Source organism: Dactylosporangium sp. NPDC005572 (assembly GCF_040605515.1).
Classification (GTDB): domain Bacteria; phylum Actinomycetota; class Actinomycetes; order Mycobacteriales; family Micromonosporaceae; genus Dactylosporangium.
In genome coordinates this window covers 1-42,951 of record NZ_JBEXCY010000004.1, presented here as the reverse complement: position 1 = coordinate 42,951, position 42,951 = coordinate 1, and the positions used below count along the sequence as shown (strand labels likewise).

General features: G+C 72.2%; 44 protein-coding genes and 2 tRNA genes. 23 read left to right on the top strand and 23 right to left on the bottom strand.

Features of this window, described 5'->3' with window-relative positions; all coding sequences use genetic code 11:
- Positions 1 to 195 precede the first annotated feature (195 nt).
- A complete protein-coding gene (gene cimA / locus ABZS66_RS03340; protein WP_354754654.1) occupies positions 196 to 1,797 on the top strand; it encodes a citramalate synthase in 1,602 nt (533 codons plus the stop codon).
- A 51-nt stretch (positions 1,798 to 1,848) separates the two neighbouring features.
- Here the strand turns inward: cimA and ABZS66_RS03335 are convergent, their stop codons facing one another.
- Positions 1,849 to 2,343, bottom strand: coding sequence for a hypothetical protein (locus ABZS66_RS03335; RefSeq protein ID WP_354754653.1), 495 nt, complete (start codon positions 2,341 to 2,343; stop codon positions 1,849 to 1,851).
- Between the two features lie 142 nt (positions 2,344 to 2,485).
- Complete coding sequence (locus tag ABZS66_RS03330; protein WP_354754652.1) at positions 2,486 to 3,502, bottom strand: endonuclease/exonuclease/phosphatase family protein; 1,017 nt, start codon at positions 3,500 to 3,502, stop codon at positions 2,486 to 2,488.
- Between the two features lie 93 nt (positions 3,503 to 3,595).
- On the opposite strand from ABZS66_RS03330, the gene ABZS66_RS03325 reads away from it, so the two are divergent.
- The 5 genes from ABZS66_RS03325 to ABZS66_RS03305 all read left to right on the top strand — a co-directional run bounded on the left by ABZS66_RS03325 (position 3,596) and on the right by ABZS66_RS03305 (position 7,300).
- A complete protein-coding gene (locus ABZS66_RS03325; RefSeq protein WP_354754651.1) occupies positions 3,596 to 4,360 on the top strand; it encodes a prolipoprotein diacylglyceryl transferase family protein in 765 nt (254 codons plus the stop codon).
- An 82-nt stretch (positions 4,361 to 4,442) separates the two neighbouring features.
- Positions 4,443 to 4,823, top strand: a complete 381-nt coding sequence (locus ABZS66_RS03320; protein ID WP_354754649.1) for a hypothetical protein — start codon at positions 4,443 to 4,445, stop codon at positions 4,821 to 4,823.
- On the top strand, positions 4,820 to 6,370 hold the full coding sequence (locus tag ABZS66_RS03315) for a radical SAM protein (RefSeq protein ID WP_354754647.1): 1,551 nt from the start codon (positions 4,820 to 4,822) through the stop codon (positions 6,368 to 6,370). The genes ABZS66_RS03320 and ABZS66_RS03315 overlap by 4 nt, the downstream gene beginning before the upstream one ends.
- Positions 6,363 to 6,623: a hypothetical protein gene (locus ABZS66_RS03310; protein ID WP_354754646.1), complete on the top strand. Its 261-nt coding sequence runs from the start codon at positions 6,363 to 6,365 to the stop codon at positions 6,621 to 6,623. The genes ABZS66_RS03315 and ABZS66_RS03310 overlap by 8 nt, the downstream gene beginning before the upstream one ends.
- Complete coding sequence (locus ABZS66_RS03305) at positions 6,620 to 7,300, top strand: hypothetical protein (RefSeq protein WP_354754645.1); 681 nt, start codon at positions 6,620 to 6,622, stop codon at positions 7,298 to 7,300. The genes ABZS66_RS03310 and ABZS66_RS03305 overlap by 4 nt, the downstream gene beginning before the upstream one ends.
- A gap of 26 nt (positions 7,301 to 7,326) precedes the next feature.
- On the opposite strand, the gene ABZS66_RS03300 is transcribed toward ABZS66_RS03305, so the two are convergent.
- The 4 genes from ABZS66_RS03300 to ABZS66_RS03285 all read right to left on the bottom strand — a co-directional run bounded on the left by ABZS66_RS03300 (position 7,327) and on the right by ABZS66_RS03285 (position 10,440).
- The gene (locus ABZS66_RS03300; RefSeq protein WP_354754643.1) at positions 7,327 to 8,127 is read right to left on the bottom strand and encodes an ABC transporter permease; all 801 of its coding nucleotides are present in this window, start codon (positions 8,125 to 8,127) and stop codon (positions 7,327 to 7,329) included.
- Positions 8,124 to 9,044 carry an ATP-binding cassette domain-containing protein gene (locus tag ABZS66_RS03295; protein ID WP_354754642.1) on the bottom strand — a complete coding sequence of 307 codons (921 nt, stop codon included), beginning with the start codon at positions 9,042 to 9,044 and terminating at the stop codon, positions 8,124 to 8,126. Before ABZS66_RS03295 ends, ABZS66_RS03300 begins: the two co-directional genes overlap by 4 nt.
- An 84-nt stretch (positions 9,045 to 9,128) precedes the next feature.
- On the bottom strand, positions 9,129 to 9,587 hold the full coding sequence (locus ABZS66_RS03290) for a hypothetical protein (protein WP_354754640.1): 459 nt from the start codon (positions 9,585 to 9,587) through the stop codon (positions 9,129 to 9,131).
- 61 nt (positions 9,588 to 9,648) lie between these two features.
- A complete protein-coding gene (locus tag ABZS66_RS03285; protein ID WP_354754845.1) occupies positions 9,649 to 10,440 on the bottom strand; it encodes a 3-methyladenine DNA glycosylase in 792 nt (263 codons plus the stop codon).
- Positions 10,441 to 10,522: 82 nt separating this feature from the next.
- On the opposite strand from ABZS66_RS03285, the gene ABZS66_RS03280 reads away from it, so the two are divergent.
- On the top strand, positions 10,523 to 11,830 hold the full coding sequence (locus tag ABZS66_RS03280; protein WP_354754639.1) for a gluconolaconase: 1,308 nt from the start codon (positions 10,523 to 10,525) through the stop codon (positions 11,828 to 11,830).
- Here the strand turns inward: ABZS66_RS03280 and ABZS66_RS03275 are convergent.
- Positions 11,814 to 13,757, bottom strand: coding sequence for a glycogen debranching N-terminal domain-containing protein (locus tag ABZS66_RS03275; RefSeq protein ID WP_354754637.1), 1,944 nt, complete (start codon positions 13,755 to 13,757; stop codon positions 11,814 to 11,816). The two genes, ABZS66_RS03280 and ABZS66_RS03275, sit on opposite strands and share 17 nt — an antisense overlap.
- 130 nt (positions 13,758 to 13,887) lie before the next feature.
- On the opposite strand from ABZS66_RS03275, the gene ABZS66_RS03270 reads away from it, so the two are divergent.
- The 4 genes from ABZS66_RS03270 to ABZS66_RS03255 all read left to right on the top strand — a co-directional run bounded on the left by ABZS66_RS03270 (position 13,888) and on the right by ABZS66_RS03255 (position 18,106).
- Positions 13,888 to 14,916, top strand: coding sequence for a LacI family DNA-binding transcriptional regulator (locus ABZS66_RS03270; RefSeq protein ID WP_354754635.1), 1,029 nt, complete (start codon positions 13,888 to 13,890; stop codon positions 14,914 to 14,916).
- Positions 14,917 to 14,945: 29 nt separating this feature from the next.
- Entirely contained in the window at positions 14,946 to 16,160 is a 1,215-nt protein-coding gene (locus ABZS66_RS03265) for an extracellular solute-binding protein (protein WP_354754634.1), read from the top strand.
- Positions 16,161 to 16,221: 61 nt separating this feature from the next.
- Positions 16,222 to 17,280, top strand: a complete 1,059-nt coding sequence (locus tag ABZS66_RS03260; protein WP_354754632.1) for a sugar ABC transporter permease — start codon at positions 16,222 to 16,224, stop codon at positions 17,278 to 17,280.
- Between the two features lies 1 nt (position 17,281).
- Positions 17,282 to 18,106 (top strand): carbohydrate ABC transporter permease, encoded by an 825-nt coding sequence (locus ABZS66_RS03255; protein ID WP_354754631.1) that lies wholly within the window; start codon positions 17,282 to 17,284, stop codon positions 18,104 to 18,106.
- Between the two features lie 777 nt (positions 18,107 to 18,883).
- Here the strand turns inward: ABZS66_RS03255 and ABZS66_RS03250 are convergent.
- The 4 genes from ABZS66_RS03250 to ABZS66_RS03235 all read right to left on the bottom strand — a co-directional run bounded on the left by ABZS66_RS03250 (position 18,884) and on the right by ABZS66_RS03235 (position 21,206).
- Positions 18,884 to 18,959: transfer RNA gene (locus ABZS66_RS03250), tRNA-Glu, on the bottom strand.
- A 64-nt stretch (positions 18,960 to 19,023) separates the two neighbouring features.
- Positions 19,024 to 19,095: transfer RNA gene (locus ABZS66_RS03245), tRNA-Gln, on the bottom strand.
- 73 nt (positions 19,096 to 19,168) lie between these two features.
- A complete protein-coding gene (locus tag ABZS66_RS03240) occupies positions 19,169 to 19,957 on the bottom strand; it encodes a fumarylacetoacetate hydrolase family protein (protein WP_354754629.1) in 789 nt (262 codons plus the stop codon).
- Positions 19,958 to 19,967: 10 nt separating this feature from the next.
- Positions 19,968 to 21,206: an FAD-binding protein gene (locus ABZS66_RS03235; protein ID WP_354754627.1), complete on the bottom strand. Its 1,239-nt coding sequence runs from the start codon at positions 21,204 to 21,206 to the stop codon at positions 19,968 to 19,970.
- An 83-nt stretch (positions 21,207 to 21,289) separates the two neighbouring features.
- Here ABZS66_RS03235 and ABZS66_RS03230 point away from each other — a divergent pair, with 83 nt between their 5' ends.
- Positions 21,290 to 21,820, top strand: coding sequence for a hypothetical protein (locus ABZS66_RS03230; RefSeq protein WP_354754626.1), 531 nt, complete (start codon positions 21,290 to 21,292; stop codon positions 21,818 to 21,820).
- Here ABZS66_RS03230 and ABZS66_RS03225 read toward each other — a convergent pair whose 3' ends face one another.
- Together ABZS66_RS03225 and ABZS66_RS03220 are read right to left on the bottom strand one after the other, a co-directional pair.
- Positions 21,821 to 22,372, bottom strand: coding sequence for a DUF305 domain-containing protein (locus ABZS66_RS03225; protein ID WP_354754624.1), 552 nt, complete (start codon positions 22,370 to 22,372; stop codon positions 21,821 to 21,823).
- A gap of 55 nt (positions 22,373 to 22,427) precedes the next feature.
- Complete coding sequence (locus ABZS66_RS03220; RefSeq protein ID WP_354754623.1) at positions 22,428 to 23,180, bottom strand: lytic polysaccharide monooxygenase; 753 nt, start codon at positions 23,178 to 23,180, stop codon at positions 22,428 to 22,430.
- Positions 23,181 to 23,346: 166 nt separating this feature from the next.
- Between ABZS66_RS03220 and ABZS66_RS03215 the strand changes: the two genes are divergently transcribed.
- Together ABZS66_RS03215 and ABZS66_RS03210 are read left to right on the top strand one after the other, a co-directional pair.
- Positions 23,347 to 24,168, top strand: coding sequence for an alpha/beta hydrolase (locus ABZS66_RS03215; protein ID WP_354754621.1), 822 nt, complete (start codon positions 23,347 to 23,349; stop codon positions 24,166 to 24,168).
- 9 nt (positions 24,169 to 24,177) lie between these two features.
- Positions 24,178 to 25,107 (top strand): FAD-dependent oxidoreductase, encoded by a 930-nt coding sequence (locus tag ABZS66_RS03210; protein WP_354754620.1) that lies wholly within the window; start codon positions 24,178 to 24,180, stop codon positions 25,105 to 25,107.
- On the opposite strand, the gene ABZS66_RS03205 is transcribed toward ABZS66_RS03210, so the two are convergent.
- From ABZS66_RS03205 to ABZS66_RS03195, 3 genes are all read right to left on the bottom strand, one after another.
- On the bottom strand, positions 25,097 to 26,908 hold the full coding sequence (locus ABZS66_RS03205; RefSeq protein ID WP_354754619.1) for a hypothetical protein: 1,812 nt from the start codon (positions 26,906 to 26,908) through the stop codon (positions 25,097 to 25,099). The genes ABZS66_RS03210 and ABZS66_RS03205 overlap by 11 nt on opposite strands.
- A gap of 112 nt (positions 26,909 to 27,020) precedes the next feature.
- Positions 27,021 to 27,260, bottom strand: a complete 240-nt coding sequence (locus tag ABZS66_RS03200) for a hypothetical protein (RefSeq protein WP_354754617.1) — start codon at positions 27,258 to 27,260, stop codon at positions 27,021 to 27,023.
- 83 nt (positions 27,261 to 27,343) lie between these two features.
- Positions 27,344 to 28,030, bottom strand: coding sequence for an IclR family transcriptional regulator (locus ABZS66_RS03195; protein ID WP_259861912.1), 687 nt, complete (start codon positions 28,028 to 28,030; stop codon positions 27,344 to 27,346).
- Between the two features lie 49 nt (positions 28,031 to 28,079).
- Here ABZS66_RS03195 and leuC point away from each other — a divergent pair, with 49 nt between their 5' ends.
- The 3 genes from leuC (at position 28,080) to ABZS66_RS03180 (ending at position 30,910) form a co-directional block, all read left to right on the top strand.
- Positions 28,080 to 29,492, top strand: coding sequence for a 3-isopropylmalate dehydratase large subunit (gene leuC, locus ABZS66_RS03190; protein WP_354754616.1), 1,413 nt, complete (start codon positions 28,080 to 28,082; stop codon positions 29,490 to 29,492).
- A 99-nt stretch (positions 29,493 to 29,591) separates the two neighbouring features.
- Entirely contained in the window at positions 29,592 to 30,179 is a 588-nt protein-coding gene (gene leuD, locus ABZS66_RS03185; protein WP_354754614.1) for a 3-isopropylmalate dehydratase small subunit, read from the top strand.
- A gap of 137 nt (positions 30,180 to 30,316) precedes the next feature.
- Positions 30,317 to 30,910, top strand: a complete 594-nt coding sequence (locus ABZS66_RS03180) for an HU family DNA-binding protein (RefSeq protein ID WP_354754612.1) — start codon at positions 30,317 to 30,319, stop codon at positions 30,908 to 30,910.
- 55 nt (positions 30,911 to 30,965) lie between these two features.
- On the opposite strand, the gene ABZS66_RS03175 is transcribed toward ABZS66_RS03180, so the two are convergent.
- From ABZS66_RS03175 to cofC, 5 genes are read right to left on the bottom strand one after another with little or no spacing between them, the layout of a single operon-like run.
- A complete protein-coding gene (locus ABZS66_RS03175; RefSeq protein WP_354754611.1) occupies positions 30,966 to 31,838 on the bottom strand; it encodes an NUDIX domain-containing protein in 873 nt (290 codons plus the stop codon).
- Positions 31,826 to 33,292 carry a CHAD domain-containing protein gene (locus ABZS66_RS03170; protein ID WP_354754609.1) on the bottom strand — a complete coding sequence of 489 codons (1,467 nt, stop codon included), beginning with the start codon at positions 33,290 to 33,292 and terminating at the stop codon, positions 31,826 to 31,828. Before ABZS66_RS03170 ends, ABZS66_RS03175 begins: the two co-directional genes overlap by 13 nt.
- 9 nt (positions 33,293 to 33,301) lie before the next feature.
- Entirely contained in the window at positions 33,302 to 35,686 is a 2,385-nt protein-coding gene (locus tag ABZS66_RS03165; RefSeq protein ID WP_354754607.1) for an RNA degradosome polyphosphate kinase, read from the bottom strand.
- 58 nt (positions 35,687 to 35,744) lie between these two features.
- Positions 35,745 to 35,942 (bottom strand): cold-shock protein, encoded by a 198-nt coding sequence (locus ABZS66_RS03160; RefSeq protein WP_354754605.1) that lies wholly within the window; start codon positions 35,940 to 35,942, stop codon positions 35,745 to 35,747.
- Between the two features lie 5 nt (positions 35,943 to 35,947).
- Positions 35,948 to 36,577 carry a 2-phospho-L-lactate guanylyltransferase gene (gene cofC, locus ABZS66_RS03155; RefSeq protein WP_354754604.1) on the bottom strand — a complete coding sequence of 210 codons (630 nt, stop codon included), beginning with the start codon at positions 36,575 to 36,577 and terminating at the stop codon, positions 35,948 to 35,950.
- A 73-nt stretch (positions 36,578 to 36,650) separates the two neighbouring features.
- On the opposite strand from cofC, the gene ABZS66_RS03150 reads away from it, so the two are divergent.
- Genes ABZS66_RS03150 through ABZS66_RS03135 form a run of 4 tightly spaced genes read left to right on the top strand, consistent with a single transcriptional unit; the run spans position 36,651 to position 40,523 of the window.
- Positions 36,651 to 37,379, top strand: a complete 729-nt coding sequence (locus ABZS66_RS03150; protein ID WP_354754602.1) for a lysophospholipid acyltransferase family protein — start codon at positions 36,651 to 36,653, stop codon at positions 37,377 to 37,379.
- On the top strand, positions 37,376 to 38,410 hold the full coding sequence (locus ABZS66_RS03145) for an NAD(P)H-dependent glycerol-3-phosphate dehydrogenase (RefSeq protein ID WP_354754600.1): 1,035 nt from the start codon (positions 37,376 to 37,378) through the stop codon (positions 38,408 to 38,410). Before ABZS66_RS03150 ends, ABZS66_RS03145 begins: the two co-directional genes overlap by 4 nt.
- A gap of 9 nt (positions 38,411 to 38,419) precedes the next feature.
- Positions 38,420 to 39,532 (top strand): cystathionine gamma-lyase, encoded by a 1,113-nt coding sequence (locus tag ABZS66_RS03140; protein WP_354754598.1) that lies wholly within the window; start codon positions 38,420 to 38,422, stop codon positions 39,530 to 39,532.
- A gap of 22 nt (positions 39,533 to 39,554) precedes the next feature.
- Complete coding sequence (locus tag ABZS66_RS03135; RefSeq protein ID WP_354754597.1) at positions 39,555 to 40,523, top strand: D-alanine--D-alanine ligase A; 969 nt, start codon at positions 39,555 to 39,557, stop codon at positions 40,521 to 40,523.
- On the opposite strand, the gene ABZS66_RS03130 is transcribed toward ABZS66_RS03135, so the two are convergent.
- Entirely contained in the window at positions 40,520 to 40,993 is a 474-nt protein-coding gene (locus tag ABZS66_RS03130) for a GNAT family N-acetyltransferase (protein ID WP_354754595.1), read from the bottom strand. The two genes, ABZS66_RS03135 and ABZS66_RS03130, sit on opposite strands and share 4 nt — an antisense overlap.
- 52 nt (positions 40,994 to 41,045) lie before the next feature.
- The gene (locus tag ABZS66_RS03125; protein WP_354754593.1) at positions 41,046 to 42,008 is read right to left on the bottom strand and encodes a thiamine-phosphate kinase; all 963 of its coding nucleotides are present in this window, start codon (positions 42,006 to 42,008) and stop codon (positions 41,046 to 41,048) included.
- 142 nt (positions 42,009 to 42,150) lie between these two features.
- On the opposite strand from ABZS66_RS03125, the gene ABZS66_RS03120 reads away from it, so the two are divergent.
- Together ABZS66_RS03120 and ABZS66_RS03115 are read left to right on the top strand one after the other, a co-directional pair.
- Entirely contained in the window at positions 42,151 to 42,384 is a 234-nt protein-coding gene (locus ABZS66_RS03120; RefSeq protein ID WP_190249616.1) for an Lrp/AsnC ligand binding domain-containing protein, read from the top strand.
- Positions 42,385 to 42,891 carry a DUF3515 family protein gene (locus ABZS66_RS03115; protein WP_354754590.1) on the top strand — a complete coding sequence of 169 codons (507 nt, stop codon included), beginning with the start codon at positions 42,385 to 42,387 and terminating at the stop codon, positions 42,889 to 42,891.
- Positions 42,892 to 42,951 lie beyond the last annotated feature (60 nt).

Below are 42,951 nucleotides of genomic sequence, written 5' to 3'. Positions count from 1 at the left end.
ACCCAACGTGACTCGGCTCATTATTGGCCCTTAGCGCGCCCAGCATCCACCCCGCTGGCCGCGCAGACCTCTCGCATTTGCGAGGGGTCTTTTTGTTGGCCCAGGTAAAGCCGACCCAAGACTTCCGCCAGGACGCCGGTAGGTCGGGTCCAGAGCCGATCGGCCCCGACCAGAATCAGGTACGAGGAGACGACCATGCAGGTGTACGACACGACGCTGCGCGATGGGGCTCAGCGTGAGGCGATCAGCTACTCGGTGGTCGACAAGCTGGCCGTCGCACGGCTGCTGGACGAGTTCGGCGTCGGGTTCATCGAGGGCGGGTGGCCGGGGGCCATGCCGAAGGACACCGAGTTCTTCCGCAGGGCGCGCACCGAGCTCAACCTGAGACACGCCGTCTTCGTCGCGTTCGGCGCGACCCGCAAGGCCGGCGTCCGGGTGCAGGACGACCCGCAGGTCCGCGCGCTGCTCGACGCCGAGACGCCGGCCGTGACCCTGGTCGCGAAGTCCGACCTGCGCCACGTCGAGCGGGCGCTGCGCACCACCGCCGAGGAGAACCTGGCGATGGTCCGCGACACCGTGGCGTACTTCGTGAGCGAGGGCCGCCGCGTCTTCCTCGACTGCGAGCACTTCTTCGACGGGTACCGCTTCGACCCGCAGTACACGACGAGCGTCGCCCTGGCCGCCCTGGAGGCCGGCGCCGAGGCCGCCGTCATGTGCGACACGAACGGCGGGATGCTGCCGTCGCTGATCACCCGCACGGTCGGCGAGGTCCGCGAGCGCCTCGCGGTGGCGCTCGGCATCACGCCCGAGGAGGCCGTCGCCCGGCTCGGCATTCACTGCCAGAACGACACGTCCTGCGCGGTCGCCAACACCGTCGCCGCCGTCGAGGCCGGCGTGCCGCACTTCCAGTGCACCGCGAACGGCTACGGCGAGCGCCCCGGCAACGCCGACCTCTTCGCCGTCGTCGGCAACCTCCAGCTCAAGCTCGGCCTGCCCGTCCTACCGGACGGCTGCATCGAGCAGATGGTGCGCGTCTCGCACTCCATCGCCGAGATCGCCAACATCGCACCCGACACCCACCAGGCCTACGTCGGGTCGTCAGCGTTCGCTCACAAGGCGGGCCTGCACGCGAGCGCGATCAAAGTGGATCCCGTGCTCTACAACCACATCGACCCGGTCGTCGTGGGCAACGACATGCGGATCCTGGTCACCGAGATGGCCGGCCGGGCCAGCATCGAGCTCAAGGCTCGCGAGCTCGGCGTCGACCTGGCCGGCCATCCGGAGGCGCTGACCCGGGTCACCAACCGGGTCAAGGAGCTGGAGGCCCGCGGCTGGTCGTTCGAGGCCGCCGACGCCTCCTTCGAGTTGCTGGTCCGCACTGAGCTCGCCGAGGGCGCGCTGCCCCGGCCGTTCGCCCTGGAGTCGTACCGCGTGATCGTCGAACACCGCGAGGACGGCGCCGTCGTCTCCGAGGCCACCGTGAAGGTCCGCGTGCGCGGCGAGCGCGTCATCGCCACCGCCGAGGGCAACGGCCCCGTCAACGCCCTCGACGAGGCGCTGCGGGTCGCGCTGGCCAGGCACTACCCCGAGCTGGCCCGGTTCGAGCTGGCCGACTACAAGGTCCGCATCCTGGAGGGCAGCCACGGCACCGGCGCGATCACGCGGGTGCTGGTCGAGACCCGGTCGGCCGGCGAGGACTGGACCACCGTCGGCGTCCACGAGAACGTGGTGGAGGCGAGCTGGCAGGCGCTCGTCGACGCGCTCAGCTACGGCATCGCGCACCAGGTGCGGGTGTAGCAAGCAGAAGGGCCGCCCCGGGCGGGGGCGGCCCTTCTCGCACTCACATCGCTACGGGCACTTGTTCTGTTTGTAGGCCGCCAACGACGCCGCGTCAGGCTCGAACCGCCACGCACCGTTCTGGTAGCGCACCGTGCTCGTGCCGTTCAGCGGGGCCGCGGTCGATCCGGTCGGCGTGTGCGACCACTTGATCGTGGCGGTCGCGTCGTCGACCGGGGTCACCCCGGTCACCATGTACTCGCCCTGCTGCGCCGTGCACGTCGCCACCAGGTCGATGTAGGCGTCCTTGGCGATCGACGTCTTGGCGGCATCCGTCCACAGGTCGTAGGCGCCCGCCCAGTCGCCCTCGCTGAGGTTGTCGAACAACTGCTCGGCGGTGACCTGGGCCGAGGCGGCGTCCTGGGGTTGCGCCGTCACCTCAACCGTCGGACGGTCGCTCGCCGACTCGTCGCTCGCGTCGTCCGACTTGCTGTCCGAGCATGCCGCGATGCCCAGGACAAGCGGGATGACGAAGGCGACCGCGAGGCCGCGGAACGTTCGTGTCACCCATCTGCTCCAACGTGGTCCATGTCCGGGCGCTCCGCCCGATCCGTACGTGAAGGTACTCCCGGCCAACGAACCGCGTATAGGCGGAGGTACGCCGAAGTGATCTCTTCGGTCCGATTTCGGCCCGATCGGCGGGTTGTGCCTAGGCTTTCGGCAGGACCAGTTCCGCGTAAACGGCCTTGTGGTCGCTGCCGGGGACCTGGTGGGTCGACACTTTTCGCACGCCCACCCGCTTGTCCGCCACCACGTGGTCGAGCTGCACGGCGGGGATGAACCAGCGGTCGTCGTACGGCCACGAACCGACACATCCGGCGCCCACCACGTCGGCGGCGTCGCGGTACCCCTTGGCGAGCACCCCGCGGAACGCCTCATGGTCGATCGTCGAGTTGAAGTCACCCAGCAGGACGTTCACCGTCGGGCCGTCGGGAGTGGCGGCCGGCTGCGCCGCGAGATCCGCCACGAAGCACTCGTCGCGGTCGGTGCTGGGCGCCGGGGCGCACGGATGCACCGACTCCACGTAGAGATCCTTGGCCCCGGGCACCCTGACGCTCGCCTGGGCCTGGCCGAACGGCGGGCTGAACTTCCGGTAGCCCTTGTCGGTCACCTCGAACCGGCTGTAAACGGCCGACCCGCCCACGCCGGGCAGCGGATACGACACCGTGTTGGGCAGCACGCTCTCGAGACCGGCCCGGCGCAGGGCGCCCTCGGCCTCGTCCGTGAACTCCTGCAGCGCCAGCAGGTCGACCTCGTGCTCGCGGATCAGGTTGACGATCCGCACCGGGTCGGCCCGGCCCATGAGCATGTTGACCGTCATGACCCGCAGCGACGGCCCGTCCTCGGTCCCCGGGTCACTGTCGGCGATCATGCGTGGCAGGACGCAGGCGGCGAGCGCGATCGTGGCGACCGCGACGATCACGGCCGGCCAGATGCGCTTGGTGAGGATCGCGATGGCCAGCGGAACGAGCGACGCGACCGCGACATACGGGGTGAATGCGATCAGCTGGACCGTGGGAAAGCCGCTCTCGAGCCCCAGCAGCCGGGCGGTCGTCCAGATCACGAACGGCACGACCATCAGCCACACCAGGACCGTCAGCCACCGGCGACGGCGGCGCGGCGCCGACGGGGGAGCGAGGGGCAGCGTTTCCTCGGTGCTGACCATCCCGTCAGGGTAGACGGCGGCGTCCAGCCCGTCGCTGTCGTCTCGATGCCTTTCCGGGAAATCCACGGGACTGACACATTAGGCTCGGCAGCCGTGCACCCGGTGATCGCGCGGTTCGGTCCGGTGGCGATCCTGACCCACGACGTGTTCGTGGCCCTCGGCATCGGGGTCGCCGCCCTGGTCTTCCTGTGGGAGGTCCGCCGGCGCCAGGCGCAGGACGAGCGGCTCTGGTACGTGCTGGCCGGCGCGCTCGCCGGCGGCGCACTCTTCGCCCGGCTCGGCACGTGGGCGCAGCACCTCGACCCGCGGGACAACGCGTCGCTGCTCGAGCAGTGGGCGTACGGCAACCGCAGCATCCTGTCGGGCCTCGTCGGCGCCTACGTGGGCGCGCTCGTGGCCAAGCGGCTCGCCGGCTACCCGTACAGGACCGGCGACCTCTTCGCCCCGGCCGTCGCGCTCGGCATGGCGGTGGGGCGGCTGGGCTGTTTCTTCGCCGAGCCGCCGGGCACACCCACGGGCCTGCCCTGGGGCGTGACGCTGGACGCGGAGCAGGCCGCCGCGATGCATGTTCCGGCAGGTGTACCCCTGCATCCGTCCTTCGCCTACGAGATCCTCTTCCACGCGGCCGCCTTCGCCGCGCTGCTCGCGCTGCGCAAGCGGATCACCACGCCGGGCCGCCTGTTCACGCTGTACCTCGCCGGCTACGCCGCGTTCCGCTTCGGGGTGGAGTTCGTCCGCGGCAACGAGGTCGTCTGGGCGGGCCTGACCCGCTCGCAGCTGTTCCTGCTGGCCTGCCTGCCGCTGCTCGCGGCCCGGCTGGCCTGGCGCTCCCAACGTGCGGAAGGTGTCACTACATGAGGGGTTCCGGAGCGAAGCGGAGGAGGCCGCTCATCATGGGCTCAGGGTGGAGTTCGTGCGGCCGGAGCGGAGCGGAGGGCGCATGAACGGCTGGACGGTTCCGCCACCGCCGCCACCGCCGTTCGGTCCTGAGCGGCCGATCCGCGGCAAGAAGGTGTTCGCCGGCATCGGGCTGGCCGCGCTCGGCCAGGTCCTGGTCATCGGGCTCGGTGTGCTGCTCACGTTCCTCTTCGCCCAGTCCGGCAACGGCGAGAACGCCCTGCTCGGGGTCTACGCCGAGATCCTGCTGCAGATCCTGCTCTTCCTGGCCTGCCTCACCTTCGGCATCATCTGGATCGTCCAGAAGGACCGCGGGATCGGGCTCGGCCTCATCATCGGCTGGGCGGTGAGCGTGCTGGTCTTTCCGATCGCCGGGATCGGCGTCTGCATCGCCATCGTCAACAGCCAGACGGGAACGCTATGAGCACCGACACGGGCATGCCCCTGCGCGGGGACCGCATCCACCGCTATGTCAACGCCTTCTGCCCGCACTGTCACGACGAGCGCCCCGACCGTCCACTGGAGACGGTCCAGCGGCTGTCGGGCTGGCTCGCCGAGCGCGACGGGCGGATCTGGCTCGAGCGCGGCTGCCCTGCGCACGGGCTCGTCCGCACGCTCTACGACGAGAGCCCGGAGATCCTGCGCTACCTCGAGCAGTGGACGGCGCCGACCAAGACGCACGTGCCCGATCTGGCCGGCAACTTCGCGCCGGTGCCCGCGGCGTACCTGCACGGGCTGCCGGAGATGCAGACCCAGCACACCTGCATCCTGCTGGCCGACCTGACCGACAGCTGCAACCTGAAGTGCCCCACCTGCTTCACGGACTCGTCGCCGGCCGTCGAAGGTGTCGTACCGCTGGCCGACGTGCTGGCGAGCGTCGACACCAAGCTGTCCCGGGAGAACGGCCGCATCGACGTGCTGATGCTCTCCGGCGGCGAGCCCACGCTGTACCCCCACCTCCCGGAGCTCCTGCGTGAGGTCTCGGAGCGCAACGTGGTGCGGATCCTGGTCAACACCAACGGGGTGCGGATCGCCCGCGACGACGCGCTGCTCGACCTCCTCACGGCGCACCGCGAGCGGGTGGAGGTCTACCTCCAGTACGACGGCGTCACCGAGCGCGCCTCCCGGCACCACCGCGGCGCCGACCTGCGCCGGCTCAAGGAGCAGGCGGTCGACCGGCTCTCCGCCCGCGGCATCTTCACCACCCTCACCATGACCTGCGCGCTCGGCGTCAACGACGACGAGATCGGCGCGGTCGTGAAGCGGGCGCTCGACACGCCCTACGTCGGCGGGGTCTCCCTCCAGCCGCAGTTCGGCTCGGGTCGTTCGGGCCCGATCGACCCGATGGACCGGCTGACCCACACCGGCGTGCTGGCCCGGCTCGGCCCGCAGACGGGCGACCTGGTCACCTGGCGCGACCTGACGGCGCTGCCGTGCTCGCACCCGCACTGCTGCTCGGTGGGGTACCTCCTGCGCGACGACGCCGGCCAGTGGCGGTCGATGACCGAGCTCATCGGCCACGACCGCCTGCTGTCGTTCCTCGACCTGGCGCCGGAGCTGGTGGCCAACCGGATCGCCGACGTCCAGCTCCCCGCCGCGCTGCGCACCGCGGTCAAGGACTCGCTGCTGGGGCTGCTGTCGGAGCAGTCGTCGCTGTCCCACCCCGACGTCGGCAACCTGTGGCGGGACATCTGCGAGAACTGCGACCTCGGCATCTCCACCCTGACGACGCTCGTGTCGTCGTCGCTGCCGGGCGGCCGCAACCGGCTGCGCAAGATGCTCGGCGAGCGGGTCAAGCGCATCACGGTGAAGCCGTTCATGGACATGCACACGATGATCGAGGAGCGGCTCCTGCAGTGCTGCGTCCACGTGGCCACCCGCAGCGCGTCGGCGCAGGACCAGTGCGCGCCGTTCTGCGCGGTACAGGCGTGGCCCCTGCTGTCGGTCCAGCGCCTTCCACGCCATGGCTGACCCGCAGCCGTACGACCCGCTGCGCCTGTGCGTCTACGCGACGATCGCGGCGCTGGCCTGGCTGCTGGGCCCGCTGGCGGTCCTGGGCTTCGCGGTGCTGGGCTTCTCCGGCTACCTCCGCGCCCGCCGCCGCGGCCTGACCCGCTCGAAGTGCGTGCTGCGCGACACCCGCCTGGTCCTGACCTACCTGGCGGCCCTGGCCGTCGCCGGCCTGGCGGGCGTGGGCTGGCACGTCTACGGTTGGCTGACGTGAGTGACCTGCCGCCCTCCGAGCTTCCCGGCTGGCTGCGCCGCACGGAGGCCGAGCAGCGCTGGCCGGCGGCCCTGGCCATCGCCGTGGCGATCGCGATCCACATGGTCCTCCCGCCCGACCTGGCCCCTCGCCCGCGCTGGCTGCTGCCCGCGCTGGAGAGCCTGCTGTTGCTGACCGTGGTGGCGGTGAACCCGCTGCGCATCAACCGCGAGACCCGAGTCCTGCGCCCGCTGAGCCTGGGCCTGGTGGGGGTGCTGACCCTGGTGACGGCGCTGTCGGTGGCGCGGTTGGTGCGGGCGCTGTTCGGCCACGACGGCCTCCCGTCGGAGCACCTCCTGCTGTGGGGCGGCGCGATCTGGCTGACGAACGTGATCGTCTTCGCCCTGTGGTTCTGGGAGGCCGACCGGGGCGGCCCCGCAGCGCGCGCCGACGCCCGCTCGCCGCACCCGGACTTCCTGTTCATCCAGATGCAGGTCCCGGACCTGGCGAAGCGGGACTGGGAGCCGACGTTCGTCGACTACCTGTACCTGTCCTTCACGAACGCCACGGCCTTCAGCCCCACGGACACCATGCCGATGTCGACGTGGGCCAAGCTGGCGATGCTGACCGAGTCCCTGATCTCCCTGGTGACGGTCCTGTTGGTGGTGGCCCGGGCGGTCAACGTCATCGGCGCCTGACGTCGACCGCCCGTCACCGAGCGTCGTCAGGCGTCCCGGTGCTTGAACAGGTAGGACGCCGTGGCCAGCAGGAGCGCCGTCCAGCCGGCGAAGACCGCCAGGCCCTGCCACGGGGTCAGCAGCGCGTCCGCGGAGACCGTCGGCTGGAAGATCAGCTGGCCCGCGTTCGTCGGCATCCAGGCGTTCACGTGGGCGCCCCAGGAGCCGGGCAGGAGACTGGTCAGGTTGGACACGATCAGGATCAGGCCCAGGACCGCCGTGATCGCGCCCGCCGTGTAGCGGACGATCGCGCCCACCGCCAGCGAGAACAGGCCCAGCACGGCCATGAACAGGCCGGCGCCGATCACCGAGCGGAGGACACCCGGAGCGGAGAGGGACAGTTCCACGTGCGGGGACAGGATCGCGCGGCCCAGGAAGAAGGCGGCGAAGGACAGCAGCTCGCCGACGACCAGCATCAGGGCGGTGAACACGCCCACCTTCGCGGCCAGGACGGTCAGGCGGCGCGGCTGGGACTGGAGCGTGGAGCGGATCATGCCGGTGGTGTACTCGGCCGAGATGACCAGCACGCCCAGGACGGCGATCACGAGCTGGCTGATGTACACCGGGCGGGCGATCACCAGCTCCAGCGGGTACTGCCGCAGGACCTCCTGCGTGCCCGGGTCGGCGGAGTCCCACTGGCGCATGACGCTCCACGCGATCATCGACATGAGGCCCAGCGAGATGCCGGCCATCGCCACCAGCGACCAGACGGTCGAGCGGACCGTCCGCAGTTTGGTCCACTCCGAGCGGACCATGCCGGGCAGGCCGGCCCGTGCGATGACCGTCATGACGACTCCCCCAGTGGTGCGGCCTGGTACTCGACGCTGTCGCGGGTCAGTTCCATGAAGGCCTGCTCCAGCGAGGCCTGGAGGGGCGACAGTTCGTACAGCCGGATCCCGTGCTCGAAGGCCAGGTCCCCGACGCGCTCGGCGGGCAGCTCGGTCACGAGCAGGGCTCCGTCCGACGACGTCGTGGTCTTGCCGCCGGCCTGCGCCACGACGGCGGCCAGCGTGGACGGGGCCGACGCGCGGACCCGCAGGGCCAGCGCCGAGTTGCGCTCGATGAACTCGCGGACCGTGCAGTCGGCGATCATCCGGCCGCGGCCGATGACGAGCAGGTGGTCGGCGGTGTGCTCCATCTCCGACATGAGGTGGCTGGAGACGAGGACGGTGCGGCCCTCGGCGGCCAGCGACTTCATGAGGTTGCGGATCCACAGGATGCCCTCGGGGTCGAGCCCGTTGACCGGCTCGTCGAACATCAGGATGCGCGGGTCGCCGAGCAGGGCGGCCGCGATGCCGAGCCGCTGGCCCATGCCCAGCGAGAAGCCCTTGGACCGCTTGCGCGCGACCTGCGTGAGCCCGACGGTCTCCAGCACCTCGTCGACCCGCCGCCGCGGCAGGTTGTTGGTCTGCGCGAGGCAGAGGAGGTGGTGGTACGCGCTGCGGCCGCCGTGGATCGCCTTGGCGTCGAGCAGCGCGCCGACCTCCCGCATCGGAGTGTCCAGCGCCGCGAACGGCCGGCCGTTGACCGTGACCCGGCCGGCGGTCGGGGTGTCCAGGCCGACGATCATGCGCATGGTCGTGGACTTGCCCGCGCCGTTCGGACCGAGGAACCCGGTGACCTGACCGGGCCGCACCGTGAACGAGAGCCGGTCGACGGCGACCCGGTCGCCGTACCGTTTCGTGAGGCCGACTGCCTCGATCATGACTGGTCCTTCCCCTTGGTGTGCCTGCCAGGGGAAGGTAGGGCGGGCGTGCTGTGACGCCGGTGAGAGAACCTGTGACCCGGCTCAGCGGGGCCGTTCGTAGGTCATGTCGAAGTCGCGCAGCCAGGTGCGGCCGTCCTTGGACTTCTCCCAGTGGGCGACGATCCGGTACCCGTTCGGGCTGATGGTGCCCGTGAAGCGCTGGTGGAGGCCCTCCGCCGCGCGCCAGATCCGCCACTCGTGCTCGACCAGGGTCATGTTGTAGACGCGGAAGGCGCCCCGCGCGTCGGAGTACAGCTGCGTGAACCGGTCCGCGGCGTCGTCGTAGCCGATCACCGAGACGGTCGGGAACGGGGTGCTGTCGAGCCACTCCTGGGGCACGTCCTCGCCGGGTGGGCCGCCGTCGGCGCGCTGGATGAGGAACTCGCCGTCGTCGGCCCACGCGAAGCTCGTCCAGCCCTTGCTGGTCACGACGCCGCCGACGGTCGTCTCTACGTCCCACAATCCCAGCAGCGGCCGCAGCCGCCGCCGAACCTCGCTCATCCCGTCCGCCTCCGTTCCGCAGGGCTCAGGGGTCGACAAGATCCTAGGGCGCCCGGGTGTGTCAAGGGCCGGAGAGCAAGCGTTCGCACTCCGCCGACAGCCGGGCCCGCAGCGGCGCCGCGCGGTCGGCGAAGGCGCGCTGAGCCTCGACGTAGCGGGCCCGGCCCTCCGGCGTCTCGATCCGCACCGGCTCGTAGCCGAGCGGGGCGAGATCGTACGGCGAGGCCTGCATGTCGAGCGTGCGGATGTCGCGGGCCAGCTCGAAGCAGTCGGCGACGAGCTCGGCCGGCACGAGCGGGGCCAGCTTGTACGCGTGCTTGTAGAGATCCATGTTCGCGTGCAGGCAGCCGGGCTGCTCGAGCGCGTGCTGGGCCTCGCGGGTCGGCTGGAGCAGGTTCAGCGGCCGGGCGGGCTCGGTGTAGAAGCGGAACGCGTCGAAGTGGCTGCACCGGATGCGCGCCCCCTCGACCACGGCGTCGGTGCCGGCGGCGCCGAGCCGCAGCGGCCAGGCGTTGTGTCGCACCTGCTCCTGGGTCTGCCGGTAGACCATGGCCCACTCGTGCAGCCCGAAGCAGCCGAGGTGCGCCGGTCGGGACGCGGTGGCGGCCAGCAGGTCCCGGATCCACTCGGCGGCGGGGCGACGCCGGTCGTCCAGCACGCCGCCGGGGAACCAGCGGCGCAGCTGGGCCGGCCGGTACGAGTAGTAGGTGAACAGGAAGTCCTCGACGGGATGCTTCTCGCCCCGGCGCCGGCGGGCCAGGTGGGGCTCGATCCAGGCGTCGACGCGCGCCTCGTGAGCGGCCCGGCGGGCCGCCCACGTGGACTGGTCGAGGGCCGGCAGCACGCGGCCCAGTCTAGAGGCCCCGCGAGGCGACCGGCCGCCACCAGCACGACGGCACCGCGAACCGGGACAGCGAGGGGGTAGCGTCACCACCATGCGCAAGCTCTGGGCCGCCGTCCTCGCAAGCGCGATCGCGCTCGCCGCCTGCACGGACAGCGATCACGGCGATCAAGGGCAGGAGCAGGCGACCGGCCGGCCGGGAAGCCCGACAAACAGCCCGGGGACCGGCCCGCTGACCAGGACGCAGGTCCAGGTGCCGACCGGTCTGAACGAGGCACCGTTCGACGAGACACGGCACCTCGCCGTGCCCGCCGGCTGGACGGTCGCCGTGTACGCGCGGATCACCAAGGCCCGCTTCCTGGCCCTGACACCGAGCGGCGACCTGCTCGTGTCGCAGCCGTCGGCCGGAAAGATCCACGTCGTCCGAGCCGGCAAGGTCACCGAGTTCACCGGCGGCCTGCGCCAGCCCCACGACATGGTGTTCGCCGACGTCGGCGGCAGGACGTACCTCTTCGTCGCCGAGTCGCACCGGGTGCTGCGCTACCCGTACACCGACGGCGACCTGAAGGCCCGGCCCGGCCAGGTCGTCGTCGACGGTCTGCCCGACAGCAGCACGCCCGAGCTGCGCGGCGCCTACTCGCACCAGCTGAAGAACATCGCCGTGCACGGAGACCGGCTGTACCTCTCGATCGCCAGCACCTGCAACGCGTGCGTGGCCGACACGGTCAGCGACCCGCGGCGCGCCGCCATCTACACGTACGCCGCCGCGGGCACCAACGCCGAGCGCAAGCTGCTGGCCACCGGCATCCGTAACGCCGAGGGCCTCGCGTTCCGGCCGGGCACCGACGAGCTGTGGGCCGTCGTGAACAACCGCGACAACACGCCGGTGCCCGACGACCGCGACGTCGACGGCGACGGCCAGTCGGACAAGGGCAGGAAGATGGCGCAGTTCGTCGACGACTACCCGGTCGAGCCGTTCATCAAGGTGCGCGACGGCGGCTTCTACGGCTGGCCGTTCTGCAACCCGGACGGCAAGGGCGGCTTCGACCGCGACTACGAACTGAACCGCGACGGCCAGCGGGCCGACTGCGCCAAGGCCGACCCGATCGCGCTCGGCCTCGCCCCGCACAGCGCACCGCTCGGCCTGACGTTCTACAAGGACGGGGCGGTGGTGCCGCTGCACGGTTCGTGGAACAGCACCAGGCCGGCCGGCTACAAGGTGCAGTACATCCCCTTCAGCGACGGCAGCCCGGGCGCCGCGACCGACCTGGTGACCGGGTTCGTCGAGCCGGACGGCAAGTGGTGGGGCCGCCCGGTGGACGCCGCGATCGACCGCGACGGGTCGCTCCTCGTCAGTGACGACGGCAGCGGTACCGTCTACCGCCTCACGCCTCCGAAGTAGCGGCACGGGCAATGACCGCCGGCGACCCGTCGGCCATCAGGAACACGACGCCGACGGGTCCATTGTGGACCGTGAGGGCGCCGGCCGCGGTCACGCTCACGTCCAGCTCGCCGTCGCCGATCTTCAGGCCGCGCACCCGGAACGCGCCGACCGGCGACGGGGTCAGCGGGTCGAAGGTGATCCGCCCGCCCGGCACGTCGGCGTCCAGGCCGAGCAGCGCTGTCAGGATCGCCGGCCCGGCCGCCGCGGCCCACGCCTGCGGGCGGCACGAGGCCGGGTACGGCGTCGGCAGGTCGTCCCCGCCGTACAGCTCCGGCAGCCGGAAGTCGAAGCGCTCACCGGCGTCGAGGAGCGCGCGGATCACCGCCGCCGCCTCGCCGGCGTGGCCGTCGCGTGCGAGGCCGAGCAGCGCGATCGCGGTGTCGTGCGGCCAGACCGAGCCGAGATGGTACGAGAGGGCGTTGTACCCGGCCGACGACGGCGCGACGGTCCGGATCCCGAACGGCGAGCGCAGCTCGGCCAGCCGCTCGGCGACGGCGGCGCTCTCGGCCGTGGAGAGCAGGCCGGTGCCCAGCAGGTGCCCCATGTTGGAGGCGATGCTGTCGACCTGCTGCCCGGTGCCGTCGAGCGCGATCGCCGGATAGCCGCCGGGGCACCAGAACGCGGCCCGGAACCGCTCGGCGAGGTCGGCCGCCCACGCGCGCCAGCGGCCGCCCCCTTCGCGGCCGAACGACTCCAGCAGCCAGGCGGCGTCGACGGCGGCCCGGTACGCGTACGCCTGGACCTCGCTCAGTGCCAGCGGACCGGTCGCCAGCCGCCCGTCGGCGTGCTGGACGCCGTCGCCGGAGTCCTTCCAGCCGTGGTTGGTCAGGCCCTTGGCGCTCGACTGGTAGGCGATGAAGCCGTCGTGGCCGGCCAGCCACTCCATCCCCCGCTCGACGTTGTCCAGCAACGCCTCGACGGCAGTGCGGGGCATGCCCCAGCGGTACGCGTCGGCGAGGGTGCTGACGAAGAGCGCGGTCGCGTCGACGGTGCCGTAGTACACCGGCGGCAGGAAGTAGGTGGCGTCGGGCGGGCGGACCTCGTGCAGGATCTTGCCGGGCTCCTCGTCGGTGTCCGGGTCGTGCCGGACGCCCTGCCGCTTGGCGAGCGCCCGCAGCGTGCCGGCCGCGACGTCGTGGCCTAGCGGCAGGCCGAGCCGGGCCGACCAGAGCGAGTCGCGGCCGAAGAGGGTGAGGTACCACGGGCTGCCCGCGGTGTAGTACACGTCCGCACCGTCGGTGCGCCGCAGCGCGTCGAGGTCCTGCACGCCGGCCCGCACGAGCGCGTCGAGGCGGCGGTCGTCGGCGCTGACCCGCAGCGTGCTGAACCGCTTGCTCCGCGCGACCGCCGGCCCGTCGGTGCGGGTGAACCGCAGCTCGACGGACCAGCTCTCTCGCGGCGCGATCGTGACCTGCCACCGGAAGTCGGGCGACGCCGGCTCCGACTCGAACGAGACCGACATCCCATCTTCGATCGCGGCGGCGACGCCGTCCTTGACCGCGCCCATGCTCGCGTAGTCGGTCGACGCCTCGACCTCCAGCGACACGGTCAGCGTCTGGTGGGAGGCGTTGGCGAGGGTGATCGTCTCGGTGCCGCCGTTGGGCTCGACCAGGCGCCGCCGGGTCAGCGTGACCGTCGGGTCGGGGCCGTCGTCGCCCAGCTCCCGCAGTACCGCCGCGAAGACCGCCGACGACGCACCCGTCCTCCGCGCGGTCACCGGCACGGGTGGCCGCCCGTCGACGGTCACCACGAGCCGCGAGAGCACCCTGCGGTCGTTGACGTAGAGCCCGTCGGCACCGCCGGTGAGCTGCCCGGACGGCCCTGACAACCAGGTTGCCGGGGCGGCGACACACGTCACGTGATCGTGCAGGTAGGGCTGCGCCATGTCGGTTCCTCTTGACAAGCCGGTGGGCGGGTGAGACTGTCCGGTCATCCATGTTGAACGTTCAAAAGGGCTAATGCCATCGCAAGATTTGAACGTTCAACTCGGCACCTTACGGCATTTAGGAGGGAATGTGCACCCGCCGACCGTCGAGGACGTGGCCCGGGCCGCCGGGGTCTCCCGGCAGACCGTCTCCAACGTGCTCAACGCGCCCGAGCGCGTGCGCCCCGAGACGCGGCTGCGCGTCGAGGCGGCCATCGACCAGCTCGGGTACCGGCCCAACCGGGTCGCGCAGTCGCTGCGTGCATCCACCTCCCGCATGATCGGCTATCGCATCGAGCCGATGCACCCGCAGTCCCTCGCCAGCATCCACGACCGGTTCCTGCACGCGCTGGCCGAGGCCGGCCGGGCGGCGGACCACCACCTGCTGCTGTTCACCGCCAACGACCCCGAGGACGAGGTCGCCAACGTCCAGGCCCTGCACCGGGCCGGCGCGATCGACGGCGTCGTCCTCTACGGCATCTCGACCGACGACCCGCGCCCGCCCGGGCTGCGGCAACTGCGCATCCCGTTCGCCGCGTTCGGCCGCACGGGAGCCGACTCGGCCCACCCCTGGGTCGACATCGACAACGCCGCCGGCACCGCCGCCGCCGTCGAGCACCTGGTGACCCGAGGGCACCGGCGGATCGCGTTCGTCGGCTACCCCGAGGGCGCGGCCGTCGGCGACCGGCGGGCCGAGGGCTGGCGCACCGCCCTCGACAAGCACGGCCTGCTCGACGGCTCCCGCAACCTCGACCTTCGGGGCGAGGACTCGCTCGCCACCGGGGCCCGGCTGGGCGAGGCCCTCCTGGACCACCCCACCCCACCCACCGCCGTCGTCGCCGCCACCGACACGCTCGCCGCGGGGGTGCTGCGCGTCGTGCAGCGCCGCGGCGCGCGCCTTGCGGTGGTCGGCTTCGACGACACCCCGACGGCCGCCGCGCTCGACCTGTCGAGCGTCCGCCAGCCCATCGAGGCCGTCGGCCACGCCATGATCCGGGCTCTCCTCGCCTATTTCCCCACCCGGCCGGGGCCTTCGGCTCCTGACCAACTCGGCGACGAACCCACCAACCAGCTGTTGCCGCCCGAACTGATCGTCCGGGCGTCCAGCGCACTGCACTGAAACCTCTCCGACCCCCTGGGAGCGACCTCATGAAACGGACACCCCGCCTGCTCGCCGCCGCGTTGCTATTGGTCGGCCTCGCCGCCTGCGGCGACGACGGCTCCGGCACCGAGGGCACCGACACCGGCGCCAAACTGACGATGTTCGCGTTCTCCTCGTCCCCGGCCGAGGATGCGGTACTGCGAAAGGCCGTCGAGGACTACAACAAGCTCGGCCGCAACACCGTCGAGCTGAAAGTGTTGCCGGAGTACGACACGGCGCTCACGACGGCGCTGGCCGGCGGCGAGCCGCCGGACGTCTTCTACGTCAACGACAACAAGCTGCCCGACCTGGGCAAGAACGGCGCGCTCGAGCCGATCGGCGACAAGGTCGAGAACCCGGGCGACTTCTACGACACGCTCAAGCAGTCGTTCACCTACAAGGGAACGTACTACTGCGCGCCGAAGGACTTCTCCACGCTGCAGTTGGTGTACAACACCGCCGACTTCACCGCCGCCGGCGTCCAGCCGCCCAAGACCTGGGACGAGCTGGCCGCCGCGGCGAAGGCCCTCACGAAGCCGGGCCACCCCGGACTCGTCATCGCCCCGGAGTTCTACCGCTGGGGTGTGTTCATGGCGCAGGCCGGCGCGTGGCCGACCAACGACGACATCACCAAGATGACGATGGACTCGGCCGAGATGAAGACGGCCCTGCAGTACGTCACCGACAACCACAAGAACGGCAACTTCGGCACGCCGGCGTCGGTCGGCGCCGGGTGGGGCGGCGAGGCGTTCGGCAAGGGCCTGACGTCGATGACCATCGAGGGTAACTGGATCGTCGGGGCGATGAAGAACGACTTCCCCAACGTGAAGTACTCGGTCGCCGAGCTGCCGGCCGGGCCGAAGGGCAAGGGCACGATGTCGTTCTCGGTCTGCTACGGCGTGGCCAAGGCGTCGAAGAACAAGGCCGCCGCGACCGACTTCGTCAAGTGGCTCACCTCGCCCGACGAGCAGTTCGCGGTCACCAAGGAGTTCCCGGTGATGCCGTCGCGCAAGTCGCTGGCCGACAAGTGGCTGGCCGACAAGCCTGAGCTCAAGGCGTTCGTCGCCGGCGGTGACTACGCGAAGAAGTCGGTGTTCGTCCCCGGCTTCTCGACCGCGATCGACACGTTCAACGACGGTATCCAGGGCCTCGCCAAGGGCAACAAGCAGGTGGACGAGGTCGTCTCCAGCACCCAGAAGGCCGGGACCGACATCCTCGGCTGACCGTTTGACCGGGGCCGCCGCCTCCCCCTTGGCGGCGGCCCCTACCGGAGGTACCCCCGAAATGACCGCCACACTTGAGGCGCCGCCGGACGCACCTCCCGGCCGCCGCCCGAAGTCGCGCATCCACGGCCGGCAGAGCCTCGCCGGATGGCTGTTCGTCACCCCCGCCCTCATCGGGCTGGGCGCGTTCATGGTCGCGCCGATCCTGCTGGCACTGTGGGTGTCGTTCCGCGACTGGAGCGGCCTCAACCCGCTCGCCGACTCCACCAACGCCGGCACCGCCAACTACGCCGACCTGCTCACCGACTCCGGCGTCGTGCGCGGCGACTTCGCCAAGAGCCTGCGCAACAACCTGTACTACGTGCTCGGCGTCGTCCCCGCGCAGACGGTCCTGGCCTTCCTGCTCGCCATCGTCGTCAACTCCCGCCTGCTCAAGGGCCGCACGTTCTTCCGCACCGCGTTCTACTTCCCGTCGGTGACGAGCTCGATCGCGGTCGCCTTCATCTTCGTGTTCCTGTTCAGTCCCGCGGGCGTGGTCAACACCGTGCTGTCCGCGGTACTGCCGGGGAAGGTCGACCTCGTCTGGCTGGACGACTCGGACGGCCTGCTGCACCTGCTGCTGCGGGCCGTGGGCGTGGACCAGCCGCCGTCCGCCCTGCGCGGCGAGTTCATGGACCTGTCCTGGTGGGACTGGCTGTCCGGGCCGAGCGTCGCCCTCTCCTCGGTGATGATCCTGGCCACCTGGACCACCACGGGCACGTTCATGCTGATGTTCCTGGCCGGCCTCCAGAACATCCCGGAGGAGCTCGAGGAGGCCGCGTCGCTCGACGGCGCGTCGCCCCGCCAGCGCTTCTTCGGCATCACGCTGCCGCTGCTGAGGCCCACCCTCTTCCTGGTGCTGACGCTGGGCATCATCGGCACGTGGCAGGTCTTCGACCAGGTGTACGCCATGACGGCCGGCGGACCGCAGAAGACCACGCTGACGCCCGCCTATCTCGTGTACCGCGAGGGCTTCCAGAACAGCGCGATGGGCCGCGCCGCGGCGATCGCCTTCGTCGTGTTCGTCATCATCCTGGTCTTCACCGCCGTGCAGCGGCTGGTGCTGCGGAAGGAGCGCTGACATGCGGCGCGCGCTGCGGTACGGCATCCTCATCTTCTTCGCCGTGATCTTCATCTACCCGTTCGTGCTGTCGTTCGCCACCTCCTTCAAGTCCCGCCCGGAGGTGGCGTCCGACCCGGTGACCCCGTGGCCGCGGGCGTTCGACACCCGCGCCTGGGCCGACGTGCTGCTGCACAGCGACTTTCCCCTGTGGACGTTCAACTCGATCCTGGTCACGGTGCTGGCGACGCTGGGCCGCGTGTTCCTGGACTCGCTGGCCGGCTACTCCCTGGCCCGCCTGACCTGGCGCGGCCGGAACCTGGTGTTCGCGGGCGTGGTCTCGGTCCTCGCGGTCCCCCCGATCGTCCTGACCGTGCCGCGCTTCCTGGTGTTGAAGGAGATGAGCCTCCTCAACTCGTACACGGGCCTGATCCTGCCGCTCGCGGTGGACGCGATGGGCATCTTCCTGATGCGCCAGTTCTTCGCGGAGCTGCCGCGGGAGCTGGAGGAGGCGGCCCGCATCGACGGCGCGTCGATCTTCCAGGCCTATTGGCACGTGGTACTGCCACTGGCCCGCCCGGCCCTGCTGACCCTCACGATCCTGTCGTTCCAGGGCGTGTGGAACGAGTTCCTGATGCCCCTGATCGTGGTCCGGGCCAGCCCGGAGCACTGGACACTCCCGTTCGGCCTGTCGACCCTCGGCCGCGGCGGCGCGGGCGGCCAGTCGTACGACTACCCGGTGATGATGGCGGGATCGATCCTGACGATCATCCCGGTAGCGATCGTCTTCATCATCTTCCAACGCTTCTTCGTGCGGGGGGTGGCCCAGACGGGCGTCAAGGGCTGACCACCGCCGACCCGGGCCGGAGCCACGGTCGCTGGGGCCGTACCGAAAAGGAAGCGTCCCGGCAACATCCGACGCCTCGGCCAGGTCGGGCAGCCCCCCGGCGCGCGGACCTGTCCCTGAGCGCTCCTGGGGGTCTCCGCTCGGTGACCGGCGCCGGCCTGTTCTCGTCGGCGGTGGGCACGATCGCCCGCTACACGGCGGGGATGCCTGAAGACGCACAGTGATTCGCGGACGTCGGGAGCCGGACACCAGACGTCCGCGAACCGGGCGTCACGGTGGAACAGCGCAGGTCGCCAGATCGCGAAAGGCCGGTGGGGCCGAGTCCGCCGGGATCACGGCACCGCGGAGCGGGGCGACGGGCCGCAGAACCTGTACGGCGCCCGCACGGCAGGTTCCAGGCCGGAAGCCGAGCCCGGTGCCGCGCTCGTGCGTGGTGCCTCGGCCTGTTGAACCCGGGCGGGGCACTGACGCCGGGCCGGGCCGGTGTTGAGCTCATCCTGCCTCAGTCTGGTGCGCCTGCGGGATCCACGGTCGCGGTGGGCCCGGCCTGGGAGTCGAGCGAGGGCCGAAGCCAATCGAGCGGGGCAGACGGTGCTCGCAGGGGCCGATCCTGGCCGGCCGAACCGGGCAGGAGTCCGCGCTTCTGAGTCGGGTCCCAGCTGAGAACCCGAGCGGGCCGTTGGCCTCCGCGGGCCGGAAGCCGCGCGGGCCAGGAATCGAGCGGGCCGGAAACCAAGCAGGCCGCACGCTCCCGGTGGGAGTGCGCGGCCTGAACGGTGGTAGCCCCGACCGGATTCGAACCGGCGCTACCGCCTTGAGAGGGCGGCGTCCTGGGCCGCTAGACGACGGGGCCCCAGTACTTCCTTGTGTTGCTGTCGTGCTGTGAGACACTACAGCACCGCGATCTTGCTGCGGCGCTGGGGTACCAGGACTCGAACCTAGACTAACTGAACCAGAATCAGTTGGGCTGCCAATTACCCCATACCCCATCGACGCTCTCGCGCCGAAAGAGAACTTTACCGGAGTCCCCCTCCGCAGCCAAATCGGTTGTCGCGAAGCCGCCTAATCCAGGGTCAGGACGCGGTTGGTGAGGGCGCCGATGCCCTCGATCGAGACCTCGACGGTGTCGCCGGCGGCCAGGGGCCCTACGCCGGCGGGGGTGCCGGTGAGGATCACGTCGCCCGGGAGCAGGGTCATGACGTGTGACACATATGACACCAGCGTCGGGACGTCGAAGACCATGTCCTTGGTGCGGCCGAGCTGGCGGACCTCCTCGTTGACCTCGCAGCGGACCTCGACGTCGCCGACGTCGATGCCGGTCACGATCCACGGGCCGATCGGGCAGAAGGAGTCGAAGCCCTTCGCCCGCGTGAACTGCACGTCCTTGCGCTGCAGGTCGCGGGCGGTGACGTCGTTGGCGCACGTGTAGCCGAAGATCGCGGCCGCGGCGCCGGCCCGGTCGACCCGGCGGGCGCCCGTGACGCCGATCACGACGGCCAGCTCGGCCTCGTGCTCGACCTGCTGGGACTGCGTGGGCAGCCGGATCGCGTCGTTGGGGCCGATGATCGAGGTCGACGGCTTCAGGAAGAGCAGCGGCTCCTTCGGCACGTCGTTGCCGAGCTCGGCGGCGTGGTCGGCGTAGTTGCGCCCCACGCAGACGACCTTGCTCGGCAGGATCGGCGAGAGCAGCCGGACGTCGGCGACCGCCCAGCGCTGGCCGGTGAACCGGATCTCCCCGAACGGGTGACCGTCGATCTCGGCGACGGTCAGGCCGGTCAGGCCCGCCGCCGGCTCGCCCTCGACGACCCCGAACGACATCCCATTGCTGTGGGCAAAACGAGCGATACGCACGGTCGGAACCCTACTCCCCGAACAGATGGCGCCGCACGAACGCGTTGCGGAACTTGCCCTGCGGGTCGAGCCGGGCGGCGAGGGCCCGGAAGTCGCCCATCCGCTCGTACTCCGGGGCGGTGTCGAACACCTTCCCCCAGTGCGGCCGCGCCCCGAACGGCGCCAGCTCGGCCTCCAGCGCCGCCACCGCCGGCCGGACCGCCTCGGTGTCGGGCACCCAGGTGAAGTGCAGGCCCACGCTGTCGCGCCGATAGTGCGGGCTGAGCCACAGGTCGTCGGCGGCGACCACCCGCACCTCGGAGACCTGGATCACCGGCGTCACCAGGTGGCGGACCCGCTCGACGGCGGCGAACGCGGCGACCGCGTCCTCCCGGGCCACGAAGAACTCCGACTGGAGCTCCTCGCCGCTGCTCGGGGTGAACTCCAGCCGGAAGTGCGGCAGCCGGGTGTGCCACGGCCCGGGCACGTCGCCCTGCTCGGTGCAGTTGACCGGCGACACCCCCGGGATCGGGTGCCGCGGCCCGTCGGCCGGCCGCGCCCCGAACAGCTCCGCGGGCGCCGCCTCGCCGTCGTCGAGCCGCTTGAGCCAGACCTGGTTGACCGTGTCGCCGGACCAGTCGGTGAAGAGGCTCACGCTATAGGCGCTCGTGGCGAGCTCGGCCCAGTGCGCGTCGACCCGGGCGCGGGGCAGGTCCTCGTAGACCGTCTGGCGGACCTGGAAGGTCGGTGAGATGTCCAGCTCGATGCGGACCACCACACCCAGCGCACCCAGGGCGACGACCGCCCCGGCGAACTCCGGGTCGTCGCGGCGCAGCTCGACCAGCTCGCCGCCGGCGGTGACGAGCTGGAGCCCGGAGATCGCGGTCGCCAGGTTGCCCAGCCCCGCGCCGGACCCGTGCGTGCCGGTCGCGACCGCCCCGGCGATCGAGATGTGCGGCAGCGACCCGAGGTTGTGCAGCGCGAAGCCGGCGGCGTCGAGCTGGGCGGCCAACTCCCCGTACCGCACGCCGCCCGCGACGCTCACCGTGCCCCGCTCGGCGTCGATGTGCACGTCGGCCGGCAGCCCCGCGACGCTGACGAGGTCGGCCGGGGTGTCGGCGATGTGGTTGAACGAGTGCCCGGACCCCAGCACGCGCACCTGCTCGGCGCCGGAGACGATCTCCTGCACCTGCTCCACCGACTCGGGCCGGTGCACCCGAGCGGCCTCGAACGTGATGTTTCCGGCCCAGTTCTTCCAGTCCTCCGACATGCGGCCGAGTTTACGACCGGGGACCGACAAAACCGCCCGTCCGGCCACTGCCTTCCGGGTCGGTGACGAGGACACTTCGCCGGGTGACCTATCCGCAGCCCTACCAGGCGAAACAGCCGAAACGTCCGAGTCACGGCGTCTGGGTCGTGGTCGGCGCCGCCGTGCTCGGGGTGTTCGTGTTCTGCGGCATCGTCGTGGCCGCGGCCGGCAACACCGACCAACCCGGGACGCAGAAGACCGATGTGGCCGAGAACGGCGCCCTCGCCGTCCAGCGGAGCCGGTCGGCCGCGCCCACGACGGCCGCCGCCGCGGAGACGACGACCACGCCGCCGGCGGTGACGACCACGCCGCCGGCCGAGACCCGGACCACCACCAAGCCGCCGACGACGCCGGCGGCGAAGCCGACCACGACGAAGCCGGCCACCAAGCCGACCACGAAGCCGCCGGCGAGCAACTGCCACCCGAGCTACTCGCCGTGCGTGCCGGTCGCGTCCGACGTGGACTGTGCCGGGGGCAGCGGCGACGGGCCGGTCTACGTCACCGGGCCGATCCGGGTCATCGGCCCCGACGTGTACCGGCTCGACGCCGACAAGGACGGCGTCGCCTGTGAGTGACTAGCTGTCGAGGTACCGGAGCAGCTGCTGGATCTCGGCGGTCCTCGACTGGTCGATGCGCTTGGCCAGGTCGAGGGCCCCGGGGTTGATGCCCGAGCCGGTCTCCATCCGGGCGATCTCGACCGCGTTGTGCTGGTGCGCCACCAGCATCGTCAGGAACTTCCGCTCGAACTCCGGGCCGTCCAGCGCGCCCAGGGCCGCGATGTCGGCCGCGTTCGTGCCGTGGGCGCCGCCGTGGCCGGCGTGGGACGACGGGTCGGCGGTCGGTGGCCGGCCCCAGCTCTCCAGCCAGACCTGCATGGTCTTGAGCTCGTCGGCCTCGGTCACGTCGATGGCGGCGGCGAGCGTGCGCACGTCCTCGCTGACCGCCTTGGTGCGGGCCAGCCGCACCATCTCCAGCCCCTGGCCGACGTGGGCGACCATCATCTGGCTGAACATCACGTCGGTGTCGTTGTAGTACTTCGACGCCGTACCCCCGGGGGCGGGCTGCGCCGGGGCGGCGGCGCAGCCCGCCAGGAGGAAGGCGGTGAGCACGACGAGCAGGCGCTTCACGATGCCTCCGGGAGGAAGGTGGCGCCCCCGAGGGGCAGGGGCGCCACACGACGGATCAGACGCGCAGCCACAGCGCCGGGACGTTGGGCGGCTCCCAGCCGGCGATCGCGGTGTGCGCCTGGCGGCACTGGTACGTGACGCCGCCGTAGGTGACGCGGTCACCGACCTTGTACGCGGTGCCGGCGGCCCAGGTGCCACCCGGGTTCGTCGGCGGCGTCGTGGTCGTCGTCGGCGACGGGGTCGGGTTGGTGGGGGTCGGGGTGGGCTGCGTCGGGGTCGGGGTCGGGTTGCCGCCGCCGCCGACCTGCAGGTCGACGCAGGAGTAGAAGGCGTTGATCGTGTCCGCGATGTTCCAGCGGGCCAGGACCTTGATCCGGCCGGTACGGCCGCCGAGGCTCACGTTGTGGGAGACCGTCGCGCCGGGCTGGCGACCGCCGTCGTCGAAGACCGCGATGCGCGTGCTGCCGACGAAGTACTCCCACGTGCTGGTCGAGTGACGGGCGGTCAGCACCCAGTTGAACGTGACGTTGTTGCCGACGGACGTGGCCGGCCAGCCCTTGCTCTCGTCGTTGAGGACGGTGAACCGGCTACCGCCGCCGTTGCACTGCATCGAGCCCTTGGGGGCCTCGACGCTCTGCGGCTCGTAGATGATGTCGCCGCAGTTGGCGACGCGGCCCTGGGCACACATCGCCTGACGGCTCGGGGGTGAGGAGATGTACCCGTGTGCGCCCGCCGGTGACGCCGTCACCAGCAGAGACGCCACGACGGCGCCGAGCACCAGGGGTACCAGAGCGAATGCTCTTCGCATCCAATCGCTCCCTTCCAGCGGTGGGGGTGATGCAGCCAAGGTAAGGGAAAGATTGTTAACAGTAAATAACCTTTATGGAACTTGCTCGATGGAGCGCTCTCACTTAAGGTAGCCTTCACCGCCCGTTGAGCGTTTAACACCGCGTAGCGCGGTCAGAACCCGGGCCATGCCTTTCATCGCCATGCCCGACGGCACCGAGATCTTCTACAAGGACTGGGGATCCGGGCAGCCCGTCGTCTTCAGCCACGGGTGGCCGCTCAGCTCGGACGCCTGGGACACCCAGCTCAAGCTGCTCGCCGACCACGGGTTCCGGGCGATCGCCCACGACCGGCGCGGCCACGGCCGGTCGACCCAGACGTGGGACGGCAACACCATGGACCAGTACGCCGACGACCTCGGCACGCTGGTCGACCGGCTCAACCTGCGCGACGCGATCATGGTCGGGCACTCCACCGGCGGGGGTGAGGTCACTCGGTACCTCGGCCGCCACGGCACCTCCCGGGTGGCCAAGGCGGTGCTCGTCGGCGCAGTCCCGCCGCTCATGCTCAAGACCAGCGCCAACCCGGAGGGCACGCCGAAGGAGGCGTTCGACGCGATCCGGGCCGGGCTGATGGCCGACCGCTCGCAGTTCTACCGCGAGCTCAGCGCGCCCTTCTACGGCGCCAACCGCCCCGGCAGCACCGTCTCGCAGGGCCTGCGCGACCAGTTCTGGCGCCTGAGCATGCAGGTCAGCCTCAAGGCCTCCTACGACTGCGTGGCGCAGTTCTCGGAGACCGACTTCACCGAGGACCTCAAGCGGATCGACGTGCCGGTGCTGGTGGCCCAGGGCGACGACGACCAGATCGTGCCGATCCGCGCCGCCGCCCACAAGAGCGTCCAGCTGCTCAAGGACGCGGCCCTGAAGGTGTACCCCGGCGCCTCGCACGGCATCCACGGCGCCTACGAGCGGGAGTTCGACGCCGACCTGCTCGCGTTCTGCCGTGAGTAACGTGAGGGGGTGGTCGACGATGTCATCGTTCTCGGCGCCGGTGTCTGCGGGCTGACCAGCGCGATCCGGCTCCTGGAGGCCGGCGCGCGGGTCGCCGTCGTGGCCGCGGACCCGCCGGAGCGCACGGTGTCGAGCCTCGCCGCCGCCGTGTGGTACCCGACGCGCACCGCCGCCGATCCGCTCGTCCTGGCGTGGGCGCGCTCGACGTACGACGAGCTCGCCCGCCAGGCGTCCGGCGGTGTCCCCGGCGTGGTGCCGCGCCCGACCCGGATGGTGCTGCGCCGCCCCGCCGGCCGCCCGTGGTGGGCCGACGCGGTGCCGGACTTCAGCGCGGCGCGCGACGAGTGGCGGTTCACCGTGCCGTCGATGGAGATGGGGTTGTACCTCCGGTGGCTCGCCGACCGCGTCCGCACGCTGGGCGGGTCGTTCGCCACCGAACGGATCGGCCGGCTCGGCGAGCTCGGCGGCCGCGCGCCCGTCGTGGTGAACGCGACGGGCCTGGCCGCCGGCTCGCTCGCGGGTGACCCGGCGGTGCACCCGGCCCGGGGCCAGATCGTCGCGGTGGCCAACCCGGGCATCGTCACGTCGGTGCGCGACGAGGACCACCCGGAGGGGATGACGTACGTCCACCCGCGCAGCCGCGACGTCGTGCTCGGCGGCACGTTCCAGCTCGACGACTGGAGCACGACCCCGGACCCGGCGGTGTCCGCCGCGATCCTGCGCCGCTGTGTCGCGCTGGTGCCGGAGCTGGCCGGCGCCCCCGTCCTGCGGGAGGCGGCCGGCCTGCGCCCGGCCCGACACGGCGGCCCGCGGGTGGCGGCCGACCCGGAGCCGCTGCCGGGCGGCACCCGGGTCGTCCACAACTACGGTCACGGCGGGGCCGGCGTGACCCTCGCCTGGGGCTGCGCCGACGAGGTGGTCCGGCTGGCTACTGCATGACCAGCCGGGCGAACAGCACGGTGTCCGCCCCGTCCCGCCCGCCGGTGACGCCCGCCGCCCGGATCGCGTCGCCGCCGCCGTCGACGTACACGGCAATGGACGGCTTCGCGACGCCGCCGGCCATTGCGGCCTTGAACAGCTCGACGTCGGCCAGCCTGCCGGTGCCGGGGGCGTAGCTCTTCGCCTTCAGCACCACATGCTCGCCGTTCACCTCGCAGGTCGCCGAGGTGAGCTGGGTGAGGTCGGCCAGGTCCGTCTGCAGCTTCTTCGCCGCCGCCGCGTCGGCCATGCGCAGGTCGAGCAGCAGCGGCACGCCGCCTTTCTGGTCGCCCTTGTTCGTGACGCTGAAGCTCAGGGCCTTGGCCGAGGTCAGCCCGGCGCTGAACGCGTCGGCCGCCTTCTGCGGGTCCAGCATCTCCACCGACTCGAGCTCGCCCGGGTCCACCCAGGTGAACGACCCGCCCTCGCCCTCCAGGATCTCCGGGTGCTCTTCCAGGTACTTCTGGATGGCCTCGGGGTCGCCGCCCCCGAGCACCGCACCGGGCGGCAGGATCGCCGGCCCGCCACCGTCCACCGCGGCGCCGAGCACGCCGAAGTCGCTGAAGAGCGTCAGCGGCAGCCAGCCCAGCTCCTCGCCGAGCACGCTCGCGGCCCCGTCGAACGGGCCCGACACCACACCCGATGCCACCGCGCCGGCGGGCATCTCGCCCAGGGCCTGGACGGCGTCGACGGCGGGCTGCGCGGTCGACACCTGGGTCCCGCCGATGAGCCGCCCGCGGACCTCGATGCTCTCGGCGGCGGCCTGGGCACCGATGACGAGGGTGCCGGTGACGTCGGGCACGGCGCTCGGGCCGGCCCCGCCCGCCCCGGGCCCGCCGCTCGGGTCGCCGCTGAGGTCGCCGCTGAGGTCGCCGCTCAGGTCTCCGCCGAGGTCGCCGGTCAGCTCGCCCAGCTCGGCCTTCAGCGCGCCGAGGGCCAGCTTCTCTGCCAGCTTCGTGGCCGGACCGAGGTCGGCCCAGGCGAGCAGCGGCTGGTCGGCCGGGAGCGTGGCGACGGCGCTGCGGAAGGCGGCGGCGTCGGCCAGCTTCGGCTGCTTCGCGGCGGCCGTCGCGGCGCCCTGGGCGTCCTGCTCGCCGAAGGCCATCAGCGCGTACCCGTCGGCGACCGCATACCCCAGCCGGTCGGTGCCGGCCTTCTTCTGGGCCGCGTCGAGCGTCTTGCGGGCCTTGTCGGCGTCCTTGGCCGCGGCGGCGACCAGGGTCACCGGGGCGTCGGGGTGCGCGGGGTCGGCCCAGAGCGCGACGCCGAGCCGGCCGTCGAACCACGGTGCCACGTCGCCGTACGAGATCGGGCCGCTCTCGAACACGGCCCGCTCCAGCGCGTGGTCGTCGTCGCCCTTCCCGGCGCTGCCCGCGATCAGGGCCCCGAGCTTGAGGCGCTGGCGCAGCCCCGGCGTCAGGTTGATCCGGGCGTAGGCGGCGGCCGAGGCCGGCAGCACCTCCTCGGGCATCCGCCCGACGCTGTCCTGCCACAGCCGTGCCACGGCGAACGCCCCGCCGGCCGCGACGACGGCGAGCGCGACGCCCGCGGCGGAGAGCACGCCGACGACCTTCTTCCGCGACCGCTTCGGCGGCGCGTCGGGTGCGGGCTGCGATTCGGCCTCAGCCGCCGGTTCGGGCGCGGTCTCCGGCGCGGTTTCCGGCCCGGTTGCCGGCTCTTGCGTCAGCTCGATCGTCGCCTCGGGCGCCGGGCTGGATGCCGCCTCGTGCTCGGCACCGGGCGGACGGTCTTCTCCCGTCATGGTGTTCCTCCCCCGTGAATGTGACCGAGATCGTAGCGGGGGAGCGCCACCGGCGCGCTCAGCCGAAACGGCGCTCTCCGATGTCCGGAGAGCGCCGTCCTTCGATGCGGATCTAGAGCTGCGTGGCGATGCCGAGCAGCGCCGCGATGAACACGAACAGCCCGATCATCGCGGTCATGCAGCCCCCACGGCCGCCGCCGGACGGTGCCGAGGGCGCCGGCGCGGGCGGCGTGGGGGAGTCCGGCCCGTCGGGCCGTGAGCTCGGCGAGGCCGGCGTACCGTCGGTGGGCGCGGGGCTGACCCCGGCCGAGCCGTCTTCCGGCCCGGGCGAGGCAGGGGTGGTGTCGGGCACTGGCTTTCCTTCCAGCCGAGAAAGGCATCCGCCTGCGCGCCGCAGGCGCACCCGCCGATCGTAAGCGCCCGCCCGCGCAGGACCTACAGGCCGGAGAGGCGTTGGCCGGCCCGCACGACGGCCATGGCGTGGCGGTCGCCCGGGCGGCGGCCCAGGCGCTCGATCGGGCCCGACACCGAGATCGCGGCGATCACGCGGCCGGTGCGGTCGCGGATCGGGGCCGAGACGCTCGCCACGCCCGGCTCGCGCTCGGCCACGCTCTGGGCCCAGCCGCGGCGGCGGACCTCCGCGAGCGTGCGACCGGTGAACTTGCAGCGCGGCAGGAGCGGCATCACGGCCTCCGGCGGTTCCCACGCCAGGAGGACCTGTGCGGCGGAGCCCGCCGTCATCGGCAGCACCGCGCCGATCGGCACGGTGTCGCGCAGGCCGCTCGCGCGCTCGGCGGCGGCGACACACAGGCGTTCGTCCGCGCGGCGGAGATACAGTTGGGCACTCTCGCCCGTGGCGTCGCGCAGCGCCGTCAGCATCGGCTCGGCGGCGGTCAGCAACACATCGGGGGCCGCGTTCGCGAGCTCGCCCAGGCGCGGTCCGGGGCGCCAGCGCCCTTGCGCGTCACGAACGAGCAATCGGTGGATCTCCAGGGCCTGTGCGAGCCGGTGCGCCGTTGCCCGGGGAAGCTTGGTCCGGTCCACCAGTTCGGCAAGGCTGGCGCCGTCGACGCAGGCGGCCAGGATGACCACCGCCTTGTCGAGCACGCCCACACCGCTCATACTGTGTCCCACAGACCGAAACATACCTCCCAGATTTTAGGATGTCCAGATGGTGGGAGAAGCACAACCACGGACGCTCGCCGAGAAGGTGTGGGACGCGCACGTCGTGCGTTCCGCTGCCGGTGAGCCCGATCTGCTCTACATCGACCTGCACCTGGTGCACGAGGTCACCAGCCCGCAGGCGTTCGACGGCCTGCGCATGGCGGGGCGTCCGGTCCGCCGTCCCGATCTCACGATCGCGACCGAGGACCACAACACGCCGACCGACAACGTCCTGACGATCAGCGACCCGGTCTCCCGCACGCAGATCGAGACGCTTCGCAGGAACGCGAGCGAGTTCGGCGTCCGCATCCACTCGCTCGGCGACGACCAGCAGGGCGTGGTCCACGTCATGGGACCGCAGCTGGGCCTCAGCCAGCCCGGCATGACGATCGTGTGCGGCGACTCGCACACCTCGACGCACGGCGCGTTCGGCGCGCTCGCGTTCGGCATCGGCACGAGCGAGGTCGAGCACGTCCTCGCCACCCAGACCCTGCCGCAGGCGCGGCCGCGCACCATGGCGGTCAACGTCGTCGGCGAGCTCGGCCCCGGCGTGACCGCCAAGGACCTGGTCCTGGCGCTGATCTCCCAGGTGGGCACCGGCGGCGGCCGCGGCCACGTCGTGGAGTACCGCGGCCCGGCCATCGAGAAGCTGTCGATGGAAGGCCGCATGACGATCTCCAACATGTCCATCGAGTGGGGCGCCAAGGCCGGCATGATCGCGCCGGACGAGACGACCCTCGCCTACATCGAGGGCCGGCAGTACGCACCGGAGGGTGCGGACTGGGACCGCGCCAAGGAGTACTGGCTGAGCCTGCGCACCGACGAGGGCGCCAAGTTCGACACCGAGGTGACGCTGGACATCTCCCAGCTCACCCCGTTCGTCACCTGGGGCACCAACCCCGGCCAGGGCGCGCCGCTCGGCGGCTTCGTGCCCGACCCGGAGGACTTCGCCGAGAGCGCCGAGCGGGTCGCCGCCGAGAAGGCGCTGGAGTACATGGCCCTCACGCCCGGCACCCCGCTGCGGGACGTCCAGGTCGACGTGGTGTTCCTCGGCTCCTGCACCAACGGCCGCCTCGAGGACCTGCGCGCCGCGGCCGAGGTGCTGCGCGGCCGGAGGGTCGCCGAGAGCGTCCGGATGCTCGTCGTGCCCGGCTCCGCGTCGGTGCGGGCGGCGGCCGAGGAGGAGGGCCTCGACAAGGTCTTCACCGAGGCCGGGGCGGAGTGGCGGTTCGCCGGCTGCTCCATGTGCCTGGGCATGAACCCCGACACGCTCAAGCCCGGGGAGCGCTCGGCGTCGACGTCGAACCGCAACTTCGAGGGCCGCCAGGGCCGCGGCGGGCGCACACACCTCGTGTCGCCGCCGGTCGCCGCCGCCACCGCCGTCGTGGGCCGCCTCGCCGCGCCTGCCGATCTGAACTAGACCGGGTCCAGAGCCGACAGGCCCCGACCAAATCAGTGAGACCGGGTCCAGAGCCGACAGGCCCCGACCAAATCAGTGAGAACGAGGACTGGAACCGACATGGAGAAGTTCACCGTCCACACCGGCACGGCCGTCCCGCTGCGCCGTTCCAACGTGGACACCGACCAGATCATCCCGGCCGTGTACCTCAAGCGCGTCACCCGCACCGGGTTCGCCGACGGCCTTTTCAACGCCTGGCGGTCCGACCCGGCATTCGTGCTGAACAATCCCGTCTACGAAGGGGCGTCGATCCTCGTCGCCGGCCCCGAGTTCGGCACCGGCTCGTCGCGCGAGCACGCCGTCTGGGCGCTGCAGGACTACGGCTTCAAGGCGGTCGTCGCCCCCCGGTTCGGGGACATCTTCCGGGGCAACGCCCTCAAGGCGGGGCTGCTGCCGGTCGAGCTCGACCTGAAACTCGTAGAAATTTTGTGGGCCGCCGTCGAGGCGGATCCGAAGCTGCCGGTAACGGTCGACCTCGAGGGTCGCCAGTTGCGCGCCGACGGCCACGAATGGGAGTTCCCGCTCGACGATTTCAGCCGTTGGCGCCTGCTGGAGGGCCTGGACGACATCGGTCTCACCCTGCGCCACGTGGACGCTATCGACGCGTTCGAACAACGCCGTCCGGAGTGGACACCCGTCGTTCGTTAGGCCCACGCTGGGCGTCTCGGGGAGCCCTTGGTCAAATCCGTTACTCCACAACGATTTCTTTTCCGTCATATGTTTGTATCCTGTGTGCGTTGGGATACGTTGCCCACAGGGACTTCATTTCTGGTACGGGAGGAAACGTGAACAAGGCCGAGCTCATCGAGGCGCTCAGCGCTCGCCTGGGCGACAAGAAGTCGGCAAACGCTGCGCTGGACGCGGTTCTGGCCGAGATCCAGGCCGCCGTGACCAAGGGCGACAAGGTCGCCATCACCGGGTTCGGGGTCTTCGAGAAGCGCATCCGTGGTGCGAGAACGGCCCGGAACCCGCGCACCGGTGAAGCGGTGAAGGTGAAGAAGACGTCGGTGCCCGCGTTCCGGGCCGGCGCCAGCTTCCGCGAGATGGTCGCCAGCGGCAAGGTGCCGAAGGCCGCCCCGGCCAAGAAGGCCGTCGCGACGAAGACGACCGCCGCCAAGGCCACCACCGCGAAGGCCACGACGGCCAAGGCCACGACGGCCAAGGCGACCGCGGCCAAGGCCGCGCCGGCCAAGGCCGCCACCAAGACGGCCCCGGCGAAGGCCGCCGCGACCAAGACGGCCCCGGCCAAGAAGGCCGCGACCAAGACGACCCGCGCCGCCGCTTCGACCACGGCGCGCAAGACCACCACCGCCACCGCGGCCGCGAAGACCACGACGGCCGCCAAGAAGGCGCCGGCCAAGAAGGCCGCCGCCAAGTAGGCAGGACAGAAAAAAGGGCGGCACCGTGGAAACGGCGCCGCCCTTTTTCTGTGCCTCAGAGTTCGCCGGCGACGCTCAACGGCGCGAGCCGGTCGTGGCCGACCACCCGGGTGCCCGCGAGGCCCAGGATCCAGCCGGCGCCCTTGCGGGTGTGGAAGTTGACGTCCGCCCGCCGGGTCGCCTCGGTGAGCATCGGCGGCATCAGCTTGCCCTGGCTGCACACCACGGTCGTGCCGCCCAGCCGGGCCAGCTCCGCCAGCGCCGCGGCGCCGTCAGCCGGGGCGCCCTGCTCGTCGAACCGGGCGTCGAGGGAGAACGGCAGCCCCAGCGGCTCCACCGTCTGCCGGCAGCGGGCGGGGGTGGCCGACACCACCCGGTCCGGCCGTAGGAGCGTCAGCAGGGCGCACAGGCCCGCCGCGTCGCGCGTTCCGCCGTCGTCGAGCGGGCGGTCGGCGTCGTCGCCGTCCCAGTCGCGGCGCTTCCCGGCCTTGGCGTGGCGGACCACCGCGACGACCGCCGTCACGGCGGGGAGGGCCAGGAAGGCCTTCACCACGCCGCGGTCGTGGGCGTACGACAGCAGCCGCTGGGCCTCACCCGCCGGCACCCACCGCGCCTCCTCGATCTCGTGGTCGGCCGGCCGGTCCTGCCACTCGACGGCCCGCATCGACCAGAAGTCGACGTGCTTCTCGACGCCGGGCTCGCCCGTGAGATACCGGATGGAGGGAAGCCGGACCTGCGGCACGGCCCGCACGAAGCTCTCCTCGTGGACCTCCCGCACGGCGGCCTCGAGCGGGTGCTCGCCCGGGTCGAGCTTGCCCTTCGGCAGCGACCAGTCGTTGTAGCGCGGCCGGTGCACCAGCACGATCTCGCCGCCGTCGCGCCACACCACGCCGCCCGCCGCGCGGACGACCGTGTTCACCTCAGCCATGCGACGTTCTTTTCCTCGATCACGGCCGCCCAGACGGCCGGGAACTCGGCCCGTGACCGGGTCACCGCGGCGCGCTCGCGCTCGGCGAGCCGCCCGGCGGTGACCGCCATGGCGTGGTCGCCGGGGTCGGCGGCGGCGATGTCGAGCCAGGTCTCGGCCGCGATGGCGGCGTCCTGGTGCTCGCCGAGGACGCCCTGGGCCCGCGCGATCGCCTTGGCCAGCAGTACCGCATCCTCACCCACGACACCCGAGACCGCGTCGGCGGCGTAGCGGGCGCGCTTGGCCCGCTTGCGGACCTCGTGCCACTCGTCGTCGGGCAGGTCCGGGGTGAGCTCGCCGGCGCCGGGCGCCGCGCCGCCGCCGGCCACCAGCCGCCGCCACGGCCGCCGGACGATCCCGGGCAGCACGTCGGCCGCCCGCTCCGTGGCGAGCGCCGTGAACCGGGGCGTGGCGGCCGCCTCGACGAGAGCGTCGAGCAGCAGCACGTACCGCGGATCGTGCAGCGCCTCGTCCAGTACCGCCAGCGCCTCCTCGTGCCGCTCCGCCAGCGCCGCGTCGATCCGCCCCACCGCCGCCTCGTCGAGGGGCGCCAGCGGGTCGCTCGCGGCCGTCCGGCGCAGGCGGTCCCGGAGCACCTCGATGTCGCGGGCGCCGCCCAGCGCCTCGGCCAGCCAGCTCAGCTCCCCGCGCAGCGCGCCGGTCCAGACCGGGTCGAGCAGCGCCTGGAACGTCTGGAGATCGCTGCGCAGCCGACGGGTGCCCACCCGCATCTGGTGCACCGGGGTGTCGCCGTTGGGCATCGTCTCGCGCAGCCGGGCGAAGGCGTCGTAGCCGACGATCCGCGCCACGCCCCGCCGGATCGCCTCGGTCACCACCGCGCCCGCGTGGGCCTGGGGCGGCAGCGGCGCGGGGCGCACGAGGGGCGCCGGGTCGAGCGGGCCCAGGGCGCGCAGGTGCTCGGGCTCGACGTCGTCCACGAGCGTGGCGCCGGCGTCCAGCAGCGCCGCCTCCAGGCGGCGCAGCTGCTTGGGGCGGTCCCCGCGGGGCTCGACCTCGATCTGGTGGAACCGCGCGAGGACCCGCCGGCCGTCGAGGACGCTGACGTCGTCGTGGACGACGTCGGCGAAGCCAGGCCCGTACGCGGTGCGCCGGGTCCGCAGCGTCACCGCTGCGGCCAGGCCGGCGCTGCGCCGGTGCGCGGTCACCAGGTCGAGCAGCTCGGGCGGGATGACCCCGGCACCCGTCACCGGCAGGGAGTAGTCGTACTCCAGGCCCGACTTCGGCGCCGGGAGCCGCACGGTCCAGGCGTCGCCGCTGCGGTATCGCAGCGACACCCCGGACCGCGCCAGCCAGCGCTCCGGGGTGTCGTAGTAGATCGTGCGCACAGTGGTCGGCGGGCCGGCGGGGGACAGGTCCGGCACGGCGAAGTCGCCGTCGGCCACAAACCTCAGCATCCGGACACCCTAGCCCTCGACGCGGTCGACGATCCTTCGCAGCAGTGCCTCCTGGGGGTTCTTGCCGGGCCGGCGGTGCCATTGGCCGTTGCCGGACAGCTCGAACGCGCCCGTGTCCTCGCTCATCATGAGCGTGAGCACGCGGTGCAGCTCCTCCTGGCCGGCCGGGTCGGTCACCTGCACCAGTGCCTCGACCCGGCGGTCGAGGTTGCGGTGCATGAGGTCCGCCGATCCGATCCAGTACTCCGCGCGCGCCCCGCGGCCGAAGCGGAACACCCGCGAGTGCTCCAGGAACCGGCCGAGCACCGAGCGGACGTGGATGTTCTCCGACAGGTCCGGCACGCCCGGGCGCAGCGCACAGATGCCGCGCACGATGAGGTCGACCCGCACGCCGGACTGGCTCGCCCGGTACAGCGCGTCGATGACCTCCTCGTCGACGAGCGAGTTCACCTTGAGCTGCACCAGGCCCTCGGTACCGAGCGCGACCTCGCGGTCGATCCGCTCGATGATGCCCCGGCGCACCCCGTGCGGCGCGACGAGCAGCCGCCGGTAGGAGGTCTGGCGGCTGTAGCCGGTCAGCACGTTGAACAGGTCGGTCAGGTCGGCGCCGACCTCCGGGTCGGCCGTGAGCAGGCCGTAGTCCTCGTAGAGCCGGGCCGTCTTCGGGTGGTAGTTGCCCGTGCCGACGTGGCAGTACCGGCGGATGTGGTTGCCCTCCTGCCGGACGACCAGCGCCGTCTTGGTGTGGGTCTTCAGGCCCACCAGGCCGTACACCACGTGGCAGCCGGCCCGCTCCAGCGTGCGGGCCCAGCCGATGTTGGCCTTCTCGTCGAAGCGCGCCTTCACCTCGACCAGCACCACCACCTGCTTGCCGGCCTCGGCCGCGTCGACCAGCGCGTCGACGATCGGGGAGTCGCCGCTGGTGCGGTACAGCGTGAGCTTGATCGCCAGCACGTTCGGGTCGGCGGCGGCCTGCTCGATGAACCGCTGCACGCTCGTGGAGAACGAGTGGTACGGGTGGTGCACCAGGATGTCGTGGTCGCGCAGCCGGGCGAACACGCTGCGTGGCGTCTCGCCCTCGGCGAAGTGCGGGTGCGTGGCCGGCACGAACGGCGGGTCCTTGAGGTCCGGCCGGTCGACGCCGTTGTAGATCTGCCACATCGCGGTCAGGTCGAGCAGCCCGGGCACCCGCAGCACGTCGTGCGAGTCCATGTCCAGCTCGCGGACCAGCAGCTCCAGCACGTGGTCGGAGATCGACGCGGCGACCTCCAGGCGCACCGGCGGGCCGAACCGGCGCCGGGCCAGCTCCCGCTCCAGCGCCTGCAGCAGGTCCTCGTCGCGGTCCTCGTCGAGCTCCACCTCGGCGTTGCGGGTCACCCGGAACAGGTGGTGCTCGGCGACCTGCATGCCCGGGAACAGCTGGCCCAGGTGGGCCGCGATGAGCTCCTCGACCGGCAGGAACCGCATGGTCCGGGCGCCGTCGCGGGTGACCCGGTCGAGCGCGAAGAACCGCGGCACGTTGTTGGGGACCTTGATCCGGGCGAACAGCTCCGGGCCGCCGTCCTTCTCGCGCACGACGACGGCCAGGTTCAGCGAGAGGCCGGAGATGTACGGGAACGGGTGCGCCGGGTCGACCGCGAGCGGCGTGAGCACCGGGAAGATCTGCTCGCGGAACGACGCGCGCATGCGCTCCCGCTCGGCCGGGTCGAGCTCGCTCCACTTCACGATGTGGACGTGCTCGGCCGCCATCGCGGGCACGATCTCCTCGGCGAACACGCGCGACTGGCGCGACATCAGCGCCGACGTGCGCTCGGCGATCTGCTCCAGCTGCTCCGTCGGCGGCAGGAAGCCGGGGCGGCGCACGGGCAGGCCGGTCTGGAGGCGCCGCTTCAGGCCGGCGACGCGCACCATGTAGAACTCGTCGAGGTTGCTGGCGAAGATGGCGAGGAACTTGGCCCGCTCCAGCAGCGGCGTGGACCGGTCCTCCGCGAGGGTGAGGACCCGCGCGTTGAAGTCGAGCCAGGAGAGCTCACGGTTGAGATAGCGGTCGTCGGGCAGCGGTTTCCGCTCCGGTACCTCGGGTGCCTGCGCCTCCGGCGCCGCCTGCGCCGTCGCCTCGTCGGCCGGCTCGATCGCCGGCGGCCTGGCCGCCGCCCGGGTCGTCTGCGTGGGGGGCTTCTGCTGGGCCGGAACCCGGTCGGCCGGAGCCGCCTGCTCCGTGGTGGTCTCGTTCACCGTGACCTCTTTGTTGTCCGAGCTCGCCGTGGTCTTCGCAACCTTGGTGGTCCGGGCCCGCGCCGTCGAGCGCGTCGTCCTGGGAGGTGTGCTCGCCGGTTGCTCCGGCCGCTGGGCGGCGTTGCGCGGGCGGTTGCGACCGGTCGAGCTTTCGTCCACCGGATCATCATGACCTGTTTGTGCCGGTCTCAACATGAACTTCTCGCTGCTCGGTGCGTCACGGGAGCGTGGGGAGCGTGACCTTGATGACAATGCCCACATCGTCGTGGTCGAGCCGCACCCGTTGCCCCAGTCGCAGGTGCCGCAGGCCGGAGGCGTCGAAGGCAGCCGCCGGGAAGGTCACCTCGGCGCCGTCGTCGAGCAGCACCGTGCCGGTGCGGGTCGTCTCGTCGAACGTGGCCACCGTGCCCTGCATGCCGATCACGCTACCGTGCAGATGACCTGTCCGGTATGGGTGCCGACGCCCAGGCTTGTCGCCGCGTGGAGGTCGGCCGCGGTGTCGACGTCACGGCGCAGGCTCGGCCAGGTGCCGTCCAGCCGGGTCGCGCCGGAGCGCAGGTGGGCGGCGGCCGAGCCCGGTCCGAAGTGCGGGGCCAGGGGCACGCCGGGTGGGCTCGCCAGCAGTACCGTGCCGGTGCCCTCCTGATCGGGCACGAACGCCCGCCGTCCGGCCCGCTCGGCCGCGGCCAGCGCCGACTCCAGGTCGGTCGCCCGCAGCGCCGGCAGGTCGGCGGTCAGCGCCACGACCGGGCCGTCAGCGCCCCGGGCGCCGAAGGTCAGCGCCGCGTTGAGGCCGGCCGCCGGGGTGTCGGGGACGCAGGTCGCGCCCAGCCGGGTGAGCTCCGCGCGGACCGCCGGGTCGTCGCAGACGACCACCACGCGGGCGACCGCGCGGCAGGCCAGCACCGCGGCCACGGTGTCGCGCGCCATCGCCAGCACCAGGTCGGGGTGCACCGCCGCCGGGACCGCGCCGCGCAGCCGCGTCTTGGCCGACCGGAGCGGCTTCACCGGGACCACGGCGACCCACGGGGCCGGTCGGTGGCTGAGCATGACCCATCCTGACACGACGCTGTGACGCCCGGCAGTGGCATGATTCGCAGCAGAACAGTGAGGGGAGGGTGAGATGGCGCGCCGGAGGCTGGGCTTTTGGCGGCGTTTCGCCGTCATGACCGTGAAGCCCTTGATCGGGGCGCTGACCCGCCGGACGTGGCGGGGGATGGAGCACATCCCGGCCGAGGGCGGGGTGATCCTCGTGATCAACCACATCTCCCACGCCGACCCGCTCGCCGTCGCGCACTACATCTACGACGCCGGACGGTGGCCGTCGTTCCTGGCCAAGTCCAGCCTGTTCGAGGTGCCGGTGCTCGGCTACCTGCTCAAGGCGGTGCACCAGATCCCGGTCCGCCGGGGCACCACCGACGCGGTGAAGGCGCTGGAGTCGGCCCGCATCGGGGTCAAGAGCGGCGAGTGCGTGGTCATCTACCCGGAGGGCACCACGACGCGCGAGCCCGACCTGTGGCCGATGCGCGGCAAGACCGGCGCGGCGCGGCTCTGGCTCGACACCGGCGCCCCGGTCGTCCCGATCGTGATGTGGGGGCCCGAACAGATCTTCGACCCGCGCACCAAGAAGCTCGACCTGTTCCCGCGCAAGATGATGCAGATCACCGCCGGCCCCTCGCTCGACCTGTCGGCCTGGGCCGGGGCACAGCCCACCGCGCAGACGCTCGCCGAGATCACCGACCACATCATGCTGCACCTGCGGGACATGCTGGTCGACCTGCGCGGCGGCACCCCGCCGCCGCTGTACGGCATGCCGAAGCGGAACAGCCCGTCCGAAGAGCGGACCGCATGAACGCGATCAGCCGGGTCGCGGTCCTCGGCTCCGGGTCGTGGGGCACCGCGTTCGCCAAGGTGCTGGCCGACGCCGGCACGCCCGAGATCACCGTGTGGGCCCGCCGGCCCGAGCTGGCGGCCGCGATGCGCGAGCGGCGGGTCAACCCGGAGTACCTGCCGTCCATGCCGCTGCCGCCCGCGGTCACCGCGACCTCCGACGCGGCCGAGGCCCTCGACGGCGCAGACCTGGTCGTGCTCGCCGTGCCGTCGCAGACGCTGCGGCAGAACCTCGCCGCCTGGGCCGGCCTCATCGGCCCCGACGCGACGCTGGCCAGCCTCATGAAGGGCATCGAGCTCGGCACGCTCAAGCGGATGAGCGAGGTCATCGTCGAGGTCGCCGGGGTCGAGCCGGACCGCGTGACCGTGGTCACCGGCCCCAACCTGGCCCCGGAGATCGCCGCCGAGCAGGTCGCCGGCACCGTCGTGGCCTGCCGCGACATCCGCCGGGCCGAGCTGGTGCAGCGGGCGATCAGCACGCGGTACCTCCGGCCGTACACCAACGACGACGTCGTCGGCTGCGAGCTCGGCGGCGCCGTGAAGAACGTGATCGCGCTCGCGTACGGCATGATGGCGGCCCTCGGGTTCGGCGACAACACCCGGGCGACGCTCATCACCCGCGGCCTGGCCGAGACGTCCCGGCTGGGCGCGGCCCTCGGCGCCAACCCGATGACGTTCGCCGGGCTGGCCGGCCTGGGCGACCTCATCGCGACCTGCTCGTCGCCGCTGTCGCGCAACCGCACGTTCGGCGAGCGGCTGGGCCACGGCGAGACGCTCGAGCAGGCCCAGGCCGCGACCCGGCAGACCGCCGAGGGGGTCAAGAGCTGCCTGTCGATCCGCGATCTGGCCCACAGCGTCGGCGTCGAGATGCCGATCACCGAGCAGGTCGAGCTGGTCTGCCACGAGGGGCTCGACCCGCTCAAGGCGCTGGCGGCCCTGATGTCCCGCGAGACCAAGCCGGAGCGCCCGGGCGTGCCCTCGACCGGCCAGTAGGGTTGCCGCATGCTCCTCGGTGACGGCACGCGCGCCGTGCACGCCGGCCTGCCCGCCCCGGTGCCGGGCCGCCCGTTCCTGCCCGGCCCGGTGCCCGCGGCGCCCTACCACCTCGACCCGGTCGCCGGCCCGCAGCCCGGCGTCGACGGCTACGGGCGCACGGACAACGCCACCTACCGCGCGTTGGAGACGGCGATCGGCGAGCTCGAGGGCGGCGAGTGCGTCGTGTTCGCGAGCGGCATGGCGGCGGTCACCGCGGTCCTGCTGACCACGCTGCGCGGCGGCGACACCCTGGTGCTGCCCAGCGACGGGTACTACCTGACCCGCGTGTTCGCCGCCGAGCACCTGCCCGAGCGGGGCGTGACGGTGCTGACGGCGCCGACCTCCGGGCCGTATCCGGCCTTCGACGGCGTCCGGCTCCTGCTGCTGGAGACGCCGTCGAACCCGGGCCTCGACGTGTGCGACCTGGCCGGGCTGGCCGCGGCGGCGCACGCGCGCGGCGGCCTGGTCGCGGTCGACAACACCACGCCGACACCGCTCGGGCAGCGCCCGCTCGACCACGGCGCCGACTTCTCGGTCGCGTCGGGCACCAAGGCGCTCACCGGCCACTCCGACCTGCTGCTCGGGTACGTCTGCACCCGCGACCCGCAGCTCGCCGCGGCGATCCGCACCTGGCGGGCCCGGACCGGCGCGGTGCCGGGGCCGTTCGAGGCGTGGCTGGCCCACCGCTCGCTGGGCACGCTCGACCTGCGGCTGTCCCGGCAGTCGGCCAACGCGGCCGCGGTCGCCGACGTGCTGGCGGGGCATCCGGCGGTCCGGTCCGTGCGCTGGCCCGGCCGGCCGGAGGACCCCGCTTACGGGCTGGCGAAGCGGCAGATGCGGCGGGTGCCGGGTGTGGTGACGTTCACGCTCGCCGACAAGGCGGCCGTCGACCGCTTCCTCGACGCCTCCGAGCTGGTCTTCGCGGCGACCTCGTTCGGCGGGCTGCACACGTCGGCCGATCGCCGTGCGCAGTGGGGTGACGCCGCTCCGGAGGGGCTGGTGCGCTTCTCCTGCGGTATCGAGGACACCGCCGATCTGGTGGCCGACCTGCGTCGGGCATTGGACGCGGCGCGGGTTTGACGATCCGGCTAGGGTCGGCGGCGTGGATACGCCAGAGAAGACCCGGGTCGCCGTCGTGTTCGGTGGGGGCAGCACGGAGCACGCCATCAGCAGCGTCAGCGCGGCCCTCGACGCCGGCGACGAGTTCGAGATCGTGCCGATCGGGGTGACCAGCGAGGGCCGGTGGGTGCTGCCCGCCGCCGCCTCGACCTCGACCGACCTGGTGCCGGTGGCCGGTGGTGCCGTGGCCGTCGTCGACGCCCGCGACGGGGTGGCCCGGCTGGCCGGCATCGACGTGGTCTTCCCGGTGCTGCGCGGCGCGTTCGGCCACGAGGGCACGATCCAGGGGCTGCTGGAGATGGCCGACCTGCCGTACGTCGGATCCGGCGTCTTCGCCTCCTCGGCCGCCCTCGACCACGACCACCTGCGCAAGCTCGCGGTGGCCGCCGGCCTGCCGGTGGCGCCCTATGCCGTGCTCCGCGGCGATGCGCCCCTCGACGAGGCCGACCGTGCACGGCTGGCGCTTCCGGTCGTGGTACTGCCGGCGCGCGGCACCGGCGGCGAGACGCTCGTCGCCGACTGGGCGGAGCTCGACGCGGCCGTCGCCGCCGCGCGGGAGATCGACGGCAAGGTCGTCGTCGCGAGCGTCCCGGCCGGCGTCCGCGTCACGGTCGGCGTCCTCGAGGCCGGCGGCGCGCCCGAGGCCAGCGTCCCCGGCGAGCTGGCCGGGGACGGCGTCACCGCGCCGGCCGAGCTGCCCTACGGCGCCGAGCGTGCGGTGCGCGACCTGGCAGTGCGTGCGTTCGTGGCGCTCGACTGCGCGGGGCTGGCCCAGGTGGACTTCACCGTGACCCCGGCGGGCGAGGTCACGCTCGACGCGATCGACACGATGCCGGCGTTCGAGCCCGGCTCACCGTTCCCCACGGTCTGGAGCGCGAGCGGCGTGCCGTACGACACCCTCGTCTCGCGCCTGATCCGCGCCGCCGTGCGCCGGGGGACCGGCCTGCACTAAAGGGCTTTGCCGAACGAGCGGACGTCCGGGTAGCCCTTGTAGTGCCCGAAGTCCTCGATGCGCGCGTAGCCGGACTGCTCGTACAGCCCGATCGCCTCCGGCTGCGCGGTGCCCGTCTCCAGCCAGATCCGCCGGCGCCCGGCCCGCCGCGCGTCGTCCTCGACCGCCGTGAGCAGCGCCTTGGCGATGCCGAGCCCGCGGTGCTCCGGCGCGACGTACATCCGCTTGAGCTCCGCGGTCTCGAACTGCTCGTCCTCGGTCAGCGTGCGCCAGCCCACGCACCCGGCGGGCGCGCCGGCCACGTAGGCGACGAGGAAGCCGCCCTCCGGCGGGTCGAACTCGCCGGGCTCGATCGGCGTGCTGTCGCCGTCGCCGCCGTAGCGCTCGGCCAGCTCGGCGACCGCGGCGGTCGTCAGGGTGGTGGCGACGCGCGAGCCGTAGCGGGTCAGCCGGATGTCGATCTCGATCACGAGGGTAAAGGGTATAGTCCGTTTTGCGCCTTACAGCATCGGCGGTGGACGGCTACCGAAAGTGATCCCATCCTGGGGCCCCGCCCGTGTAAAGTCGCCCGTCGACCGTCACGCCGTCACCCTCTGTGAACGAACCGGCCTCGACGACGCTGCCGACGACGAGCCAGTCGGACGACAGCCGGGTGTCCGAGGGAAAGGTGGCCGCCAATGCGTGGTCGTCGCCGCCGCCCAGGATCCAGCCGTAGGGGTCGACGCCCAGCGCGGTCGCCGCGGCCCGCATCTGCTCCGGCGCCGTGAACGCTTCGCGCCGCACGTCGATGCCGACACCGCTGGCCGCCGCGATGTGCCCGAGGTCGGCGAGCAGCCCGTCGGAGACGTCGATCATCGACGTGGCGCCGAGCTGCGCGGCGACCGGGCCGAGGTGATACGGGACCTCGGGCCGGCGGAACGCCTCGACCAGCAGCTTCGGTGCGCGGAAGCCGCGGGAGAGGATGGTGTACCCCGCCGCGGCGTACCCGATCCGCCCCGCGACCGCGACGATGTCGCCCGGCTGCGCCCCGCTGCGCAGCACGGGGGGCTGCCCGCCCAGGTCACCGAGCGCGGTCACGGCGATCGTCAGCGTCGGGCTGGCCGAGGTGTCGCCCCCGACGACCACGGCGCCCGTCTTGCCGGCCTCGGCCGCGAGCCCGTCGGCCAGCTCCTCGGCCCACGAGATCTGGAGGTCCGGCGGTGCGCAGAGGGCCACCAGCAGCGCGGTCGGCCGGGCCCCCATGGCCGCGATGTCGGCCAGGTTGGCGGCGGCGGCGCGGTGTCCCACGTCACGTGCGCTGGACCAGTCGCGGCGGAAGTGCCGGCCCTCGACCAGCACGTCGGTGCTGGCGACGACCCGGCTGTCGGGCGCCGCGACCAGCGCGGCGTCGTCTCCCGGGCCGAGCAGCACATAGGGCGACTCCGCCCCGAGCCGGGCCGTCACCCGCGAGATCAGCCCGAACTCCCCGGCGGTCGAAACGGTCACCCGTCCTCCATCTTGATGCTCGATATTGCCACTCACCCGGCGTGTTCTGGCATGATCACGCACGGCGGTGGATTGCTGACTCTCATGTTGCGGTAGGTTCACGCCTGATCAGCGCTCGCGCGGCGCAGGAAGGGGTCGTGTCGTGGTACAGGCATACATCCTGATCCAAACAGAGGTCGGCAAGGCGCGTGACGTGGCGACGGCCATCCAGGAACTCGCCGGGGTGGTGCGGGTCGACGCGGTCACGGGCCCGTATGACGTGGTGGTCCTCACCGAGGCCCGCAGCGTCGACGAACTGGGCAAACTGATCGTCAGCAAGGTGCAGATGGTGCCGGGGATCACCCGCACCCTCACCTGCTCAGTGGTGCACTTATAGATGGCGTCCCCGTCCCGGATCGCCACGCTGGCCGCGCTCCCGCTCGCGCTGCTGGCGGGCCTCGGCGTGTTCTGGGCGCTCGGCGGCTTCCCGTCGGCGCCGTCGACGTCGGCGGTCCCCGCCACGGCGGGCCACCTCGACCAGGACACCGCCGCGGTCTGCCGTGCCCTGGTGGCGCGGCTGCCGGAGTCGCTGGGCGGACTTGACCGCCGCCCGGTGACCGCGGGCGGCGAGCAGAACGCGGCCTTCGGCGACCCGGCGATCGTGCTGTCGTGCGGGGTGGCGGGCGGCCCGATCCCGCAGAACGCTCAGCTGCTCGCGCTTTCCAACGTGTGTTGGTATCCGGAGGAGCGCCCGGCGGAGACCGTCTGGCAGTCGGTCGACCGGAAGGTGCCGCTGCGGGTCGTGGTCCCGAAGGACGCCGAGGGCTCCTGGGTGGTCAACCTGTCGTCCCCGATCGTGGCCACCGTGCCCGAGACCGCCACCCCCGGTCCGGTGCACTGCTGATCTCCGCTCCCTGGTTCAGGTCTCGTGGAGCCGGCGGCGTCCTCCGCGGCCGGCTCCACG

What these genes read in the sequence shown, in the direction of transcription:
- cimA (WP_354754654.1), top strand. Translation starts at nt 196, where the DNA reads ATGCAGGTGTACGACACGACGCTGCGCGATGGGGCTCAGCGTGAGGCG.
- ABZS66_RS03330 (WP_354754652.1), bottom strand. Translation starts at nt 3,502, where the DNA reads ATGGTCAGCACCGAGGAAACGCTGCCCCTCGCTCCCCCGTCGGCGCCG.
- ABZS66_RS03320 (WP_354754649.1), top strand. Translation starts at nt 4,443, where the DNA reads ATGAACGGCTGGACGGTTCCGCCACCGCCGCCACCGCCGTTCGGTCCT.
- ABZS66_RS03315 (WP_354754647.1), top strand. Translation starts at nt 4,820, where the DNA reads ATGAGCACCGACACGGGCATGCCCCTGCGCGGGGACCGCATCCACCGC.
- ABZS66_RS03310 (WP_354754646.1), top strand. Translation starts at nt 6,363, where the DNA reads ATGGCTGACCCGCAGCCGTACGACCCGCTGCGCCTGTGCGTCTACGCG.
- ABZS66_RS03300 (WP_354754643.1), bottom strand. Translation starts at nt 8,127, where the DNA reads ATGACGGTCATCGCACGGGCCGGCCTGCCCGGCATGGTCCGCTCGGAG.
- ABZS66_RS03295 (WP_354754642.1), bottom strand. Translation starts at nt 9,044, where the DNA reads ATGATCGAGGCAGTCGGCCTCACGAAACGGTACGGCGACCGGGTCGCC.
- ABZS66_RS03290 (WP_354754640.1), bottom strand. Translation starts at nt 9,587, where the DNA reads ATGAGCGAGGTTCGGCGGCGGCTGCGGCCGCTGCTGGGATTGTGGGAC.
- ABZS66_RS03280 (WP_354754639.1), top strand. Translation starts at nt 10,523, where the DNA reads ATGCGCAAGCTCTGGGCCGCCGTCCTCGCAAGCGCGATCGCGCTCGCC.
- ABZS66_RS03275 (WP_354754637.1), bottom strand. Translation starts at nt 13,757, where the DNA reads ATGGCGCAGCCCTACCTGCACGATCACGTGACGTGTGTCGCCGCCCCG.
- ABZS66_RS03265 (WP_354754634.1), top strand. Translation starts at nt 14,946, where the DNA reads ATGAAACGGACACCCCGCCTGCTCGCCGCCGCGTTGCTATTGGTCGGC.
- ABZS66_RS03260 (WP_354754632.1), top strand. Translation starts at nt 16,222, where the DNA reads ATGACCGCCACACTTGAGGCGCCGCCGGACGCACCTCCCGGCCGCCGC.
- ABZS66_RS03255 (WP_354754631.1), top strand. Translation starts at nt 17,282, where the DNA reads ATGCGGCGCGCGCTGCGGTACGGCATCCTCATCTTCTTCGCCGTGATC.
- ABZS66_RS03235 (WP_354754627.1), bottom strand. Translation starts at nt 21,206, where the DNA reads ATGTCGGAGGACTGGAAGAACTGGGCCGGAAACATCACGTTCGAGGCC.
- ABZS66_RS03220 (WP_354754623.1), bottom strand. Translation starts at nt 23,180, where the DNA reads ATGCGAAGAGCATTCGCTCTGGTACCCCTGGTGCTCGGCGCCGTCGTG.
- ABZS66_RS03215 (WP_354754621.1), top strand. Translation starts at nt 23,347, where the DNA reads ATGCCTTTCATCGCCATGCCCGACGGCACCGAGATCTTCTACAAGGAC.
- ABZS66_RS03205 (WP_354754619.1), bottom strand. Translation starts at nt 26,908, where the DNA reads ATGACGGGAGAAGACCGTCCGCCCGGTGCCGAGCACGAGGCGGCATCC.
- ABZS66_RS03195 (WP_259861912.1), bottom strand. Translation starts at nt 28,030, where the DNA reads ATGAGCGGTGTGGGCGTGCTCGACAAGGCGGTGGTCATCCTGGCCGCC.
- leuC (WP_354754616.1), top strand. Translation starts at nt 28,080, where the DNA reads ATGGTGGGAGAAGCACAACCACGGACGCTCGCCGAGAAGGTGTGGGAC.
- leuD (WP_354754614.1), top strand. Translation starts at nt 29,592, where the DNA reads ATGGAGAAGTTCACCGTCCACACCGGCACGGCCGTCCCGCTGCGCCGT.
- ABZS66_RS03175 (WP_354754611.1), bottom strand. Translation starts at nt 31,838, where the DNA reads ATGGCTGAGGTGAACACGGTCGTCCGCGCGGCGGGCGGCGTGGTGTGG.
- ABZS66_RS03170 (WP_354754609.1), bottom strand. Translation starts at nt 33,292, where the DNA reads ATGCTGAGGTTTGTGGCCGACGGCGACTTCGCCGTGCCGGACCTGTCC.
- ABZS66_RS03160 (WP_354754605.1), bottom strand. Translation starts at nt 35,942, where the DNA reads ATGCAGGGCACGGTGGCCACGTTCGACGAGACGACCCGCACCGGCACG.
- cofC (WP_354754604.1), bottom strand. Translation starts at nt 36,577, where the DNA reads ATGCTCAGCCACCGACCGGCCCCGTGGGTCGCCGTGGTCCCGGTGAAG.
- ABZS66_RS03150 (WP_354754602.1), top strand. Translation starts at nt 36,651, where the DNA reads ATGGCGCGCCGGAGGCTGGGCTTTTGGCGGCGTTTCGCCGTCATGACC.
- ABZS66_RS03145 (WP_354754600.1), top strand. Translation starts at nt 37,376, where the DNA reads ATGAACGCGATCAGCCGGGTCGCGGTCCTCGGCTCCGGGTCGTGGGGC.
- ABZS66_RS03140 (WP_354754598.1), top strand. Translation starts at nt 38,420, where the DNA reads ATGCTCCTCGGTGACGGCACGCGCGCCGTGCACGCCGGCCTGCCCGCC.
- ABZS66_RS03115 (WP_354754590.1), top strand. Translation starts at nt 42,385, where the DNA reads ATGGCGTCCCCGTCCCGGATCGCCACGCTGGCCGCGCTCCCGCTCGCG.